Origin of the sequence: Croceibacterium sp. TMG7-5b_MA50 (assembly GCF_039830145.1) — a bacterium.
In the GTDB taxonomy this organism is placed as follows: Bacteria; Pseudomonadota; Alphaproteobacteria; order Sphingomonadales; family Sphingomonadaceae; genus Croceibacterium.
In genome coordinates this window covers 115,344-173,014 of record NZ_CP156083.1, presented here as the reverse complement: position 1 = coordinate 173,014, position 57,671 = coordinate 115,344, and the positions used below count along the sequence as shown (strand labels likewise).

The 57,671-nt window shown below is 69.4% G+C and carries 39 protein-coding genes (2 of these 39 cut by a window edge); 15 read left to right on the top strand and 24 right to left on the bottom strand.

Annotation, left to right across the window (positions count from 1 at the left end; all coding sequences use genetic code 11):
- Positions 1–1,036, top strand: partial view of a hypothetical protein gene (locus V5740_RS14425; RefSeq protein WP_347304588.1) — the 3' portion only. It extends 44 nt beyond the left edge of the window; the window shows 1,036 of its 1,080 coding nt (coding positions 45–1,080); its start codon lies off the left edge, out of view; its stop codon occupies positions 1,034–1,036.
- Between the two features lies 1 nt (position 1,037).
- Here the strand turns inward: V5740_RS14425 and V5740_RS14420 are convergent, their stop codons facing one another.
- The 11 genes from V5740_RS14420 to V5740_RS14370 are packed head-to-tail and all read right to left on the bottom strand — an operon-like array spanning position 1,038 to position 15,518.
- A complete protein-coding gene (locus V5740_RS14420; RefSeq protein WP_347304587.1) occupies positions 1,038–2,264 on the bottom strand; it encodes an SGNH/GDSL hydrolase family protein in 1,227 nt (408 codons plus the stop codon).
- On the bottom strand, positions 2,261–4,348 hold the full coding sequence (locus V5740_RS14415) for a beta-galactosidase (RefSeq protein ID WP_347304586.1): 2,088 nt from the start codon (positions 4,346–4,348) through the stop codon (positions 2,261–2,263). Before V5740_RS14415 ends, V5740_RS14420 begins: the two co-directional genes overlap by 4 nt.
- A gap of 3 nt (positions 4,349–4,351) precedes the next feature.
- Positions 4,352–5,947: an alpha-L-fucosidase gene (locus V5740_RS14410; protein WP_347304585.1), complete on the bottom strand. Its 1,596-nt coding sequence runs from the start codon at positions 5,945–5,947 to the stop codon at positions 4,352–4,354.
- Positions 5,947–7,992, bottom strand: a complete 2,046-nt coding sequence (locus tag V5740_RS14405) for a beta-galactosidase (protein WP_347304584.1) — start codon at positions 7,990–7,992, stop codon at positions 5,947–5,949. Before V5740_RS14405 ends, V5740_RS14410 begins: the two co-directional genes overlap by 1 nt.
- Entirely contained in the window at positions 7,989–9,023 is a 1,035-nt protein-coding gene (locus V5740_RS14400) for a Gfo/Idh/MocA family oxidoreductase (protein WP_347304583.1), read from the bottom strand. Before V5740_RS14400 ends, V5740_RS14405 begins: the two co-directional genes overlap by 4 nt.
- A gap of 26 nt (positions 9,024–9,049) precedes the next feature.
- A complete protein-coding gene (locus V5740_RS14395) occupies positions 9,050–10,237 on the bottom strand; it encodes an extracellular solute-binding protein (RefSeq protein WP_347304582.1) in 1,188 nt (395 codons plus the stop codon).
- On the bottom strand, positions 10,234–11,367 hold the full coding sequence (locus V5740_RS14390; RefSeq protein WP_347304581.1) for an ABC transporter permease: 1,134 nt from the start codon (positions 11,365–11,367) through the stop codon (positions 10,234–10,236). The genes V5740_RS14395 and V5740_RS14390 overlap by 4 nt, the downstream gene beginning before the upstream one ends.
- Positions 11,364–12,878 (bottom strand): sugar ABC transporter ATP-binding protein, encoded by a 1,515-nt coding sequence (locus tag V5740_RS14385; protein WP_347304580.1) that lies wholly within the window; start codon positions 12,876–12,878, stop codon positions 11,364–11,366. Before V5740_RS14385 ends, V5740_RS14390 begins: the two co-directional genes overlap by 4 nt.
- Complete coding sequence (locus V5740_RS14380; protein ID WP_347304676.1) at positions 12,872–13,888, bottom strand: sugar ABC transporter substrate-binding protein; 1,017 nt, start codon at positions 13,886–13,888, stop codon at positions 12,872–12,874. Before V5740_RS14380 ends, V5740_RS14385 begins: the two co-directional genes overlap by 7 nt.
- 2 nt (positions 13,889–13,890) lie before the next feature.
- Positions 13,891–14,340 carry a MaoC/PaaZ C-terminal domain-containing protein gene (locus tag V5740_RS14375; protein WP_347304579.1) on the bottom strand — a complete coding sequence of 150 codons (450 nt, stop codon included), beginning with the start codon at positions 14,338–14,340 and terminating at the stop codon, positions 13,891–13,893.
- Positions 14,337–15,518 carry a CaiB/BaiF CoA-transferase family protein gene (locus tag V5740_RS14370; protein ID WP_347304578.1) on the bottom strand — a complete coding sequence of 394 codons (1,182 nt, stop codon included), beginning with the start codon at positions 15,516–15,518 and terminating at the stop codon, positions 14,337–14,339. Before V5740_RS14370 ends, V5740_RS14375 begins: the two co-directional genes overlap by 4 nt.
- 118 nt (positions 15,519–15,636) lie before the next feature.
- Here V5740_RS14370 and V5740_RS14365 point away from each other — a divergent pair, with 118 nt between their 5' ends.
- Genes V5740_RS14365 through V5740_RS14355 form a run of 3 tightly spaced genes read left to right on the top strand, consistent with a single transcriptional unit; the run spans position 15,637 to position 21,877 of the window.
- Entirely contained in the window at positions 15,637–16,737 is a 1,101-nt protein-coding gene (locus tag V5740_RS14365) for an extracellular solute-binding protein (RefSeq protein WP_347304577.1), read from the top strand.
- Entirely contained in the window at positions 16,734–17,864 is a 1,131-nt protein-coding gene (locus V5740_RS14360) for a CaiB/BaiF CoA-transferase family protein (RefSeq protein WP_347304576.1), read from the top strand. The genes V5740_RS14365 and V5740_RS14360 overlap by 4 nt, the downstream gene beginning before the upstream one ends.
- Complete coding sequence (locus tag V5740_RS14355) at positions 17,861–21,877, top strand: glycosyl hydrolase (protein WP_347304575.1); 4,017 nt, start codon at positions 17,861–17,863, stop codon at positions 21,875–21,877. The genes V5740_RS14360 and V5740_RS14355 overlap by 4 nt, the downstream gene beginning before the upstream one ends.
- A 120-nt stretch (positions 21,878–21,997) precedes the next feature.
- Here the strand turns inward: V5740_RS14355 and V5740_RS14350 are convergent, their stop codons facing one another.
- The 7 genes from V5740_RS14350 to V5740_RS14320 all read right to left on the bottom strand — a co-directional run bounded on the left by V5740_RS14350 (position 21,998) and on the right by V5740_RS14320 (position 32,973).
- Complete coding sequence (locus V5740_RS14350; protein WP_347304574.1) at positions 21,998–24,631, bottom strand: TonB-dependent receptor; 2,634 nt, start codon at positions 24,629–24,631, stop codon at positions 21,998–22,000.
- A gap of 100 nt (positions 24,632–24,731) precedes the next feature.
- On the bottom strand, positions 24,732–26,423 hold the full coding sequence (gene dld, locus V5740_RS14345; RefSeq protein WP_347304573.1) for a D-lactate dehydrogenase: 1,692 nt from the start codon (positions 26,421–26,423) through the stop codon (positions 24,732–24,734).
- Positions 26,420–27,151, bottom strand: a complete 732-nt coding sequence (locus V5740_RS14340; RefSeq protein WP_347304675.1) for a FadR/GntR family transcriptional regulator — start codon at positions 27,149–27,151, stop codon at positions 26,420–26,422. Before V5740_RS14340 ends, dld begins: the two co-directional genes overlap by 4 nt.
- Before the next feature lie 64 nt (positions 27,152–27,215).
- Positions 27,216–28,694 carry an FGGY family carbohydrate kinase gene (locus V5740_RS14335; protein ID WP_347304572.1) on the bottom strand — a complete coding sequence of 493 codons (1,479 nt, stop codon included), beginning with the start codon at positions 28,692–28,694 and terminating at the stop codon, positions 27,216–27,218.
- Positions 28,691–29,641 carry a transketolase C-terminal domain-containing protein gene (locus V5740_RS14330; protein ID WP_347304571.1) on the bottom strand — a complete coding sequence of 317 codons (951 nt, stop codon included), beginning with the start codon at positions 29,639–29,641 and terminating at the stop codon, positions 28,691–28,693. The genes V5740_RS14335 and V5740_RS14330 overlap by 4 nt, the downstream gene beginning before the upstream one ends.
- On the bottom strand, positions 29,641–30,516 hold the full coding sequence (locus V5740_RS14325) for a transketolase (RefSeq protein ID WP_347304570.1): 876 nt from the start codon (positions 30,514–30,516) through the stop codon (positions 29,641–29,643). Before V5740_RS14325 ends, V5740_RS14330 begins: the two co-directional genes overlap by 1 nt.
- Before the next feature lie 117 nt (positions 30,517–30,633).
- Positions 30,634–32,973, bottom strand: coding sequence for a glycoside hydrolase family 95 protein (locus tag V5740_RS14320; RefSeq protein ID WP_347304569.1), 2,340 nt, complete (start codon positions 32,971–32,973; stop codon positions 30,634–30,636).
- Between the two features lie 153 nt (positions 32,974–33,126).
- Here V5740_RS14320 and V5740_RS14315 point away from each other — a divergent pair, with 153 nt between their 5' ends.
- The 3 genes from V5740_RS14315 to V5740_RS14305 are packed head-to-tail and all read left to right on the top strand — an operon-like array spanning position 33,127 to position 36,490.
- The gene (locus tag V5740_RS14315) at positions 33,127–34,092 is read left to right on the top strand and encodes a pectinesterase family protein (protein ID WP_347304568.1); all 966 of its coding nucleotides are present in this window, start codon (positions 33,127–33,129) and stop codon (positions 34,090–34,092) included.
- Positions 34,089–35,519 carry a glycoside hydrolase family 28 protein gene (locus V5740_RS14310; RefSeq protein WP_347304567.1) on the top strand — a complete coding sequence of 477 codons (1,431 nt, stop codon included), beginning with the start codon at positions 34,089–34,091 and terminating at the stop codon, positions 35,517–35,519. The genes V5740_RS14315 and V5740_RS14310 overlap by 4 nt, the downstream gene beginning before the upstream one ends.
- A complete protein-coding gene (locus tag V5740_RS14305; protein WP_347304566.1) occupies positions 35,516–36,490 on the top strand; it encodes a pectinesterase family protein in 975 nt (324 codons plus the stop codon). Before V5740_RS14310 ends, V5740_RS14305 begins: the two co-directional genes overlap by 4 nt.
- A gap of 145 nt (positions 36,491–36,635) precedes the next feature.
- Here V5740_RS14305 and V5740_RS14300 read toward each other — a convergent pair whose 3' ends face one another.
- From V5740_RS14300 to V5740_RS14285, 4 genes are read right to left on the bottom strand one after another with little or no spacing between them, the layout of a single operon-like run.
- Positions 36,636–38,258, bottom strand: a complete 1,623-nt coding sequence (locus V5740_RS14300) for a glycosyl hydrolase family 28-related protein (RefSeq protein WP_347304565.1) — start codon at positions 38,256–38,258, stop codon at positions 36,636–36,638.
- Positions 38,259–38,275: 17 nt separating this feature from the next.
- Positions 38,276–39,628 carry a pectate lyase gene (locus tag V5740_RS14295; RefSeq protein ID WP_347304564.1) on the bottom strand — a complete coding sequence of 451 codons (1,353 nt, stop codon included), beginning with the start codon at positions 39,626–39,628 and terminating at the stop codon, positions 38,276–38,278.
- Positions 39,625–40,989 (bottom strand): Nramp family divalent metal transporter, encoded by a 1,365-nt coding sequence (locus V5740_RS14290; RefSeq protein ID WP_347304563.1) that lies wholly within the window; start codon positions 40,987–40,989, stop codon positions 39,625–39,627. Before V5740_RS14290 ends, V5740_RS14295 begins: the two co-directional genes overlap by 4 nt.
- Complete coding sequence (locus V5740_RS14285) at positions 40,986–42,014, bottom strand: four-carbon acid sugar kinase family protein (protein ID WP_347304562.1); 1,029 nt, start codon at positions 42,012–42,014, stop codon at positions 40,986–40,988. Before V5740_RS14285 ends, V5740_RS14290 begins: the two co-directional genes overlap by 4 nt.
- Before the next feature lie 255 nt (positions 42,015–42,269).
- Between V5740_RS14285 and pdxA the strand changes: the two genes are divergently transcribed.
- The 4 genes from pdxA to V5740_RS14265 are packed head-to-tail and all read left to right on the top strand — an operon-like array spanning position 42,270 to position 47,711.
- The gene (pdxA, locus tag V5740_RS14280) at positions 42,270–43,265 is read left to right on the top strand and encodes a 4-hydroxythreonine-4-phosphate dehydrogenase PdxA (RefSeq protein WP_347304674.1); all 996 of its coding nucleotides are present in this window, start codon (positions 42,270–42,272) and stop codon (positions 43,263–43,265) included.
- Positions 43,262–44,194, top strand: coding sequence for a dihydrodipicolinate synthase family protein (locus V5740_RS14275; RefSeq protein ID WP_347304561.1), 933 nt, complete (start codon positions 43,262–43,264; stop codon positions 44,192–44,194). Before pdxA ends, V5740_RS14275 begins: the two co-directional genes overlap by 4 nt.
- On the top strand, positions 44,191–46,584 hold the full coding sequence (locus V5740_RS14270; RefSeq protein WP_347304560.1) for an SUMF1/EgtB/PvdO family nonheme iron enzyme: 2,394 nt from the start codon (positions 44,191–44,193) through the stop codon (positions 46,582–46,584). The genes V5740_RS14275 and V5740_RS14270 overlap by 4 nt, the downstream gene beginning before the upstream one ends.
- A complete protein-coding gene (locus tag V5740_RS14265) occupies positions 46,581–47,711 on the top strand; it encodes an iron-containing alcohol dehydrogenase (RefSeq protein WP_347304559.1) in 1,131 nt (376 codons plus the stop codon). The genes V5740_RS14270 and V5740_RS14265 overlap by 4 nt, the downstream gene beginning before the upstream one ends.
- An 18-nt stretch (positions 47,712–47,729) precedes the next feature.
- On the opposite strand, the gene V5740_RS14260 is transcribed toward V5740_RS14265, so the two are convergent.
- The gene (locus tag V5740_RS14260; protein WP_347304558.1) at positions 47,730–48,503 is read right to left on the bottom strand and encodes a FadR/GntR family transcriptional regulator; all 774 of its coding nucleotides are present in this window, start codon (positions 48,501–48,503) and stop codon (positions 47,730–47,732) included.
- 339 nt (positions 48,504–48,842) lie between these two features.
- Here V5740_RS14260 and V5740_RS14255 point away from each other — a divergent pair, with 339 nt between their 5' ends.
- The 4 genes from V5740_RS14255 to V5740_RS14240 all read left to right on the top strand — a co-directional run bounded on the left by V5740_RS14255 (position 48,843) and on the right by V5740_RS14240 (position 56,090).
- Positions 48,843–51,869: a TonB-dependent receptor gene (locus V5740_RS14255; protein ID WP_347304557.1), complete on the top strand. Its 3,027-nt coding sequence runs from the start codon at positions 48,843–48,845 to the stop codon at positions 51,867–51,869.
- 35 nt (positions 51,870–51,904) lie between these two features.
- The gene (locus V5740_RS14250; RefSeq protein WP_347304556.1) at positions 51,905–53,473 is read left to right on the top strand and encodes a glycosyl hydrolase family 65 protein; all 1,569 of its coding nucleotides are present in this window, start codon (positions 51,905–51,907) and stop codon (positions 53,471–53,473) included.
- Positions 53,474–53,622: 149 nt separating this feature from the next.
- A complete protein-coding gene (locus tag V5740_RS14245) occupies positions 53,623–54,603 on the top strand; it encodes a TIM barrel protein (RefSeq protein WP_347304555.1) in 981 nt (326 codons plus the stop codon).
- 32 nt (positions 54,604–54,635) lie between these two features.
- The gene (locus tag V5740_RS14240) at positions 54,636–56,090 is read left to right on the top strand and encodes a nucleoside hydrolase-like domain-containing protein (RefSeq protein WP_347304554.1); all 1,455 of its coding nucleotides are present in this window, start codon (positions 54,636–54,638) and stop codon (positions 56,088–56,090) included.
- A 501-nt stretch (positions 56,091–56,591) separates the two neighbouring features.
- On the opposite strand, the gene V5740_RS14235 is transcribed toward V5740_RS14240, so the two are convergent.
- On the bottom strand, positions 56,592–57,671 hold the 3' portion of the coding sequence (locus tag V5740_RS14235) for a M14 family metallopeptidase (protein ID WP_347304553.1). The gene runs 741 nt beyond the window's last position; only the last 1,080 of its 1,821 coding nucleotides appear in the window; the start codon falls outside the window, past its right edge; its stop codon occupies positions 56,592–56,594.

Here is a 57,671-nt window from a genome sequence, read left to right as displayed (position 1 = left end):
CGCGATGGTGGGGGCGCTGCTGCTGCCCGGCTGCACCACGATGGGTGCGGCGGTCACGGCGGCGAACGATCCGCTGGCGCCGTATCGCACGCCGCACAAGATCGGCCGGCTGGTGCTGGCTGGCACCGGCAGAGCGGGCGATTTCGACGAGAAGGCGGTCGATTGCCCGTTCGTCTTCACCCATGATGGCCGCTTCTACCTGACCTATGTCGGTTTCGACGGCACCGGGTACCAGACCGGCATCGCGGTGTCGGATGATCTGGTGGAATGGCAGCGGCTGGGCGTCATCCTGGCGCGGGACCCGGCGGACCCGGTCACCCGCTACAACATCGCCACCGCCTCCATCCTGCGCGACAACGACCTGCAATCGCCCGGCCGTCTGATCCGGGTCGATGGCCGTTATGTCTGCGCGTGGCACGCCTATCCCAGCCCGGGTTACGAGGAAGGACCGGCGGTGATCGGCCTCGCCTTCAGCGACGACCTGATGAGCTGGGAGCGCGGGCCGCCGATCCTGCGCGCGGAGGATGGCGCGGAGTGGGAGCGGGGCGGGCTGTACAAGCCGTACCTTTCGAAGATCGGTGATACGTATCACCTCTACTACAATGCCAAGACGGCGGATCGGCGGTGGGTGGAGCAGACGGGCCTCGCCACCTCGCCTGACCTCGTGACCTGGACCCGGCACCCGGCCAGCCCGCTGCTGCGCAATGGCGTGGCCGGCCGGTCGTATGACGACCGCTTCGCCAGCGACCCCGTGGTGCTGCGCCATGGCGATGAATGGGCGATGTTCTATTTCGGCCTCAGCAGCGATGGCAAGGCGCGCGACCTCCTCGCCATCGGCACCAGCCCGACGGACTTCGCGAAGGTGGGGGAGGTGCTGGTCGATGCCGGCCCGCCGGGCACGGTGGACGAGAAATACGCCCACAAGCCCGCCATCGTCTATCACGACGGCGCGCTGTACCATTTCTATTGCGCGGTGTCGGGCGACTGGCCCAACGATGTGCGCGGGATCAGCGTGGCGCGCTCAACCCCCTGGTGATTTAGCCGGGTGGTGTCGCGCCGCAGCCCTGCGCCAGCACGACGGGCAGCGCGGTCTGCGCCATAACGGTGTAGCCGGCATCGTTGGGGTGCAGGTCGTCGCCCGTCTGGTACTCGGCGCGCATGGCGGCGGGGTTCGCCGGGTCGCCCAGCGCCGGTTCGAACTCGATCAGCCCGTCGAACGATGCCGCATTGGCGCGCAGCCAGCCATTGACCGCCTGCCGCCGCTGCTCCCCCGCCGCATCGGCATAGGCGGCGCCTTCGTAGGGCAGCAGCGTGCCGAAGATCACCTTCAGCCCCGCCGCCTTCGCCCGCGCCAGCAATTGGGCGTAAGCGCCGGTGATCTGGGCGGCCGTGACCTGTTCCGCGGCCCGCGCCGGATCGCGCACCTTGCCGATGTCGTTGATCCCTTCCAGGATCACGACGTGGGTGGCGCCGGCGACGCCCAGCACATCCCGGTCGAAGCGGGACAGCGCGTTCGGCCCGCGCCCGGTATGGAGCAGGCGGTTGCCGCTGATCCCGGCATTGGCGACGGCCCAGCATTGCCCCGCGGGCCCGGCGCCCGCCAGCAGGCGTGCCATTTGCGCGGGCCAGTCCATCGCCCGGCCGGGCGTCGCGCCCGCGCCCTCGGTGATGGAATCGCCGAACGCCACCAGCACCTGCGTCGGTGCCGCGCCACTGATCTCCACCGCCGACACGATGCCGGGCGCGCGGACCCGGTCGCCCTGCCGGGGCGCGGTGCTGCCGGTGTGGTCGCCTTCGCCGACGATCTCCAGCATCTGGGCATGGGCGGGCGGCTCCGCGCTGTCGGGATACCACACCGACACGGCGAAGCGTTCCCCGGCGGCGAGCGGGAAGGGCAGGGGATCGGACACGAAGGGCGCGCCGGCGGGGATCGTCACGCCCGCCGCCCCGCCGAAGCGCAGCGCCACCGCGCTGCCGGGCACGGGCGCGCCGGCGGCGTCGAGCTGCATCAGCGATGCCGCCCCGATGGCGAGGGCCTCGTCGGCCAATTCGTTGGTGAAGCGGATGCGCACCTCGCTGCCGGCGACGCTCGCGCGCACCTCCTGCCGCACGGTCTCGTCAGCGAACGGGCGGCCCAGCGCATCGGCGATGCGCGGTTCGTAGGCGATCGGCGGCGACAGCCAGCCGGTGATCCAGCCATCCTGCGCCTGAGCGGGCGCCGCGGCCAGCAGCGCCAGCGCGGCGCAGGCGATCCGTACCCTCATTCCCCATCCCCCAGCCGGAACCATGCCACACCATGCGCAGCCAGGCTGCCGTTCGTCCAGTCGCCACCTTCGGCCCGCGCGCCGGGGGGAAGGGCGAGGGGGCGCGCCTCGGCCCCATGGTTGATGGCGATCAGCACGCGCTTGCCCGCGCCCTGGCGGACGGCGATCTCCAGGTCCGGATGCGCGTCCGGCACCACCGGGGCGATGCCTTCCTGTCGCAGCAGGTCGGTGGCGATGCGGGCCATCGCCGCCTGCCCCAGCCACGCGCCGACATAGGTGATGCGCCCTGCGCCCAGCGGGCGGCTGACCACCGCCGGCTTCCCGTCCAGCCAGCCGCCGGGATCGGTATAGGTCGCCAGCACCGCCAGATCGGCGGCTTCCGGTACCAGCTCCTCCGCCCAGATGGCCACCTGGTCCGTGCCGTAGGTGCCGGTGATGCCAACCGGTTCGTCCAGCGCGTAGAACTGCGCCACCCGTGCGCCCAGCAGCTCCGCCAGCGGGCCCGGCTGGCGCTGCGGCCACAGCGCATTGGCATCGTCCTTCATGCCCGACCGGGGGCCGAGCACCAGATGCCCGCCGCCCCGGACATAGCGTTCCAGATGCGCCGCCTGTTCGCCCGTCAGCACATTGAGGCTGGGCGCGACCACCAGCGGGAAGCGGGCGATGTCGGCATCGGGCGACACCACCTCCACCCCCTGCGCCTGCGCCCGCAACGGGCGGTAGTAGTCGGTGAACTGGCGGATCGGGGCGAAGTCGCGGTGATGCGGCTGGATGTCGATCGCCCAGCGGCTGTCATAGGAGAAGATCATCGCCACCTGTGCCGCCGGGTAGGTGTCAGCCAGCAGCGGCGCGGCCCCGGTCAGCTCGGCGGAGGCCTGCGCGATCTCGCGGTAGATCGGCGCGGGTTGGCCGTCCTGCCCCAGCAGCGAGCCGTAATATTGCTCCTGCCCCCCGGCAGCGTTGCGCCATTGCCAGTAGAGCACGCCATTGGCCCCGTGGCCGACCGCCTGCCACGCCATTTCCCGCACCTGCCCGGGATCGAGCGCGCGGTTGATCCGGCCCCAGTCGGCGCGGCCCGCCTGCGTTTCCATCAGCCAGAAATTGCGGTTCTTGTACCCGCGCACGAGGTCGTGATTGGCGGCGGTGTCCGGCCAGTCGGCCCGCCCTTCCTCCAGATACTTGTCCCACGCCGCGATATCGAGGCCGTCATGCAGGGCGAAATGGTCGAAGCCTGCATTCCAGAACATCGTGTTGGTGGTGACGAACTGGCGCGGATCGGCGGCGGCGCGGATCACCCGCGCCTGATCCTGCACGAAATCGGTCCAGGTGGCGGTGGTCCAGTGCTTGAAATCCAGCAGCAGGCCCGGATTGTGCTGCCCGCGCGAATGCAGCGGGATCTGGTCGAAGCTGTTGTAGTGCTGGCTCCAATACTGCGTCGTCCAGCGATCGTTGAGCTCGTCGATCGTGCCGTAGCGTTGTGCAAGGAACGCGTGCCAGCGCGCCACCGCCTCGGCATCGAAGGATGGCGGGCCGATCTCGTTGTCGATCTGCCAGCCGACCACCGCGGGGTGTTTGCCATAGCGGCGCGCCATCTCCCCCGCGATGCGCCCCGCCATGTCGCGGTAACGCTGGCTGGCGAAGGAGAAGTGCCGCCGCCCGCCATGGCCGGCGCGGCTGCCGTCCTCGTCCACGCGCAGCGTGTCCGGGTACTTCGCCGTCAGCCAGGCGGGCGGGGCGGCGCTGGGCGTGCCGACCACCACCATCATGCCGTGCCGGTGAGCCAGGTCGATGGCGCTGTCCAGCCAGTCGAAGGTGAAGCGGCCTTCCTCCGGCTCCAGCGAACTCCACGCGAACTCGCCCACGCGCACCGTGTTGAACCCGGCGGCGCGCATCAATTGCAGATCCGTCTCCCACCGCTCCTCCGGCCAGTGTTCCGGGTACCACGCCGCGCCCATGGCAATGGCGGGCCGGTCGGCGAAACGGGTGGCGTTCCACGCGGCATCGGCCAGCGGGGGCGTGGTCTGCGCGCAGGCGGAAAGCGGCAGCAGCGCTGCGCCGAGCAGCAGGGCAAGGGATCGCATCATCGCTCAGCCGCCCTTGAAGGTCAGCTTCAACGCATAGGGCATCCCGCCGCTGGCATCGGCCGGCAGCGTCACGGCGAGGCCTTCAGCCGTCTGCCGCCATTCCACCGCGCCGCTGCCCAGCAGCTCCACGCCGTCGATCGCGCGATCGAGATAGGGCGTGCCCTGGTACAACGTCGTCACCAGCACCGCGCCATCGGCCGGCCGTTCCAGCCCCATGGCGTAGAGCGCGCCGTCCTTCGTGGTGAAGCGGATGTCCTGCGGCGTGAAGGTCTTCTTCGCGGATTCCTCCACCTGACCGCCGACATGGACCTGCCCCGACAGGGTCGGCCCCTCGCCGTAATACTTGAAGGGCCGCGTGTCGTAGATCGCCTCCCCGTTCACCTCCAGCCAGGCGCCCATGCCGCGCAGCACGGATGCGATCTCCTCCGGAATGGTGCCGTCCGCCTTGGGTCCGACATTCAGCAGCAGGTTGCCGTTCTTGGACACGATGTCGATCAGGTCCGCCACCAGCGACTTCGCCGTGCGGTACTGGTCGTTCTGGGCATACCCCCAGCTCTTGATGGAGACGGAGGTATCGGACTGCCACGGGGTCAGCCGCAGCGCGTCGCTCTTGCCGCGCTCCATGTCGAACAGCGCGCTGCCTTCGGCGAATTGCGCGCCCTTGTAGGCGATGATGCCGGGGGCGCCCCAGCCGGCGGAGCGGTTGTAATAATACGCGCCGATGTCGCGCATCAGCGGCTCGAACTCCGGGGCGGAGGTCCACCAGTCGAAATAGATCAGCTCCGGCTGGTATTTGTCCACCAGTTCGGATGTGCGGGCCATCCAGTCGTTCAGGAATTCGCGGTTTGGCGGCATCCAGTTCTGCAATTGGCCGCTGTCGGGCCAGGTGTCGCTGTCCACCGCCGGCAGGCCGGTGGGCGCGGCGGGGCCGTAGAGGCCCGCATTGGCGGGATCGCGCACGTCGCTGTCGTACAGCATCCCCTCGTGATACCACCACCAATGTTCCGCCCGGTGGCTGGAGAGGCCGAAATGCAGCCCTTCGGCCCGCGCGGCTTCGGCGATCTGCCCCACCACGTCGCGGCGCGGCCCCATCTCCGACGCATCCCATTTGGAGAAGGCGGTGTCGTACATGGCGAAGCCGTCGCAATGTTCGGCCACCGGCACGACGTAACGCGCGCCCGCCTGCCGGAACAGGGCGATCCAGGCGGCGGGGTCGAATTGCTCCGCCTTGAACTGGGGGATGAAGTCCTTGTAGCCGAACTGCGATTGCGGGCCGTAGGTCGCGACGTGGTGCTCGAACGCCTTGTTGCCCGGCACGTACATGTTCCGGGAATACCATTCGTTGGCGAAGGCCGGCACCGAATAGGGACCCCAGTGGATGAAGATGCCGAACTTGGCATCGCGGAACCATTCGGGCGTGCGGTAGCCTTGCAGCGAGTCCCACTCGGGCTGGAACGGCCCGGCGGCAACGCCCTGCTGCACCTTGCCCAATTGCGCCTCCACCGCGGCGGGCTGGTAGTCCATCGGCCATGGCTGTTCCTGCGCCATGGCGGCAGGGGCGGCGGTGAGCAGCAAAGCGGCAGCGAGGGTGCGGAGCATCAGGGGTTCCTCTGCAAAACGGCGACGCCTTCGGGCGGCAGGGTCAGGGTGCGGGTGATGCCGCCGTTCAGGATGTCGGTCATCGCGGCGGGCAGGGGGACGCGGCGTTCCTCCCGCCCGTGATTGATCAGGATCACGACGCGGCGGCCCTGGCCCTCCCGCGTCATCAGTTCCACATCTGGCGGCACGGCGAAGTCGCGTTCGACGCCGGCCTGCGTCAGCGCGCCGTCCATCAGCGTCGCCATCAGCGCATCGTCGATCAGCGCGCCGACATAGGTGATGCGGCCCCTGCCCACGCCCCGCGTGATCGCGGCGGGGTGGCCGTCCAGCCAGCCATTCGCCTTGCCGTAGCGCAGCAGCACCTCGGCCTGCGTGGCGGACAGGTCCTCCGCCCACATCGCCGCCGTGCCGCCTTCGACGGCGACCGTCTCGTCCAGGGCATAGAACTGTTCCACCTGCCCGCCCAGCAGCTCCGCCAGCGGGCCCGGCTGGCGCGTCGTGTGCAGGCGATTGAACGCATCCTTCAGCCCGGAGCGCGGCCCCAGCACCAGGTGCCCGCCGCCGCGCACATAGTCCGTCAGGTGCTGCGCCAGCTCGTCCGTGATGAGGTTCAGGTTGGGCGCGACCACCAGCCGGTAGCCGGAGAGCGGCCCCGCCGCCTCCACGATGTCGACCGCGCCGAGCGCAGCCTTCAGCGGGCGGTAGTAATCCAGCAGCACCTCGATCTGGTCGTAATCACGGTGATGCTTCTGGAAGTCGATGGCCCAGCGGCTGTCGTAATCCTGCACGATCGCCACCGGGGACACCGGCTGCGTGCCCGCGATCGCCGCCGACGCCCTGGCGAACTCGGCGCCGATGCGCGTCACCTCTTCATAGATGGGCAGCGGCTGGCCGTCGGGGCCGATCAGCGATCCGTGCATCGTCTCCTGACCGTTCAGCGCACTGCGCCATTGCCAGTACAGGATGCCATCGCCGCCATGGCCGACCGCCTGCCACGCCATCGCCCGCGTCTCGCCCGGATACAGCATGTTGCTGACCCCCGCCCAGTTCACGAAGCCGGGCTGGATCTCCATCACCCAGAAGTTCCGCTTCTTCCACCCGCGCACCAGGTCGTGCGTGGCGCCGTTGCGGTCGGGCAGCAGGTGGCCGCTGCCGACGTAATTGTCCCATGACGCGAAATCGAGCGGACGATTGATGTCGTACCGGTCGAACTTGTTCGCCCAGCCGAGCCCGCCGAGATTGGTGGTGATGAACTGGTCGGGGCCGACGCCTGCGCGGATCACGTCGAGCTGGTTGCCCTGGAACGCCACCCATTCATCGGTGATGAAGCGTTTCAGGTCCAGCATCCAGCCGGGATTGCCCACCTCCTCGTTGAAGGGGACCTGATCCCAGGCGGTGTAGGTCTGCGACCAGTAGGCGGTGGTCCAGGCATCGTTCAGCGCATCCAGCGTGCCGTATTTCGCCTGCAGCCAGCGGTGCCAGTTGGCGCGGGCCGCATCGTCGTAGCTTTCATTGGTGTATTCGTTGCCGATCTGCCAGCCGATCACGTTCGGGTCGCGGCCCACGGCGGCGACCATCCGCCCCACGATGTCGCGCGCGAGTTCCCGATAACGCGGGCTGGAGATGGAGAATTGCCGCCGTCCGCCATGGCCGATGACCGTGCCGTCGCCCTCGATCCGCAGGATGTCCGGGTATTTCTGCGTCATCCAGGCGGGCGGCGTGTCGGTGGGGGTGCCGATCACCACCTTCATCCCATGCCGCCCGGCCATGCGGACGGCGCGCACCAGCCAGTCCATGTCGTACTCGCCTTCCGCCGGCTGCATCCGCGACCAGGCGAATTCACCGATGCGCACGACGTTGGCGCCATGCGCCTTCATGAGCGCGAGGTCCGCCTCCCACCGCTCCTCCGGCCATTGTTCGGGATACCAGGCGGAGCCGAGCCACAGCTTTTCGTGCTGCACGTCCGGCGTCGTGGCCGTTTGCGCCAGCGCCGGAGCGGTGGTGCCGGCCAGCAGCAGCGCGGCGAGGATGGCAAGGGTCTTCATCGGGGGTCCTGTTCGCTCGGCACCGGGGTCGCCGGCTGGTCGTTGGATCGGTAGGCGGCCTCCACCACGGCCATGGTGCGCCACGCATCCTCCACCCTGGTGGGCAGGCGCTCGTCCTCCCCCGCGGCGAAGCGTTGCAGGCTGGCCATCGGGCCGATGAAGGCATCGGGGAACCAGCCGCCGGGCAGCGGCACCTGTTCCCACTCGCCGCGCCGCCGCGTCAGCCACAATTCGTCAGGCTCCCCGGTGGGATAGTCGAGCAGCAGGCCCAGCTTCACGGTGGCGGCGCCGTCGGTGCCCTCCACCCGGAAGCTGGCGTCCTGGAACCGGCGGCCCCAATCGTGGTGGTGGTTGATCGACAGCGCGACGCGCAGCGGCTGCGGGTAATCCAGGATCAGCGTGGTGCGGGTGTCGGCGAGCGCACTGGCCGGATGGCCGTAGCTGCGCGCGAACACGCCCTTCGGCTCCCCTGCGAGGGCCCGGATCGTGTCGATGTAGTGGATCGAATGCGACACCATCTCCACCCGCGGATCGGCCCGCAGGTGCGGGAACAGGTGCCAGGGGGTGAGGAGATTGAGGTGCACCTCGATCTCCACCAGTTCGCCCAGCAGGCCGCGCGCGATCGCATCGGCGAGCGCCAGCATCATGGGGGAGAAGCGGAGCTGGAAATTGACCGCCGCATTCAGCCGCCGCTCGCGGCACACGGCACGGATTGCGGTGGCCTGCCGGAGGTCGAGGCCCATCGGTTTCTGCAGCAGCACGCTGGCACCGGTGGGCAGCGCCCGCAGGATGTCCGGGTGGGCGCCGGGTGGCGCGGCGATGTCGAACACCGCATCCTGCGCCGCCGCGTCCTGGACGGAAGCGTACACGGCCGGGATTGCCCATTCGTCCGCCAGCGCGGTTGCGCGCCCGTGGTCGAGATCGCACAGGCCCGCGACCGTGAAGCCGGCCTTGCGGTAGGCGGGCAGATGCGCGTCGCGCACGATGCCGCCGGTGCCGATGATGACGATCGGGCGCGGGGCTGTCGGCATGGGCCAGTGCTGTCGCAGCGGCGGGTTCATGCCAGTCCCTCGACCCGCACCTGCGCCTGGGCCAGCAGGTCGGCCGTCGGCGTGTCGGTCGTGGTGGCGGCGGTCAGCAGGTCGTCCACCACATGGCTGATCGCGGCGAGGTGCGGGGTCAGCGGCATCTGCCGCGCATGGTCGTGCAGCCAGCCGAGCCGATGGTAATAGGGCACCTGGCGGTTGACCTCCGGATCGTCCCAGGTGGAGCGCCTGACGCCGATCGCGCCTTCCGTGGTGGTCAGCCTGTCCATGTCGGCGCGGGCGAGGTGGCGCAGGAAATCCCATGCCAGCGGCTTGTTGGCGCTGCCGCTGCCGATTCCCAGCACCCAGTAGACGTTCAGCGACACACTACGCCCGCCCGGCCCGGCGGGCAGCGGCGCCACGTCCACCAGCCCGCGCACCCGGCTGTCCGGCGCCGTCTCGCCATAGGCGGCGAAGCCGAACCAATTGGCCATCAGCGCGACCTTGCCGTCCGCGAACAGCATGCCCGACTGCACGCTGTCCAATTGGCGCGCATCGGGCGCGATGGCGGCATCGTCCGCGGCGAGGGTGCGCAGGAAGTCCAGCGCCTGATGCGCGGCGGGGGTGGTGAAGGCGGGGCGGCCGGCATCGTCGAACACCTCGCCCCCGCGCGACCAGACATGGATGCAGAAATCGTAGAAGCCGTTATGCCCGTCCGGGTACAGCGCCAGCACGGTGCCGTACCGCCCCTGCTCCGGCGCGTGCAGCGCGCGAGCGGCGGCGTGGAACTCGTCCCAGGTGCGCGGCACCGCGATGCCGGCGGCATCCAGCAGGTCGCGGCGATAGATCAGGCATTCGGGGCCGTCGTGATACGGCATGCCCCAGATGCCCCCGGCGAAGGCTTGCAGCCCGGTCAGCGACGGGCTCCACGCCTGCGGCCAGTCCGGGATGGGCTTGTGGGCGAGGTGCGGCGTCAGGTCCTCCAGCAGGCCAGCCCCCTGCGCCTCCGCCAGCCAGTCGGTCGCCATGAAGGCGATGTCCCACGCGCCGGTCGCCAGGCCGCGCTGGCCGATGATCGCATCGTGCAGCGGGTTCAGGTCCAGCGGCACCGCTTCCAGCGTGGCATCCACGCCGGTCTCCGCCACGAAGGCGGCGAACTGCTTGGAAATCGCGCTTTCGAACGGGCCGAAGCGGCGCAGCGCGATGCGCAGGGCGGTCATGCCGCCACCGAACCGCGCATGGGGCGGCGCGCCGGCCGGCGACTGCCGACAGTGTAGATCGCGGCGGCGGCGATCACCACCACGCCCTCTATCAGGCCCTGGTAATTGGCGCCGAGGTCCAGGATGTTGAACCCGTTCGCCAGCGTGAACAGCAGCAGCGCGCCGGCCAGCGTCTTCACCACGCTGCCCGCCCCGCCGAACAGCGACGTGCCGCCCAGGATGGCCGCGGCGATCACCGTCAGCTCCGCCCCCTGCAGCGCGGTGGGGTTGATCGCGCCCAACCGGCACCCGAACAGCACGCCCGCAAACCCCGCCGCCACGCTGGACAGGATAAAGGCGGCAAGCTTGTAGGCATGGACGTTGACCCCCGCCAGCCGTGCCGCCTCCGCATTGCCGCCCACCGCGTACAGCCGCCGGCCAAGCACAGTGAAGCGCAGCACCGCCCACAGGATCGCGGTCAGCACCGCGCAGTAGACCACCGGCGCCGCCACCGCGAAGCCCGGGCCGCCGGCGAGTGCCAGCGCCGCCAGCGCCGCGCCGCCCGCGACCGGCACCGGCCGCCGCCGCACGACCCCGCCCGCGATCACCAGCGCGGCGAGGATCAGCAGCGGCCAGAACAGCGGCACGGGCGTGCTCTCAAAGGCGAGCATCTGCGCCAGCACCGCCGGATCGTCCACCATCAGCGATCGCCCGTCCGTCAGGATCAGCACCAGCCCGCGCACCGCGGTCAGCGTGCCGAGTGTCACGATGAAGGCGTTGATGCCCGCGAACTGCACCACCACGCCGTTGAACAGGCCGATCGCGGCGGCGGTGCACAGCGCCGCGCCCGCTGCCGCCGGGAAGCCGATGCCGGGCGCCAGGCCCACCAGCACCGCCGCCGACAGCGCCGCGACGCTGCCGACGCTGAGGTCGAACGATCCCGTTATCAGCAGCACCGTCATGGCGACGCCCATGATCCCCACCAGCGATGCCTGATAGGCGATGTTGCCGAGGTTCACCGCGCCCAGATATGGCGGCAGCCCACGCGCCGCGGCCAGCGCCGCCAGGATGCCGAGCAGCAGCAGCAGCGCGTAATAGACGCCCGCCTCCCTCAGGGCCAAACCCCGTCGCCAGTCCCCCCGGTCGTTCATGCCGCCTCCGCTCCGTTCAGTCTGGTGTCGCCCGCCAGCAGCGTCAGGTCCGCGACGGAAGTTTGCGCCGGGTCCGCCTCCGCCACGACGCCGCCGTCGCGCAGCACCAGGATGTGGTCGCAGATCGCCAGCAACTCCGCGAAGTCGGAGGAGGCGAGGATCACCGGCAGGCCTTCATCGGCAAGGCGCCGGACCAGCCGCAGGATCTCCGTCCGGGCGCCGATGTCGATCCCGGCGGTCGGCTCGTCCAGCAGCAGCAGGCGGGTGGCGGGGGTCAGCCAGCGGGCGATCACCAGCTTCTGCGCATTGCCGCCCGACAGTTCGCCCGGCAGCGCGGCGGGACCGGGCGCCTTGATGGCGAGGTCGGCGATCGCCTGCGCCGCTGCGCGATCCTCCGCCGCGCGGTCCAGCAGGTGCAGCGTGGCGCCGCGCTGCGCCTGCCGGGCCAGCGCCAGATTCTCCGCCAGGGTGAAGCCGGGGACGGTCCCCTGCGCGGCGCGATCTTCCGGCACCAGCGCCACGCCCGCGCGCACCGCCTCGTCCGCGAAGCGGGGCACGGGGGCACCGTCCAGCAGCACGGTGCCGCGCGCATGGGGATCCGCGCCGCAGATCGCGTGCAGCAATTCGCTGCGCCCCGCGCCCAGCATCCCGGCCAGGCCGACGATCTCGCCGCCGCGCACCTGGAAGGATGTGCTGGCAAGTTTCCCTGGGGAAACCAGCCCCGCCACTTCCAGCCGCACGGCGCCCGGCGCGCGCGGCTGCGGCGGGCGGGCGAGCGCGGTCACCGCCCGGCCGACGATCGCCGCCGCCAGCGCCGCCTCGTCCAGCGTGGCGGTGGGTGCGTGCAGCACGGCGCGCCCGTCGCGCAGCACCGTCACCTCGTCCGTCAGGCTGGCGATCTCGTCCAGGAAGTGCGACACGAACAGCACCGCCGTGCCCTCCGCCGCCAGCCGGCGGACCACCGCATGCACCCGCAGCCGTTCTTCTCCCGACAGCGAGGCGGTCGGCTCGTCCATCACCACCAGCTCCGCCCCGCCGGCCAGCGCCTGCGCGATGGCCACCATCTGCCGCGCGCCGATCGGCAGCGCGGATACCGGCGTGTCGAGCGCGAAGGGGTCGCCCAGCATGGCGACGATCCCGGCCACCCGCGCCCGGTCCCTGCGCGGGCGCCGACGCCAGCCGGGCCGGTCCAGCAGGATGTTGTCCAGCGCCGACAAGGTGGGGACCAGCGGGATGTGCTGGTAGATGGTGGCGACCCCCGCCGCGCGCGGATCGGTCGGCCGGGTCCAGCGCACCGGCTGGCCGCGCCACCGGATGGTGCCCGCGCTGGCGGCATGCGCGCCCGACAGAATCTTGATCAGGGTCGACTTGCCCGCACCATTGGCACCGAGCAGCCCATGCACCCGGCCCGCCTGCACGCTGAGGTCAACGCCCGCCAGCGCCACCGTGCCGTTGGGGAAGGTCTTGGCGACGCCTTCCAGCGCCAGCAAAGGCGGCGGCGTCGTCACCATTGGCCGACGCATTGCGCCACATTGGCGCGGGTGACGGCGGGGATGGGATAGGTGCGGAACCGCTGCCCGCCGGTGGGCCTCTTCCCCGCAGCTTCGTGCAGCGCGGCGAAGGCGAGTGCGCCCAGCGCCTCCGGCTTGAAGCACACCGTGCCGTCGACCGCGCCCGCCTTGATGGATGCGACCGCCAGCTTCGACCCGCCGACGCCCACCAGCCGCGCGGGCGAGCCGGCGGCGCGCACCGCGCGGGCGCAGCCGATCACCATGTCGTCCGCCTGGTTGAAGATCAGGTCGATGCCGGGCCGCGCGGCCAGCATGTTCTGGCACGCCGCCTCGCCCCCTTCCGCCGTCCAGTTGCCCGGCTGCGCCGCCACGATGCGATAGCGCGCGCCGCCGGCGTCCAGCCCCTGCCGGAAACCGCGTGCGCGCTGCGCCACCTCCGGGAAGCCGGCGGCCCCTTCGACCATCGCGATCTCGGCCACCTTGCCCGCGGGCAGCAGCCGTGCGGCCAGCGTGCCGGCGGCGGCGCCGGCCGCGACCTCGTCCTGGCTGGCGAGCGCGACGAGGCCGGGATGGACGTCGGCGGCGGCGCGGGTCGCGGGGTCGCCGACCATCGCGGCGACCGCCGCCACGGGGATGCCGGCACGGTTCACCCGCGCGACCCAGCCCTGCGCCACCACCGAATCCAGCGGCATGATCGCGATGCCCGCCACGCGCTGCGCCACCAGATCGTCGATGTCGTTCGCCTGATCCTCGACCGAGCCTTGCGCATCCAGCACCACCGCCCGCGCCCCGGCGGCTCCAGCGGCCTCGCGGAACCCCTTGGCGATGGCGGCGGCGAAGGGATAGCTGAGGCCGACAGTCGACAGGCCATAACGCGGCCCGTCCGCCGGACCTGCCACCGCCGCGCCGCCCGCCGCCGCGCGCGCCGACTGGCGCAGCGCCACCAGCGAACCGGCGGCGACCAGCACCACCAGCGCCGCCAGCACGGCGGGGACCGGGCGCACGCGCATCATCATCCGGCGGGGCGGCGGGTCACGAGGTAGAGATGCTCGCACACCAGCACCGCCTCGGCCCGCTGGTTCACCATCTCCACCGCCTCCACGACGATGCCGTGCCCGGCACGCTTGGGGTGGTCGCGCTTCTCCGCGATGCGGGTGATGGTGGTCAGCGTGTCGCCGATATGCACCGGCTTCAGGAAGCGCAGCCGGTCATAGCCGTAGGACATGGCATGCGGGTTGATGGTCGTTGCGGTCAGGCCGATGCCGATGGCGAACACCATGGTGCCATGGGCGATGCGCTGGCCGAAATCCTGCGTGGCGCACCACTCTGCATCCATGTGGTGGGGGAAGAAGTCGCCGGTATGCCCGGCATGGACCACGAAGTCGGTTTCTGTGATCGTCCGGCCGAAGCTGCGCCGTTCCGATCCGACGGCGTAATCCTCGAAATAGTGCTCGACAATCATGCAGGTGCTCCCGCTGGCGGCAACAAGGCATCGCGGTCTGCGCCGAGGCGCGGGGCGGCGCGGCCGTTCGTCAGCACCTGCCCGTCGATGCGGATCGGGCAGCGGGTCAGCGTCAGTGTCGCGCCGTCGGGCGCGCGGACGGCCTGCGTCGGGTGGAGCGCGGCAAAGGCCGGCTCCGCCGCCAAAGCCGGCCAGTCGAGCACGGGCGCGGCCCAGATCCCCGCCGGTTCCAGCAGCGACAGCCAGTGCGCGGCGGTGCCGGTCGCCAGATGATCGCGCAGCACCTGCTTGATCGTGTCGCGGCGGGCGAACCATTCGCCGATGGGGAAGCCGGCCAGCGCCTCGCACCCCAGCAGCACGCCCAGCCGGTCGACCGGCGCCATGGCCAGCGCGATGTGCCCGTCCGCCGTGGGGTAGATGCCGTAGGGTGCGCCCAGGTACAGGTTCGCGTTGGCGACATCGCTGCGCGCCGGCATCGGCCCACCCTGGTTCAGCCAGACGGACAGGTGTTCGAACTGGAGGTCGATTGCCGCCTCCAGCAGGCTGACATCGACCCGGCCGCCGGCGCCGGTCGTGCCCCGCCGCACCAGCAGCGCCAGCACCCCTTGCGCCAGTTGCGCGCCCGCCATCATGTCGGTGATCGCGAGGCCCGCGGGCACCGGCGGCCCGCCGCCATCGCCGCTGAGCCGGGCGATGCCCGACAGCGCCTGCACCAGCAGGTCCTGCCCCGGCCGCCCCTGCCACGGGCCGTCGGCGCCATAGCCGCTGACCCCGGCATAGATCAGCCGGGGGTTGATCGCCTGCACCCGGTCCCAGCCGAGGCCGATGCGGTCCATGATGCCGGGGCGGAAATTGTGGATCAGCACGTCGGCCCGGCCGATCAGCGCCTCCACCCGCGCCAGATCCCCGGCATCCTTCAGGTCGGCGGTGACGCTGGCCTTGCCCCGGTTGATGGCGTGAAACAGCGCGCTGTTTCCGTCGAAATGCAGGTCGGCGAGGGCCAGGCGGCGGCAGGCGTCGCCGCCATCGGGCCGCTCCACCTTGATGACCGCGGCGCCGAGATCGCCCAGCCGCAGTGCGGCGGACGGGCCGGCGAGATACTGGCTGAAGTCGAGCACGGTGATGCCATGCAGCGGCAGGCGCACCCCTCCTTCGCCCCGCTCCTCCTGATCCCGCATCCGCCTCTCTTATAATATGGTCATATGATGTATGCTTTCAAACGGCTATTGATGGCGCTAGGGCAAGTCAACCGCTTTCACCGGCGGTCTTGGCAATGGGAGAGCAAGAGTGCGCGGCATGACCTGGGACCATCCACGCGGATACGACCCGCTGGCCGCCGCCGCGCGCGAATGGGCGGCCCGGACGGGGGTGGAGATCGCGTGGGATCGCCGGTCCCTGCAGGATTTCGAAAGCTACCCGGTGGAGGAGCTGGCGCGGGCATACGACCTGATCGTGATCGACCATCCCCATGTCGGGCAGGTCGCGGCGGAAGGGGCGCTGCTGCCGCTGGACGGGCTGGCCGACGATGCCGCGCTGGCCGCGATCGCCGCCGGATCGGTCGGCGGGTCGTATGACAGCTATCACTGGCAGGGCCGGCAATGGGCGTTGCCGATCGACGCCGCGGCGCAGGTGCAGGCCTGGGTGCCGGACCGGATCGACGGGCCGGTAAGCGACTGGGCGGAGGTGCTGCGGCTGGCGGAGGAGGGGCGGCTGACCATCCCGCTGCGCGCGCCGCATGCGCTGATGTCGCTGTTCACGCTTTGTGGGCTGGACGGCATCGTGCCGGACCCGGCGGCGGAGCATCTGTTTCCGGCAGAAGCGGCGTCCGCCTGCCGGCACCTGCAGGACCTGGCCGACCGGGTGGGCGCCGATGCGTGGGGCCACGATCCGATCGCGGTGCTGGATGCGATGGCCGACCCCACATCGCCGGTCGCGGTGGCGCCGCTGACCTATGGCTATGTCAGCTATTCCCGGCCGGTCGCGGGCGCGACCGCAATCCGCTTCGCCGACCTGCCGCTGCTCGGCACCGGGCGGCCGACCGGATCGGCGCTGGGCGGCACCGGCATCGCAATATCGGCCTGGTGCAAGTCGCCAGGGGAGGCCGCCGCCTTCGCCGCGTGGGTCGCGGGGGCCGGGGTGCAGCGCGGACTGTACGCGGCGGCTGGCGGGCAGCCGGGCCATGCGGATGCCTGGGCGGACGACGAGGTGAATGCGGCGACGCAGGACTTCTACCGCGCCACGCGCGCGACGCTCGACGCCGCATGGCTGCGCCCGCGCCACCACGGCTACATGGCGTACCAGCAGGCCGCGTCAGAGCGGCTGGAGCGCGGCCTCCGCCGCAACGAGGCGGCCGACAGCATCGTGGCGGCGCTGAACGCGATGTACCGCACGACATGACCACGCCGCCCCTGCTCGACGGGTTGCTGGTGATCGACATGGCGCAGTTCCTGTCCGGCCCGTCCGCCGCGTTGCGGCTGGCCGATCTGGGCGCGCGGGTCATCAAGGTGGAGCGGCCCGGCACCGGCGACATCTGCCGCACGCTGTACCTGTCGGATACGGAGGTCGGCGGGGATTCCACGCTGTTCCACGCGATCAACCGCAACAAGGAATACCTCGCGCTCGACTACCGCGACGAAGCCGACCGGCGCGCGCTGCTGCGGCTGGCGGCGCAGGCGGACGTGGTGATCCAGAACTTCCGCCCCGGCGTCGCCGATCGGCTGGGCGTGGGGCCAGCGGCATTGCGCGCGGTGAACCCGCGCCTCGTGGTCGGCACCATCAGCGGCTATGGCGAGGATGGGCCGTGGGTCGGCCTGCCGGGGCAGGACCTGCTGGCGCAATCGCTGTCGGGCGTCACCTGGCTGGGCGGCAGCGCGGATGACGGCCCGGTGCCGGTCGGCCTGTCGGTCGGCGACATGCTGGCCGGGCATGTGCTGGTGGAAGGGATCCTGGCCGCTCTGGTCCGGCGCGGGATCACCGGGCAGGGTGCGCTGGTGGAGACCAGCCTGCTGGAGGCGCTGGTCGATTTCCAGTTCGAGGTGCTGACCACCCACATGAACGATGGCGGCCGCCTGCCGAGCCGCGCGGCGGAGCGGGGGGCGCATGCCTATCTGGCGGCGCCTTACGGCATCTACCGCACCGCCGATGGCTGGCTGGCGCTGGCGATGATCCCGCTGGACCGGCTGGGGCCGCTGCTCGGCCTCGATTTGTCGGGCGATCCCTTCGTGGAGCGGGATCGGCTGAAGGCGCTGATCGCCGGGCGGCTGGTGACCGGCACCACCGAGGGCTGGCTGGCGCTGCTGCGCGCGCAGGACCTGTGGTGCGCCCCGGTGCTCGGCTGGCCGCAATTGCTGGCGAGCGAGGGCTTCATCCGGCTCGACATGGTGCAGCGGGTGGGGGCGGATGCGCTGGCGACCACCGCCGCGCCCGTCCGCATCGATGGCGCGCGGCCGCTGAGCGCGCGCGGCGCGGCAGCGGTGGACGCGCATGGCGCCGCGCTGCGGCAGGAATTCGGACTGGACACATGATGATGCGGCAACGGACGATGCGGCACTGGCTGGCCGGGACGGCGCTGGGCGCGCTGCTGTGGACGCCTTCGGGAAGTGGCGTGGCGGCGCAGGACGCGGCGGAGTTCCGCGACCCGCCGGCAGATGTGCGGCCCAACACGCTGTATTTCTGGATGAACGGCAACGTCACGCAGGAGGGCATCGACGCCGACCTGGAGGCCATCGCCAAGGCTGGCCTGGGCGGAGTGCTGGTGTTCGACGGCAGCAGCGACATCCCCAAGGGGCCGGTCGATTATCTCAGCCCGAAATGGCTGGACCTGATGACGCACATGATGGCCAAGGCGGATGCGCTGGGCCTGAAGGTGGGGATGCAGAACGCCCCCGGCTGGTCCAGCAGCGGTGGCCCGTGGATCGCCCCGGCGCAGGCGATGCAGCAGATCGTCTGGACGGAAACGACGATCGATGGCGGCAGGCCGGTCAGCGTGGCGCTGCCGCAGCCGTATACCAAGCTGGACTTCTATCGCGATGCCGCGGTGCTGGCCTACCCCGCCTCCATCGCCGATGACGACCATTACCGCCGCGGGATCGCCGGGATGCGGGCGGGCGCGGCGGTCGATGCCGCCACGCTGACCGACCGCAACCTGTTCACATCGGTGGAGGCCGGCCCCGGCAACCCGCTGACCATCACGATGGCCCAGCCCTTCGCCGCGCAATCGGTCACCCTGTATGCCGAGAAGGAGGAGCCGGGCTTCGCCGCCACGATCGAGGCGTCGGACGATGGCCGGGAATGGCGGCAGGTGGCGAAGGTCAATGTCGCGGTAGAGCGCGGGATCGAGGCGCCGGGCACCGCCAATTTCGCCGCCGCCACCGCGCGCCATTTCCGCATCACGCCGTCGCGCACGGTCAAGCTGGCGGAGGCGCTGCTGCATGCGACGCCGCGCCTGCCCGACTGGGACGTGAAGGGCGAACACACGTTCCGCATGGGCGACATGGGAAGCGCGGGCGGCGATGCCATGGCCACCAATGCGATCGACCCGGCGCGGGTGGTGGACCTGACCGGCATGGTCGATGCGGCGGGCACGCTGACCTGGGATGCGCCGGCGGGCCGCTGGACCGTGCTGCGGCTGGGCCACACGCCAACCGGCAAGCTGAACGTCGCCGCATCCGACAGTGGGCGCGGGCTGGAGGTGGACAAGCTGGACCGCGCCGCCGTCGACCACCAGTACGACAGCAGCGTCGCGCGCGTGCTGGACGCGGCGGGGCCGCTGGCGGGCAGGGCGTTCTCCATGCTGGAGATCGACAGTTACGAGGCGGGCCTGCAGAACTGGACCGCCGGGCTGCCGGCGGGCTTCGCCGGGCGCAACGGCTATTCCATGCTGCCGTACATTCCCGCGCTGACCGGCCGCGTGGTGGGCGACCGCGACACGTCCGACCGGTTCCTGTTCGATTTCCGCCGCACGCTGGCCGACCTGATGCTGGCCAATTATTACGAGCGGTACGAGGAGCGGGCCAATGCCGCGGGCCTGCGCTTCCTGGTGGAAGGGTACGGCCCCGGCCCGTTCGACGAATTGCAGGTGAGCGGGCGGGCCGACGTGCCGATGACCGAGTTCTGGAGCCGCACGCCCTGGACCGACAACCGCACGGTGAAGATGGTCAGCAGCGCGGCCCATGTCTACGGCCGGCCGGTCATCGCGGCGGAGGCCTTCACCGGGGAGGCGCAGACCAGCCGCTGGCTCGACTATCCCTACGCCATGAAGGCGCTGGGCGACCAGATGTTCGCTCACGGGTTCAACGAGGTGTTCTTCCACCGCTACGCCCACCAGCCCAACGTGAACGTCACGGGCGGGATGGTGATGGGGCCGTGGGGCATCAACCTGGACCGCACGAACACCTGGTTCGCGCAGAGCCGCCCGTGGATGGAATACCTGGCGCGCAGCCAGTACCTGCTGCGGCAGGGCACCTACGCCGCCGACGTGCTGTATTTCGTGGGGGAGGACAGCCCCAACCAGGCCGAATATGTCCGCCCGGACGTGTCGCCCGACACCAACCCGCTGATCGGCCGGGTGTTCGATCCCGCAATGCCGCCCGGCTACAGCTACGATATGGTCAATGCGGAGGTGCTGCTGACCCGCGCCAGCGTCGAGGACGGCGCGATCGTGCTGCCCAACGGGGCGCGTTACCGGCTGCTGGTGCTGCCGGACGACCTTTCCGGCATGACCCCGGTGCTGGCCGCACGGCTGCACGACATGGTGCGGCAGGGCATGGTGCTGCTGGGGCCGAAGCCCGCGCGCGCGCTGGGCATGGTCGATCCGGCGGAGCAGCGCGCCTTCGCCGAAGCCGTCGATAAGCTGTGGGGTGGCAAGACCGGATCGGGGCGGGTGTTCACCGGCACCGGCATCGCGGACACGCTGGCCGCCATCGGCGTCGCGCCCGACGCGCAATGCGCCACCGCCACGCCGGACGGGCAGGTGACGTGGCTGCATCGCACCACGCCTGCGGGGGAGATGTACTTCGTCGCCAACCGGCAGCGGCGGGCGGAGCAGGTGACCTGCACCTTCCGCACCGCCGGCCGCGCGCCGTCGCTGTGGAATGCGGAGGACGGCTCCGTCACGCCGCTGGCCTTGTTCGCGCAACAAGACGGGATGACGAAGGTCGCGTTCGACCTGTCGCCCGCCGGGGCCGGCTTCGTCCTGTTCGACCGGCCGGTGGCGGAGGGCGTGCGCTGGGTCGAGCGGGATGGGGATCGCATCGCCGATCTCGACCGCGCCCCCGCCGCCACCGTGCCCGCGCCGTCGGGCAGCTTCACCCTGTCGGGCTGGGCCAAGCCCGACACGGACCTGCGCGTCATGCCCCGGCAGGCCACCACTGGCCGGATCAACGAGACGGGCAAGAACTGGCTGGTCCCCGCACGCTCCGGCCAGGACATCCATGGGGAGGGGACAGCCATCGCCGGCCTTGCCCTGGGCCGCAACGGCGCGATCGTGATCGAGCGCGCCGGGCCCGACGAGGTGCCTGCCGTGCTGGTCGCGCATACGCCCGTCGCCGGGTGGACGCATTGGGCGCTGGTCTATGACGAGGGCGTGCCCCGCCTGTATCTCGACGGCAGGCTGGCCGGCACGGGGGAGCGGAGCGGGCGCGTGGTCCATGCGGGTGGCGGCGATCCGCCTTCGCCGACGGGCGTCACCTACTTCTTCGAAGGCAATGCCACCGCCATCGACACGGTCGCGCGCGCGCTGACCCCGGCGGAGATCGCGGCGGCGGCCGCCGCCGGCCCACCCGCGCCCGACCCGTTCGCGCAGCCCGTGGAGCTGAGGCAGGACGGCGAGCGGCTGACCGCGACGGTCTGGCAGTCGGGCCGCTACACGCTCAGCACCGGCGCGGGCTTCACCGCCGACGTGCCCGCGCCGCTGACGATCGACGGGCCCTGGCAGGTGGCGTTCCAGGAAGGGCGCGGCGCACCTGCCGCGATCACCCTGCCGGCGCTCCAATCGTTGAGCGACCACTCCGATGCGGGCGTGCGCCACTTCTCCGGCACGGCGACCTATTCGCGCGCGTTCGACGTGCCCGCCGCGCTGCTGAAGGCCGGGCGGCGCGTGCATCTCGACCTTGGCCGGGTGGAGGTCCTGTCGGGCGTGACCGTCAACGGGCAGGATCTGGGCGTGGTGTGGAAGGAGCCATACCGCGTCGACATCACCGACGTCGTGCGGCCCGGCGCTAACCGCATCGAACTGGCGGTCACCAACCTGTGGGCCAACCGCATGATCGCCGACGCCGCCCTGCCGCGCGAGGGCGAGTGGGTCGATGGCGAGTGGTCGGTGGGCGAACGGGTCAAGGCCGACGGATCGGTGGAGCCGGTCATGGCCGAGAAGATCACCGAATTGCCCGAATGGTACCGCGTGGGGCAGGCCAACCCGCCGGGCGGGCGCGTCACCTTCACGCCGTGGACCTTCTTCGGGGCGGACGAGCCGCTGCTCGATTCCGGCCTGCTCGGCCCGGTCCGGCTGGTGTTCGGCGATGTGGTGGCGGTGGAGTAACAACTTCCTTTTCACGTCGCCCCCGACTTGATCCGGGGCCCCGCTTGTTCTTCGCAGCGCGGCGTCAAGAAGCGGGATCCCGGATCAAGTCCGGGATGACGTGAATGGAAAGTTGGCAAGCTACAGCGTGACGCGGACGCCGGCCATGAAGCTCATCGTGTCGCGTTCGTAATTGCCCGGCCGGGTCGGCACGCCGTAGAAGGTGCGCGTCTTGGACCGGAGCAAATTGTTCCCCTCCAGCGTGACGGTCAGCCGGTCGTTGATGTCGTAGCCGACCGATGCGTCCAGCCAGTCGCGTGCGCGGGTGTAGATCGGCTCGTTCGTGACGATGTCGTTCGACAGCAGGCTGGAATAGAACTGGTCGCGCCAGTTGTAGGCGATGCGCGCCGACAGGCCGCCCGCTTCGTAGAACAGGCTGGTGTTGAAGGCGTGGCGGGACAGGTTGGCGATCGGCGTCTGCAGGCCGGGGACGGACGTGTCCGTCTGGCTGTCGACGAAGGTGTAGTTCGCCTGCGCGCCGAAGCCGCTGAGCGCGCCGGGCAGGAAGTCGAAGAACGCCTGACCGCCGACCTCGAACCCCTTGATCTTGCCGCCCAGCTCGTTGGTCGGGCGGCTGATGCTGTAATCCACCCCGTCGATCGTCTGCGGGCTGGTGCGCGTGACCAGGAAATTGCCGATCTCGCGGTAGAAGCCCGCGATGTAGGCTGAGCTGGTGGGGGACGGGTACCATTCCAGGCTGGCGTCGAGCTGATCGGATTCCAGCGGTTGCAGGTCGGGATTGCCGGCCGAACCGGTGCGCTGGCCCGGCACCAGCGACAGCGTCGGCGACAGGCTGCTGAAGCCCGGCCGGGTCAGCGTCTTGGCCGCCGCCAGGCGCAATTGCAGGTCGTCGGTGAACAGGATGCGGATATTCGCGCTGGGCAGCACGCTGGTGTAGCTGCTGTCGATCTCCACCGGGGCGATGCCGGTCTGTTCAAAGACCGGGGGGTTGGCCGGCCCGGTGCCGGTGCCCGGACGCTGCGTGAACACCGCGCGGGTGCCGACCACATCCAGTTGCGTGCGGATGATGCGCACGCCGACATTGCCATCGAACCGCAGGGCGCCATCGGACGCGAACTTGCTCATGGCGTAGCCCGCCAGCGTCTTTTCCCCGATGGTGTAGCCGAACAGCGGGTTGAATTCCGCCGGCACGGTGATGCCGAGGCGGGTGCGAACGGTGTCGAACCCGTCGCCGTCCAGCTGCGCGGGATCGACCGTCACGTAATCCTGTTCAATCAGGTCGGTGCCGTTGAACTGGTCGTTCAGCGGGTTTGGAATAAACAGGTCGGCGAAGGCGGAGGCGCGCAGCGGCGTGCCGCCAGGGCCGCGCCCGGTCTGGTTGAAGCGCAATTGCTGCTGATCCACGTCGGCATCGGTGTAGCGGACGCCGAAATGCAGCGAGCGGGTCAGCGGATCGTCGATGTCGAACCAGATGTCGCCGCGCACCTGCTTGGATTCGGTTTCGGATAGGTTGATGTTGCGCCCCAGGCTGGCGATGGCGAAGCTGTCCGGGTTGGCGAGGTCCACGCCCGACACCTGCGCCTGGCCGGGAAGGGTGCGCACGTCGAAGTCGATCTGCGGCGCGGTCGTGTCGAGGTTCAGCTCGGTATAGAACAATTGCCCGTTGCCGCGGGTATAGGCGCCGTCCACCACCAGATGCGCGGGGCCGCTGTCCCACTTGACCCCGCCGGCCACCTGCCAGCTTTCCTCGTAAGCATCGCGGTCCGCCGCGAAGCTGCGGGTCGGCACATTGGTGAAGGAGATCGCGGCGACATCGCGCGTGCCTTCGAAATACTCGACCGAGCCAGGCACGAAGGTGCGGCCCCGCAGATTACGGATGTAGAGGCCGTACGCCTCCTGCAGCTGGTTGGAATCCTGGTATGTGCCCTGCACGTAGAATTCGAGATCGGGGTTCGGCTTGTACTGGATCACCCCGTCGATGCCGATGCGGCGCCGGTCGCTGACCAGCGCGACCTGGTATTGTTCGGACAGGCTGGCGACACCCGGGCCGATCGCCGGCTGGCCGACGGGTGCGCCGACGCTGATCGCCTCGCTCTGGAACGTGCGCTTCTGCAGCGCGCCCGATACCAGCACGCCGAACTCGCCGCCGTCGCCCGCGTCCCAGGTGTTGCTGGCGAGGGCAGACAGCATCGGATCGACCTTGTCCGGAATGTCCGAATAGCGCGCGCGGGCCGATCCGCTGAGCGTCAGCCCCGGCGTGTCGAGCGGCTTGCGCGTGACGACGTTGACGAGGCCGCCGATGCCGCCTTCGATCAGGTCGGCGGACGGGGTCTTGTACACGTCCACCCGGCTGATCAGTTCGGCCGGGATATTCTCCAGGTCCACGCCGCGGCCATTGCCGCCCGACCGGCCGTTGAAGGTGGAGGCGACCTGCGAAAGGCCGCGGATGGTGATGCCCGACCCTTCGCCCCGGTCACGGCCGATCTGCACGCCCGATACGCGCTGCAACGCCTCCGTCACGTTGACGTCGGGCAGCTTGCCGATGTCCTCCGCCACGATGGAATCGACCACGGAATCGGCATTCTGCTTGCGCGCCTGCGCCGATTGCAGGCTGGCGCGGATGCCGGTGACGACGATCTCGCTGTCGCTGGTGACGGCCTCATCACCCGGCGCGGTCTGCGCTGCCGGGGTGCCGGCGACCTGCGCCGCGGCGGGAAGCGCCAGAACACCGGACACGGCCAGGGCTGTCCCCATCAGGAACGTTGCTCGCAAACGCATAGATCCTCCCACATCATTCTTGTTGTGGGACGTCATATGATACTATTTTATGCAATCCAAGTGATAGTTGCAGCGCTCAGCGCCAGTGGGCCTGCCGCGATGTCTGGCCGATGCCGGGATTGAAGCTGTTGGTAGGATCAAGCTGGCGGTAGAAGGCGCTGAGCGCCGGCTTCGCCGGATACAGGTGCCCGACATTGTGTTCCGCCGGGTATTCCGCGCCGCGTTCGTCCAGCAGCCGCCACAGCGCATGTTCGAACGCTAGCGGATCGCAGCCGGGTTTCAGGATGTAGTCCTGGTGGAAGACGTGGCAGAAGAAATGCCCGTAATAGAGCGCGTGCAGCACCTGATCGGCGAGGTGCGGGGGCAGCACCTCCACCCATTCGCGGTCGTTGCGCCTCAGCGCCACGTCCAGCGCGACCAGCCCGCCGACCTGCCGCCCGTGCACCGCGTGGTAGCGGACGGCGGCGCCGGCGGCGGCGAAGCGGTGGAGGAACGCCTTGTCCCCCTCCTTCGCCGTGCAGGCGAAGTAATCCCCGGCAGCGGAGGGGAACATGGTGCCCAGATACGCCTCCGCCTCCTCGATCCCGTCCCCTGCCATGCGCAGGATCAGGTGGTGTTCGTATTTGTCGCGGTAGGCGGACATGCGCGCGGGCAGGTGGCGCGGGAACAGGCGGCTGGCACCTTGCAGCAGCCGGTCGCTCAGCCCCGCGCCCCACGCATCGACCCGTGCCTTCGCCGCGTAGAGCTGCGGCAGCCGATCCGTGCCGAGGTGCCGGATGGCGAGGAAGGTGTCCTTGCCGTAACGTTCCGCCACGTCGTAGCAGTCGCGGTGCAAGTACTCGCCCGCGACCGGCAGGTTGGCGAACCGGCCCAGCACATGCCGGCGCAGGTCGGTCAGTTCGGCGGGATCGTTGGTGCCGATGTAGAACACACGGGTGCGTGCATCCTGCGCGAAGGTATCGAGCCGGACGGCGAACAGCGCCAGCTTGCCCGCGCTGCCCGACGCGGCGTGCAGGCATTGCGGATCGGCGTTGTAGCGGGCGGGCAGGTCGGCATCGATCTGCCGCACCCGGCGGGCGTAATCGCCGTCCGAGGCGCGCCTGCCGGGATCATGAACGATGTCGCCGGGCGTCCATGAGCCGCGCTCCACCTGCGTCAGCAACGCCTCCGGATCGTCGGGCAGGCGGATGCCGAGTTCGTTCACCAGGTGCAGCCGGCGCTGTTCGTCGATCTGCGCATACAGCGCGAGTTCGGTGAAGGCCGGCCCGCGCCGGATCAGCGCGCCGCCGCTATTGTTGCAGATGCCGCCGATCACCGATGCGCCGATGCACGACGATCCGATCACCGAATGCGGTTCGCGCCCCAGCGGCCGCAGCGCCGCCTCCAGCCCGTACAGGGTCGCACCCGGCAGGCAGACGACCTGGCGCCCCCCGTCGATCAGGTGGATGCGGGTGATCGCGCGCGGATTGATGATGACCACCGGCCGGTCGTAATCCTCCCCCGCCGGGGTGGAGCCGCCGGTCAGCCCGGTATTGGCCGCCTGCATGATGATGATCACATCCGCCGCGACGCAGGCCTGCAGCACGCGCCACAACTCGACCAGCGTGCGGGGCAGCACCACCGCCAGCGCCGCCCCTTCGCCATAACGGTAGCCGGTGCGATAGGGCCGCGTCGCCGCCGCATCGGTCAGCACCTGCGCGCGCCCGGCAATGGCGCGCAAGGCATCCACCAGTGCCGCGCGCGGGGCGTCGGCGGCGGGCGGGTTCATTCGCTGTACGATCGCCAGTGCGCCAGGTCCTTGATGACGGCGCGCGTCGCCTCCGCCGCGCGGTCCTCGTCCCCCGCCGCGATGGCATCGACGATGGCGGCGTGGCTGCTGACGTTGAGATGGTGCAGATCGGGATCGTTGATGGGCGAGCTCATGGTGAAGGAGGCAACCAGCGCCGTCTCGATCACCGCGGAGAGCGAGCGCATGAGCGTATTGCCCGACGCCGCGCCCAGCGCCTGGTGGAAGGCGAGGTCGGCGGCGGCGAAGTCGCGCCGAGACCCGGTCGCCTGCCACATCGCGTCGATCGCCTGGCGCAGTTCCGCGATGTCGGCGGGGTCGCACCGCCGCGCGGCGAGGGCGGCGGCGCGCGGCTCGATCGCCAGGCGCACCTCCGTCAGGTCGCCATGGAACGCCTCGTCCAGGCCGCCCGCCGCCATCTTCCACGACAGGACCTGCGCATCGAACATGTTCCAGCTGGACGGGGGCAGCACCTTGGTGCCGACACGGGTGCGCGACACGATCAGGCCCTTGGCCGTCAGCGTCTTCAGCACTTCGCGCAGCACGGTGCGCGACACGCCGAAACGCCCTAGTATCTCCGCCTCGTTCGGGATCTTGGAACCGGGGGGATAGACCCCGCTGATGATCTCCGCCCCCAGGGTGCGCGCCACCTGGTCGTGGCTGGACAGCGCGCCTTCGCCGAACATCTGGAAACTGGCAGGGATGGTCATTGTCACGCGAGGCTCCGACCGGGGCCAGCCCGGTCGGCCAATAGTCATATTATAAGGTGGATTGTCAATGCCGCGCGGCAGCGATCACCCCGTTCACCGCATTGCGCCAATTGCGGCGGATCGTGTCCCGCTCCTCCGCAGGCATCGTCGGGATGAAGCGGTCCGCCCGGTAATCGGCGCCCGCCGCCGGGGCAAGGCCCAGCGCACTCGCCGCCAGCCGAGCGGCGCCCAGCGCGCTCGCCTCCGCCAGCGCTGGGCGCACGATGGTGCGGCCGGACAGGTCGGCCAGCAATTGCGCCAGCAGGTCGTTGCGCGCCGCGCCGCCATCGATCGACAGCGTATCGGGCGCGACCGGCAGGTCGGCGGCCATCGCGTCCAGCACGTCGGCGATCTGCAGGGCGATCGCCTCCAGCGTGGCGCGGGCGATGTGCGCGGGCCGGGTGCCCAGCGTCATGCCCCCCAGCGTGCCGCGCGCGCCCGGCTGCCAGTGCGGCGCACCAAGACCCGCCAGCGCGGGGACGAACACCACGCCCTCGCTGCTGCCGACGCTCGCCGCCAGATCGGTCAGCGCGCCCTCGTCCGGCAGGCCCAGCAGCGTGCGGGCGAAGGAGGCGGCGTGGCCGGAGACGGAGATGTTGCCCTCTATCGCGTGCTGCACCCCGGCGGCGCTGCTCCACGCAACCGTACTCGACAGGCCGTGGCTGGACCGGATGCGGCCGGGGGTCGCCACCATCAGCGAACTGCCGGTGCCGATCGTCACCTTGGCCTCTGCACCCGCATTGGCGGCATGCGCGAACAGAGCCGCGTGGCTGTCGCCCAGCATCGCCTGCACCGGCGTACCGGCGGGCAGGGCGACCGCGCCGGCCGCCACCGTGCCGAAGCGGCTGTCCGATCGGGCGATGCGCGGCAGGATGTTCAGCGGCACGTCGAAGATCGCGGCCAGCCGGTCGTCCCAGGCCAGCGTGTCGAGGTTCAGCAATTGCGTGCGGGAGGCGTTGCTGTGGTCCGTCGCGTGGACCCGCCCGCCCGTCAGGTTCCATAACAGCCAGCTATCCATCGTGCCGGAGCGCAGCTCGCCGCGCGCGGCCCCGGCGCGGGCATCGGGAATGGTGTCGAGCAGCCAGGCGATCTTCGCCGCGGGGAACAGTGGATCGATGCCGAGGCCGCTCAGCTCCGCGATCTCGCCCTCCAGCCCGGCGGCGCGCAACGCCGCGCAGCGATCGACCGATCGCTGGCACTGCCAGATCACCGCGGGGGCGAGCGGCTCCCCAGTGGCGGCATCCCACAGCACCACCGTTTCCCGCTGGTTGGAGATGGCGAGCGCGGCCACCTCCACCCCCGGCGCCGCGGCGACCACCTCCGCGATCAGGCCGGCGACCGCCTGCCAGATCTCCGCCGCGGACTGCTCCGCCCAGCCGGAACGTGGGTAACTGACCTGCGTCGAGCGGGACCGGGTGTGCAGCACGGTCCCATCGGGGGAGACCAGCAATGCCTTGGTATTGGTAGTCCCCTGGTCGATCGCCAGGATCGCGCCTGTTGTCATCGTGCCAGCAATTCGCGCGCGGCGCCGGCGATCCCTTCCGCACTGAGCTTGAATTCGCGCATCAGCCACGCGGCGGAGCCGGTGGGCAGGAAGCCGGGGAAGCCGATCATCCGCATCCGCGTCGGGCACTCGCGCGCGCAGAATTCGGCGACCGCGCCGCCCAGTCCGCCATGCGCCAGCCCTTCTTCGGCGGTGACGATCGCGCCGGTTCCGGCGGCGGCGGCGACCAGTTCGGTATCCAGCGGGGACACGGTCGCCATGTTGACGACGCGCGCAGTCACGCCCTCTGCCGCCAGCGCATCCGCCGCGGCGATCGCGTGGTGGACCAGCGTGCCATTGGCGATGATGGCGATGTCGCCGCCCTCCCGCAGCACTTCCCCCCGGCCGATGCGGAAGGCGGCGCCGTCCGGCCGGTCGAGCTGCGGCACGGGCATGCGGCTGATGCGGATGAACACCGGCCCGTCATGCGCGGCGGCGGCGCGAATTGCGGCCTCTGTCTCCCACGGGTCGGCCGGAACGATCACCGACAGCCCGCCGATCGCGCGCAGCCAGGCGATATCCTCGATCGAATGGTGCGTCGCGCCCAGCTCGCCATAGGCGACCCCGCTGGAGATGCCGCACAGCTTCACATTGGCGTTGCTGTAGCCGCAATCGACCTTGATCTGTTCCATGGCCCGCGCCGTCAGGAAGCAGGATGCCCCGCTGACGAACGGGATCTTGCCCGCATGGGCAAGGCCCGCGCCCACGCTGACCATGTTCTGTTCGGCGATGCCGACATTGATGAGCCGCGCGGGGAAGCGGTCGCGGAACTTGCCCAGTTTGGACGAGCCGACGGAATCGTTGACCACGGCGACGATCCGCTCGTCCGTGACGGCGAGCTCCTCCACCGTGCGGACATAGGCGTCGCGGCAGTCGAAGGTGCCGGCGGCAGTTGCGGTGTCGGCCATCAGCGTGCCTCCGCCTCGAGCTCGGCCAGGGCCAGGGCGAACTGGTCCGCATTGGGCACGCCATGGTGCCATCCCGCCTGATCGCGCATGTAGCTGACGCCCTGTCCCTTGTGCGTGCGGGCGATGATCGCCAGCGGTTTCTCCCGCGGTTGCGCCGCATCGTCCAGCGTGGTCAGCAGCACCTCGTAATCATGACCGTCGATCTCCGCCACGTCCCAGCCGAAGGCGCGCCACTTGTCCGCCAGCGGTTCCAGGCTGTTGGTATCTTCGGTGCGCGCGCCCTGCTGCAATCCGTTGCGGTCGATGATCGCGGTCAGTTTGCCCAGCTTGCGGTGGCCGGCGAACATCGCCGCCTCCCACATGCTGCCTTCCTGCAATTCGCCGTCACCCGTCAGCGCGAAGGTGCGGTAACCGCTATCGTCGAGCTGTTCGGCGACCGCCATGCCGACGGCGACCGGGAAACCGTGGCCCAGCGGCCCGGTATTGGCCTCCACCCCCGGCAGATACAGCCGGTTGGGGTGGCCGTTCAGCCGCGATCCGGGGCGCAGATAGGTGTCGAGCTCCTCCTCCGCGAAGAAGCCGGCGCCCGCCAGCGCGGTGTACAGCGCGCCCGTGCAATGCCCCTTGGACAGGACGAAGCGGTCACGGTCCGGCGCGTCGGGACGGGCGGGGTCGATGCGCAGCGTGTCGAAATACAGCGACGCGATGATGTCGGTCGCCGACAGGTCGCCGCCGGGGTGCCCCTGGCCCGCATCTACGATCATGTGCAGCAACCGCCGCCGCATCCACAGCGCGCGGTCGCGCACATGGGCGGCACGGGCGGCCAGGTTGTTGTCGGCCGGGCTTGCAGGCGAACGCGCCGCGTCGATGGTCATGTTTTCGGCTCCTCCCCGATCCACATAGGCCTGCCGGAAAGCGAGAGCAAGCAAGCACGTTGCGTTTGCTTTCGTTTTCTGATCGTTCCGGCGGATACGATGATAAACGAAGGAGGGTCAGGCGAACGTCGTCATCACTCGCGTCTCCCCGGCGTTGAGCCGCACATCCGCGCTGCCGTGCGGAGTCACCACCCGGCGTTGCAGCGGAACGCGCGCGGTCAGCCGGACCTGCGTCACCCGGCCGTCGCGCCATTCCAGGTCGATCGCGCACCCGCCACGCTGCAACACGCCGGTGATGTGGCCGGTGGGCCATTGCGCGGGCAAAGCCGGCAACAGGCGCAGCGTGTCGCCGCGCGTCTGCACCAGCATCTCGATGATGCCGGCGGTGCCGCCGAAATTGCCGTCGATCTGGAACGGGGGATGCGCGTCGAACAGGTTGGGGTAGGTCCGCTCCGGCCCCAGCAGGCTGGCGAGGATGGTGTGCGCATGCGCCCCGTCGCGCAGCCGGGCCCACAGGTTCAGCCGCCACCCGAGGCCCCAGCCGGTCGCATCGTCGCCCCTGATCTCCAGCGAGCGGCGCGCCGCCTGCGCCAGTGCGGGCGTCGCATCGGGGTCGATCTGCTGACCGGGATAGAGCGCGTAGAGATGCGACACATGGCGATGGTGCAGGTCGGGCGCCTCCATGTCCCAATCCTCCTGCCATTCCTGCAACTGCCCGGCCTTGCCGATGCGATCGGGGGCGAGTTGGTCACGGGTGCGCGCCCAGTCCCGCCGCAGCCCCGCATCCTGCCGCAGCCGGCGCGCCGCATCGCCCGCCCGGTCGAACAGGTCGCGCAGCAATTGCGTGTCCATCGCCGGCCCGGCGCAGAGCGTGGAGCCGTGCGGATGCGCGTTCTCCGGCGAGTTGGACGGGTTGGTCACCAGGAAGCCGCTGCGTGGATCGCGTTGCAGCGTGTCAAGGTGGAACAGCGCCGCATCGCGCAGCACCGGGTAGATGCGGGCGAGGTATTCGTCGTCTCGATGCCAGTCCCAATGGTCCCACAACTGGCAGGCGAGCCACGCCGCGCCGCAGGGCCAGATGCCGGTGCGCGCATGGTCCACCGGGGTGGAGGTGCGCCACAGATCGGTGTTGTGGTGCGCCACCCAGCCGCGCGCGCCATACAGGTCGCGCGCGGTCTTGCGGCCGGACGCGGCCAGCTCCTCCACCATGCGGACGAAGGGTTCGATGCATTCGGACAGGTTGGCGCTGTCCACCGGCCAGTAATTCATCTCCGCATTGATGTTCAGCGTGTATTTGGAGCCCCAGGGCGGCTGGTTGCGATCGTTCCAGATGCCCTGCAGGTTCGCCGCCTGCGTGCCGGGCCGGCTGCTGGCGATCATCAGGTAGCGGCCGAACTGGAAATACAGCGCCGCCAGCGCCGGGTCCTCCACCCCGCCGCCCCGGCGGATGCGCTGGTCGGTCGGGCGGCGGCTTGAACCATCGCTGCCCAGCGCGATGCTGACGCGGCGGAACAGCGCCTGATGCGCCTCCACATGGCGTTGCCGCAGGCGGGCGAACGGCACGGCGCGGGCGGCGGCGCCCGTCTGCGCGGTGATCGCCACGGGATCGCCCGTCAGGTCCGTGGGGCTGCGCACATTGGTCGCCGCCGCCAGCAGCAGGGTGACGGCACCGGCGCCCGATGCGTGCAGCTCGTCATCCGTGGCGCTGGTGGTGCCGCCATCCGCCAGCAGCACGGCGCGCGCGGCGAAGCGGATCACGCCGGGCACGCCGCGATCGGCATTGTTGTGCCCGGACAGGAGCAGCCCGTCGCCATCGGTGCGCGCGTCGCCCGGCAACCCGCTGCCGAGCCCGACCGACAGGTCGAACGGCGCGTCGCCGGTGATCCGCACCACCAGCACCTGATCGGGATGGCTGGAGAACACCTCCCGCACGAAGCGCCGCCCGCCCGCCACGAAGCGGGTGGTGGCGACCGCGCTGTCGAGGTCGAGCGTGCGGCGGTACTCCGTCACGTCCGTTTCGTTGATGTCGGCGATGTCCAGCCACAGGTCGCCGAGCGACTGGTAGGACATCTGCCGCATCGGTTCCGATTGCAGGTCGCGTGCGGCCAGTGCCTCCGCCTCCTCGTACCGGCCGGCGAAGATGAGTGCGCGCACCTCCTCCAGGCTGCCGCGGGCGCGGGGGTTCAGCGCATTGTACGGGCCGCCGGACCACAGCGTGTCCTCGTTCAGTTGCAGCCGTTCGCGCTTGACCCCGCCGAACACCATCGCGCCCAGCCGGCCATTGCCGATGGCCAGCGCCTCCTCCCACACGCGGGCGGGTTCGGCGTACCACATGGTCGATTGTTCGGCCGGCTCCGCCGCCGGCGTTGCGGCATCCTGTGCGCGGACCGGCCGGAGGCCGAGCGCAGCCAGGGCCGGCCCGCCCGCCTTCAGCAGGTCCCGTCGATCGATCCGCATCCGCTCTCTCCCTTGTGTCTGCCCGGATGATAGACCTTCCCGCAAAGATATTACAAGGTGACAGGTTGACACCCAACTTGGCGCCGGTCATGTTTTTGGCAGGCGGGCAAGTCGCCGGTGGGAGGATGTGTGAGCTATCCGGGCACAGCAAGGATGTACCGCGCCGCGCTCGCGGTCCTGCTGCTGCCGCTGGCCGCCGCCGGCTGCATGGCGGGGCATGGACCCGCAGCGACCGCCGCCAGCCGGCCTGTCACCCGCAACCTCCAGGCCGCGATCGATGCGCTGCCCGCCGCCGGCGGCACGGTGCGGATCGCGCCCGGCATCTATCGCGAACGGCTGCGCATCGGCCGTGACGGCGTGCGGCTGGTCGGCACGGGGGCGCGGCCGCAGGATGTGGTGATCGTCGGTGGGGAAAGCGCCGCCACCACCGGCTCCATCTATGCCTCCACTACCGTCCATGTCGCGGGTGACGATTTTCGCGCCAGCAACCTGACCTTCGCCAATGATTGGGAGGCGAACCCGGCGCACGGATCATCGCAGGCCGCGGCGCTCGCGATCAGCGGCGACCGCGCGGTGCTGACCGGGGTGCGCGTGCTGGGTGGGCAGGACACCCTGTACCTGACCGGCCCGCCCGGCCGGCTGACGCGGCAAATGTTCCGCGACTGCTATATCGAAGGGCATGTCGATTTCGTGTTCGGCAATGCGGCGACCTGGTTCGACAATTGCCAGATCCACGGGATCGACCACCACACGGTGATGTACACCGCGCACAGCCGCAACGCGCCGGGGGAGAAGGGCGGCTTCGTGTTCCATCGCAGCCGCTTCACCGCCGGCACCGCTCCGGGCGGCATCTATCTCGGCCGGCCATGGCGGCCCTATGCCCGCGTCGTGCTGATCGACAGCCAGGTGGACGCGCCCTTCGCACCGGGCGGCTGGCGCGAATGGAAGCCGGGCATGACCGACAACAGCGCCAGCGCGACCTACGCCGAATACCGCACGACCTACACACGCGGCGCGCCCGAACGATCGCGCATCCGCCAGCTCACGGCGGAGGAGGCGGCGCAATGGACGCTGCCGGCCCTTTTCAACGGAGACATTCAATGGATCGACGCGCCATGACGCCCACCAGGCGCGACCTGATGCGCGGCGTCGCCGCCGGGGCGGTGCTGCTGTCCGTGCCGGCCTGCGTCCATGCGGACCTGCCCGGCGGCAGTCGGGCGGCGGATGACTGGACCCCGGCGGAACGTGTGCTCGCCCGCATCAGCCCGCCGACCTTTCCAGCGCGGCAGTTCGACATTCGCCAGCATGGCGCGCTGCCGGGCGATCTGGCCCGCACCAGCGACGCCATCGCCGCCGCGATCGACGCCTGTGCCGCCGCGGGCGGCGGACGGGTGCTGGTCCCGGCGGGGGAGTGGCCGACGCGCGGCATCCGGCTGAAAAGCGGGGTGGAGCTGCATGTGGCAGCGGGCGCGACGCTGAAATTCTCGACCGATCCCGACGACTTTCTGCCGCTGGTGCTCAGCCGGTTCGAAGGGATCGAGTGCATGAACTACGCCCCGCCGATCTACGCGTTCGAGGCGGAGAATGTCGCGCTGACCGGCACCGGCACGATCGACGGGCAGGCGAGCTGGAAGAATTGGTGGAACTGGATCAACCGGGAAGACCAGGCGATCAATGCCGGCCGCAACGAGGCGCAGCGGCGGCTCGCCACCCTGGCGGAACAGGGCGTCCCGGCACAACAGCGGATCATGGGCGAAGGCGCCTATCTGCGCCCCAGCTTCGTGCAGTTCTACCGCTGCCGCAACGTGCTGATCGACGGGCTGACGGTGAAGGGTTCGCCGATGTGGATCGTGCATCCGGTGCTGTGCACCAATGTCACGGTACGCGGGTTGGTCATCAACTCGCTCGGCCCCAACAATGACGGGTGCAACCCGGAATCGTGCAAAGACGTACTGATCGAACGGTGCGATTTCACAGCGGGCGACGATTGCATCGCCATCAAGAGCGGGCGCAATCACGACGGCCGCAATATCGGCGTGCCGAGCGAGGACATTGTGATCCGCAATTGCCGGATGCGTGACGGGCATGGCGGCGTGTCGCTGGGCAGCGAGGCGTCGGGCGGCATCCGCAACATCTATATCCGCGATTGCCGCATGGGCGGCAGCGACCTGCTGCGCGCGCTGCGGCTGAAGAGCAATTCGTGGCGCGGCGGCTATATCGAGAACATCCTGTTCCGCGATGTCGAGGTCGACAGCGTGGGTGAGGGCGTGCTGGAGATCAGCCTGCTGTATGGCGAGCCGGGCAAGCCACGCGGCGCGAAGGGCGAACTGCTGCCGCGCCGCGTGGGCGGGGTGACGATGCGCAACGTGCGCAGCCGGGGCAGCCTCTACGCACTCGACATCCAGAGCTATCCGGAACTGCCGGTCGATGCGATCCGGGTGGAGGATTGCCGGTTCGACAATGTGAAGGAAGGCAACCGGCTGGTCCATGCACAGGTGACGGCGAGCAACGTCACCATCAATGGCGAGGCATGGGTGCCGGCATGATGCGGCACCTGTTGCTGGCGGTGCTGCTGGCCCTCAGTGCCGCCCCCGCGAGTGCCGAGACGGTGCGCGTGGCGCCGCAGGAGCAGGGCGCCCACCGCACCATCGCCGCCGCGATCGACGCGCTGCCCCCCTTCGGCGGGGAGGTGCGGATTGCGCCGGGCACCTATCGGGAGAAGCTGTGGATCAGCAAACCCAACGTGCACCTGGTGGGGGAGGGCGCCGGGCCGGAGGGGGTGGTGCTGGTATATGGCGACAGTTCCGTCAATGTCGGCAACACCTACGCCACCCCGTCCGTCTATGCCGCCGCCGACGGGTTCCGCGCGGACAACCTGACCATCGCCAACGACTGGGGCACCCGTCCCGGGGAGGAGAACAGCCAGGCGGTGGCGCTGGCGATCAGCGGCGACAAGGCGGTGCTGACCCGCGTGCGCATCCTGGGCCGGCAGGACACGCTGTATCTGTCGCAGCCGCCCAACCAGGTCAGCCGCCACGTCTTCCGCGACTGCTATATCGAAGGGCATGTCGATTTCGTGTTCGGCAATGCCAAGGCCTATTTCCAGCGGTGCGAGCTGCACGGGGTGGCACGGTCGAACATCTTCTACACCGCGCAGAGCCGGAACGGGCCGGAGGAGGACAGCGCCTTCGTGTTCAGCGATTGCCGGCTGACCGCCGAGTCCGCGCCCGATGGCGTATGGCTGGGGCGGGCATGGCGGCCCTATGCCCGCGTCGTGTGGCTGAACACCCGGATGGACGCGCCGATCGCGCCCGCCGGGTGGCGCGAATGGTATCCGGACCGCTCCCGCACGCTCGACACCGCCTGGTATGCGGAGCATCGTTCGACCGGGCCGGGCGCATCGCCCGAGACGCGGGACCCCAGGTCGCACCAATTGACCGACCAGGAGGCGCAGCAATGGACGCTGGCGAGCTTCTTCGCCGGCGATATCGGCTGGATCGACCCATCACACGAATAAACAGCTTTACAGCTATCTGACAGGTTGTAAGATCGGCCCCGGTGGTTTCGATCGGCAGTTTCTCTCCCTGCTCGCCGACTCCGTTTCCCCACCCCGACTTCATAAGGCGCCCGGTCACTCGACCGGGCGTCCTTTTTATGGAGCGTCAGGCCACCACGTCGCGGGCGATCACCGGCAGGTCCCCGATCGCGACATCGGTGCTGTCCCGCGTGCTTACGGCGCCCTCGGCGGGCGACGATGAAGCGACGCCATCGACGATCCCGCCCGCCACGCGGGACAGCCACACGGTGGGCCGCGCATCGGGCGCCTGCGTGCGAAACACGGAATCGCGCAGGGTCAGCCGCCGGGCGTTGCGGGCGTAGAAGCCGGCGGCGGGCATCGTCCTCAGGTAATTGACCTCCAGGCTGGTCTCGTGCCGGTATTCAGGCACCAGCGATGCATCCTGTTCCGTGCCGCCGCCGGTGCTGGTCACGTCGATATTGCTGAAGCTCGCATCCTCTATCGGACTTTCGTTCAGCCCCTCCACCCCGCACGGGTACCGGCCATCCGCGCCGGAGACGAGGATGTCGGAAAAGCGCACCCGCCGGATGGTGCCCACCGGGGTGCCGCGCGGCGCGCGCTGGCGGGCGCCCAGATGGATGAACAGCGGATGGTTGACCGGATCGTGCATCACGATGCCGCTGATCGACACATCCTCCATCGTGCCGCCATCGACGATGCCGACCAGGATGCCGCGCGTCGTGTTCATCACGCAATCGGCGATGCGGATATTGCGGTATCCGCCGATCGTCTCGGTCCCCATCTTGATCCGGCCGAAGGGGCCGCGCCCGTAATCGGTCGGGCGGTAGGTGCCGTCCAGCACGCTGCCCATCAGGAACCCGCTGGTGCGGCAATTGGCGACCAGCACATCCTCCGTGATGACAGGCCGGCCCAGCGCGCCGCTGCTTTTCAGCACGATGGCATCGTCCTTGGGCGAATTGACCGTGCAATTGACCACCCGCACGCCGCGGCAGCAATCGATGTCGATGCCGTCGCGGTCGGTGTCGATGGTCAGGCCGTCGGCCGTCAGGTTGGAACAGCCATGCGCGATCAGCGCGAAATGACCCGCCTGCAGGATGGTCAGGCCGGCCACCCGCACATTGCGGCAATCGCGCAGGCCGATGGTCTTGTTGGCGCGGCCGACCTGCTTCTGCTCCTCCGGATCGCGCAGCACCAGATCGCGCACCGGGATACCCAGCGCGGTGGCGGACTGCCAATGGTCGCGCTGGTGCCAGCGGTCGTTCGGGCCGGCGCGGTCCAGCCCCAGCCCGTGCAGCATGCCTTCGCCCAGCAGTGCGATGTTGCTGGCGCCATCGGCGTAGATCAGGCTGTTGTGGACGTGGGTGATCCCGAAATCCTGGAACTGCTCCTCCAGGTAGTTTTCCGGCGGGTCGTAATTGGCGCCGTGCGTATCGGGGGAGGCGGCGATGATCGTCGCGCCCGCCGCCACATACAGCGTGATGTTGTCGACCAGCCGGATCGAGAAGCTGAGATACCGGCCCGGCGGGACCAGCACGGTGCCGCCGCCGCGTGCGGCGACGGCGGCGATGGCGCGGTTGATCGCCGGGCTGTCCACCGTCGTCCCGTCGCCGCGCGCGCCATGGGCGCGCACATCCTCGAACGCGCCGGTTGCAGGCAGCGCGGCCAGCGCATCGCCGCCGGCGAACAGCGCGCCCGATGCGCCCAGCAGGCCCAGCGCGGTGCGCCGGTCGGGATGGGTGGGGTTCACGGGTAATCTCCTTGTGCTCATCCGGCAGGCGCACCGACATCGCAGGGCGTGGCCACCAGGCCGTTCAGGTAGTCTTCCAGATGGGTCCAGCCGTCGCCATCAGGGTCGAGCGCGCCATCATCGCGCGCCGGATCGAGGCCGTGCGCGCGTTCCCACGCATCGGGCATGCCGTCGCCGTCCCGGTCACGAAGGGGGCGGCCGGGGCGGAGGCGGGGCCAGCCGCCATCCTCCGCCTCGTTGTCGATGATCCGGCCGCTGCGGTCCCGCACGCCCGCGACGACGGCACGGTCCACCGCATCGCGCGCCTCCGCCGCGCCCGCGCAGGCGAGCACGCGCGGCTCCGCCATGTCGGCGGGATCGGCGGCCACCGGGCCGACATCGGGCGGGGAAGCGAGCCAATAGCCCGCAGGGATCGTGCCGGTGACCAGCGCCGCCTGATCGGCGGGTTCGACGCCGTTCATGCGGTTGCCCGCGAAGAAGGCGCGAGCCAGCGGGTTCTGCTCCTCGAACGCGAGATTGCCGGTGCTGTCCGGCCCGGCGATGTAGCTGTTGTCGATGAAGGCGTAGGCGATGTGCGTGCCCTTATCGACGTTGTAGCCGGACCGGTCCCGCCCCCAATTGTAGAACACGTTGGACCGGAACTCGACCCGGCCGCCCTGTGGATCGTCCGCCGGGGGCGAGTAATTGCCCGGGCGTGGCATGCGGTCGAAATGGTTGGCCCAAAGATTGTGGTGGTAACTGACCCGCGCGCCGCGTGCGATGCGGACCAGGCTGCCGAAGCCGTGCACCCCCTTCTGGTGAACCGACCGGCGCAGCGAGTTGGCGATGACCGACCATTGCACCGTCAGGTCCCAGATCCCCGCATCCGGCGCGTCATACAAAGCGGAGCTCGACAGCGTCTCGTCCACCGACCAGCTGGCGGAGACATGGTCGACGATGATCCGCCGCCCGCGCGAGATGGTGAAGGCATCCTCCTGCGTGCGGGACGCGGCGCCGAGGCGGGAGCGGATGTAGCGCACGATCACGTCGTCCGCCGCGATGTCGATGCCATGATCGCGTAGGGTGATGCCGTCGCCCGGCGCGCTCTGCCCGGCGATGGTGACGCGGCCGTGGCGGATCACCAGCGGGCTGGCGAGTCGGATTGTGCCGGCGGTGCGGAACACGATCGTGCGCGGCCCTTCCGCCTCCACCGCCGCGCGCAGGCTGCCCGGCCCGCTATCGGCCAGCGTCGTGACCGCGATCACCCGCCCGCCCCGTCCACCCGCGGCGAAGCGGCCGGCGCCCTCCGCCCCCGGAAAGGCGAGCTGCTGCGCGGCGGCAGGGGTGGAGAGGGCGAGCAGCGCACCGGCGAGCAACAGGCGCGGCGTCACAGCACCTTCTCCAGCGCGGTGCCCAGATTGGCGAGGATCGCGTAGAGCGACCAAAGGCCGATCGCGGCGATGACCAGCAGGATCGCGGTCTGCCACCAGCGATTGACGTGTTCGTCCAGCATGTAGCGCCGCGTGGCGGTCAGGCGGATGATGCCGAGCAGGATCGGCGGCAGGGTGATCGCCGTCACCACGCTGGTGCCGAACACGCTGATATGGACCAGGTCCGGCGCGCCCGGCACGGTGATCGCCAGCGGGACGACGATGAAGAACGCCATCATCGCGCGGTTGAACCACGGGTCCTGCTCCACCGCCGCGAACCGCGCGCCCCGGCGCGTGCCGGTGTGCAGCCCGTCGAACATCAGCCGGGCGAAGCCATGCGCCTGCGCCGGGAAGCTGGTGAAGGCCTTCAGCGCGAAGGCGATCCACAGCAGCGCCGGCCCGGCGGGCCCGACGGCGAGCGTCATCATCTGCGCCAGCCCCGCCTCGTTCGACACGGTGATGCCGGTGCCGCGCAACGTCTCCGCCGCGACGATCCAGATCAGCAGGTTGATGAGCAGCAGCGGGATCATCCCCGATGCCAGGTCGAATTGCTGCAGCGCGCGGTGCCGGGGGCCGTTCCATCCCCGCTCCGCCATGAAGTACGGGTACAGCAGGTTGGCGGCCGATCCGCCGATCGTGCCGATCGTCGCCACCGCGATGAACAGCGCGTCGAACGGGCCGTTGTCGGCCGGCACGTCGAAGGTCAGGCCGCGCAGCAGTGCCGCCCAGTCGACCCGGCCGATCCGCACCAGCGCATAGACGAACGACCCGATGATGACGACGGAGGCGATCCGCGCGCTCCATTCCAGCAGGCGGAACGCGCTGCCCCGCGTCAGCAGGATGGCGGTGCCGATCACCACCGGCACGCCCCAGAAGAAGTGCCCCCATTCGCCCCCGCGCCGGCCGAACAGCTCGTACAACCCCACCGTGCCCGCGCGCAGGAAGGCCGATTGCACGATCATGCCGTAGATCAGCATGGTGACCGCGAAGAAGGCGGGGAAACCGCGCCATACCCGGCGGAAGCCCGCCATCAGCGACTGGTCGCCGAACCGGTTCTGCAGCTTGTACTTGGCGATGGCGGAGATCATGAAATAGCGCGCGCCCAGCGCCACGATCAGCGTCCACATCAGCGCGTAGCCGTAATTGGCCCCCGACACGCTGGAACTGATGAGGTCGCCGGTCCCCAGGAACGTCATGGCCAGCACGAGCCCGGGGCCGAAGCCCCTCAGGTGGGAGCGGATGCCGGTGGCGGGCAGGCCCTGCGGCAACTCGGCCGCGCCCAGCGGACCGGCAGTGCGGCCGCTGTCCGTCGCCACGCTCATGCCGCGTCCTGCCGCTGGCCGGTGCGGGCATGGCGGACGAAGCGGGCGAGCACGCCGGGATCGCCGAAGCCGCCCGATTTGGTGACAAGGCGCAGATCGGGCCGCCCGACCACGCGGGCGGAGGGGATGCCCGCGCACCACTCACCTTCCGGTACAAGCTGGCGCACGGCCAGCGCGTCCAGCACGGCGGCGGCGGTGTCGCCGCCGGAACACAGCAGCGTGCGCACGCCATCGGCGCGAACCAGGTCCGCCACCTTCCCGGCAAAGCGGGCCAGCGCGGGTGCGGGATCGGGCTGAGGGTCGGCGGGCATGCGGTGCAGGTGCACCGCCGTGTCCTTGGGATCGGGGTATTCGTGACGCAACCTTTGCACCTGCGCATCGGTGATCGCATCGCGCGATCCGATGGCGATCAGCAGCGGCAATTCCGGTTGCGGCGTCGCGGCGGTCGCGGCGGGGCCGAACAGCCGCTGCGCCAGTGCGGTGGCAAGCCCGCTTGCGCCCACCGCCAGGATGCATTCCGGATCGGCCAATACACCGGCGGCAATGGCGTCGAGATCCGCCATGTCGCCTGCGTCGTGGCACAGGCAGGCTGTGGCGGCGAAGTGGTCCGCGACCCCGATCGGCCGATCCAGCCCGCGCCCTGCCAGCAGCCCGCCGGCGACGATACGCTGCTGCGCGGGCACGGCGGGGCAGATCGCGGCCAGATCGCGGCCGGATTGTGCGAGCAGGCTATCCACCTCCGCCGCGCAGGGGCCCTGCAGCCGGCTGTCGACTTTCTTGAACACCAGCCGGGGGGCAAGCGGTGCAAGGGCGCGCCATGCCGTCGCGGCCCGCTCCGCCGCTGCGGCGGGTGGCAGGTGGCGGCTGCGCGTGTCGACGGCCAGCACGGCGGGATCGCCGGCCGCGGCCTCCGCAATGGCATCGACATGCAGCGCGATGCGGACGGAGGCGCCGCGCATGGCGAAGGGCGCCGCGCTGTCACTCGCGCCGGTCAGATCGTCGGCGACGATCACGATGGGGTTCACGCTCCCTCCCTTCCTCTCTCCGCCGCGATCCACACCGCGATCCGGCGATTTGTAAAGCCGTAGCATCACCCGGAAAACCGGCTGCAAGCTGCGGGATCATCGCCAATCCGGGCAGCATAGAGCCGTACTCTGAATTTACAAGGAAGCACAAAGCCATTACAGGTCGATATACAGGATGACAGGTTGTGGATCACGCGGTAAGCACGGGATCAGGCCACACGGATGGTCCGGAATCGGGAGGGATCGATGGGCGAGATGGAAGCTGAGGCGGGCGGGATCGTCATCACCGTCGGCGACCCGGCCGGCGTCGGGCCGGAGATCACCTGCCGCGCGCTGCTGGCGCTGGGGGAACCGGGGCGCCACTCCGTCCGCGTGGTGGGTCCGCGCGACAGCATGGAACGCGCCGCGGCGCTGGTCGGCGCTGACCTGTCCTTCGGCGAGGAGAGCCGGGGCACCATCGTCCGGCTGGACGACATCGCGCTGCCTGCGCCGATCACGCCCGGCCGGATCGACCCGGTCGCGGGCGATGCCGCCTATCGCGCGATCGTGCGGGCGGTGGAGATCGTGACGCGCGATGGCGGCTGCATCTGCACCGCGCCCATCAACAAGGAGGCGATGAACGCCGCTGGCCACGCCTTCGACGGGCATACCGGGCTGCTGGCGCACCTGACCGGCGCACCCGCATCCTTCATGCTGCTGGCGTCCGAACGGCTGTCCACCATCCACGTCTCCACCCACATCTCCCTGTCAGGCGCGATCGGGCGGGTGCAGCCGGCCCGCGTGCTGGCGACCATCCAGGCGGGCGCGGCGCACCTTCGCCGGATCGGCATCGCCAGCCCCCGCATCGCGGTCGCCGGGCTGAACCCCCATTGCGGGGAACACGGGCTGTTCGGGGACGAGGACGAGCGTTGCATCGCCCCCGCCGTGGCGGAGGCGCGGGGGCAAGGTATCGACGCGACCGGCCCGATCAGCCCCGACACCGTGTTCTACCGCGCTGCCCAGGGCGAGTTCGACCTGGTGGTCGCGCAATATCACGACCAGGGGCACATCCCGACCAAGCTGATCGCCTTCGACACGACGGTAAACGTCTCGCTCGGCCTGCCGATCGACCGCTGCTCCGTCGACCATGGCACCGCGTTCGATATCGCCGGCACCGGCCGCGCCTCGCACGTCAACATGATGGCCGCGCTCGATTACGCCCGCCGCCTGGCCGCAGCGCCGCGCCGCGCCCCGGCGGAGCTGGCGGCGTGAGCGCCGCCGGCATCAGGGGCGTGCTGAGCGCCAGCTTCACCGCCTTCGACTCCGATGGCGCGCTGGACCTGCCGCGCACCGCCGCCCATGCCGCGCACCTGCTGACCCATGGCTGCGACGCGATCGCCCCGCTCGGCACCACGGGGGAGGCGAACAGCCTTTCGGGCACGGAGCGCAGGCGCGTGCTGGAGGCGCTGGTCGCCGGCGGCGCCGATCCGCTGCGCATGGTGCCCGGCACCGGCGTCTGTTCGTTGCCCGAGACGATCGAGCTGACCCGCCACGCCTACGATTGCGGGGTCCGGACCGTGCTGCTGCTGCCGCCGTTCTACTACCCCGATCCCAGCGAGGACGGGCTGTTTGCGCATTATTCCCGCGTGCTGGATGGCTGCGCGCTGCCCGGCCTCACCGTCTGGCTGTACCACATCCCGCAGATGAGCGGGGTGCCGATCACCCACGGGCTGATCGCGGGGCTGGCCGCCAGCCACCCCGGTACCGTGACGGGCGTGAAGGATTCCAGCGGCGACCTGGACCATATGCGCGGCCTGATAGCGGCCTTCCCGGACCTTGCCGTGTTCGCGGGCGCCGATCACTTGCTGGGCCCGCTGCTGCGCGCCGGCGGGGCGGGATGCATCACCGCCACGTCCAACCTGATCGCGCCGGAGCTTGCCGCGCTGGCCGCCGATATCGCGGCTGGCGCCGGGGAGGAGCGGACCCGTGTGGCGGAGCAGCGGATCGGGGCGACCCGCGCGCTGTTCCAGCGCTGGCCGCAGATCCCGGCGCTGAAGGCCGCGCACGCCATCCGCACCGGCCATGCCGGCTGGGCAGCGCTGCGCCCGCCATGGCTGCCGCTGACGAACGCCGAACAGGCGGAGCTGTCCCGCGCGCTCGCCGACCTGACCGAACCATCCCTGCCGGAGCTTTCCGCATGATCCGTCTCCTTCTCGCCGGCGTGGCCGGCTGCGCGCTCGCCGTGCCCTTCGCAGCCGTGGCCGAGCCGGCGATGAACCCGGAGATGATGGAGATACCCGCGGGCACCTTCACGATGGGCGCGGCCGACGATCTGGGCCGCGACTGGTTCAATGAGCGGCCCGCGCACGAGGTGACCATCACGCGGCCCTTCCGCATCGCCCTGCACGAGGTGACAGTCGGCGAATGGCGGCGGTTCAACGGCGACACGCCGCTGACCACCGACCACATGCCCTATGCCGCCGGGATCAGCTGGGACGACGCGGTCGCCTACGCCGCCTGGCTGTCGGAGAAGACCGGCCGCCAGTACCGCCTGCCGACCGAAGCGGAGTGGGAGCATGTCGCCCGGCTGGCGGCGGCGGACCCCGCCCGCTATGCCGCGCTGGAAGGATTGAAGAGCGGGCCGACCGAATGGACCGCCGACATCTTCGGCCCCTATTCCATGGTCGCCCAGATCGACCCGACGGGCGCGGCATCCGGCCCCTTACGCGTGGTGCGCGGCGGGCGCATGGCGTTGAACCCGACCCGCGCGACGCACGACCCCGACGTGGAGATCGACTACAGCCGGCCGGAGGCGCGGCTTGCCTTCCCGCCCGGCTTCGCGCCCGCCAAGGGCGCCGAGGAAGCGGGCGGGTTCCACGCCATCGGCCTGCGCCTGGTCGAAGGACCGGCCCCCGCCACCGCGCCCGCGCCGGTCACGCCGCCGATGCATGCGGCGGGCGTGCGGCAGGACCTCGCCACCGCAGCGCAGGGGCCGGACCCCAGCGTCCCCTATTTCCGCCGCCGCCCCTATCTGCCATCCCCGCCCGATCACACCGGCGGCGCGACGATCGACAAGAGCGGGTGGGATGCCTGGCTGCGCAATCACCATCACAGCCCGTCGATCAGCGTGCTGCCCAATGGCGACGTGCTGATCGGCATCTACACCAGCTACCGCGAATACGAGGCGGGCACCCAGTTGATCGGCACCCGCCTGCGCCACGGGGCGGACCAGTGGGACGCGCCCGCGCCGCTGATCGACATCGTCGGCGTCAACGATCACGCGCCGCTGCTGATGCGCGATGGCGGCACGGTGCGGCTGTTCTGGGGCAATCCCTATTCCGGCGGCGCCGAGTGGGGGCGGGGCGGGCTGCCGTTCCAGTCCATGACCACGGACGACAATGGCGGGACCTGGTCGCCGATCCGCTACGCCCACGTCACCGGCCCGGTCGGGGCGCACAACCGGCAGCCGATCAACACCGCCTTCCGCGACAGCCAGGGCCGCCTGCTGATCGCCAGCGACGGCGCCAGCGAGCTGTACGAGGCTGAGCGGACCGACAACACGTCGCTGCTGTGGGCCAGCACCGACGATGGCGAGACCTGGACCGATACCGGCGGGCGCACCTTCGGCCGGCACACCACCTTCGTGGAAACGACCGACGGCCGCATCCTGGGCTTTGGCGGCAAGAACACCAATATCGACGGCTTCATGCCGCTGTCGACCTCCACCGACGGGGGCGCGAGCTACACCAGGTCGAAGCTGCCCTTCGTGGCGCTGAGTTCCGGCCAGCGGCCCAGCGTGCTGCGCCTGCAGAGCGGGCGGCTGATGCTGATCGGCGACTATGTCACGACGAAGCCGATCAACCGCCCGGTGGAGGAGCGCGGGTCGTACATCGCCATCTCCGAAGACGAGGGCGCGACCTGGCGGTTCAAGGCGATCCCCGGCACCGGCCGTTCGGCGAAGCCGGGCCGGGCGGACGACATGGAAGGCGGCACGCTGGGCTATTCCGCCGCGGCGCAGGGACCGGACGGGGTGATCCACGTCGTCACCTCCGTCACCAACCCGTCCGTCGCGCTCGCCTTCAACGAGGCGTGGATCGACGCGCCCGACGATGCCCCGCTGCCCGACAATGCCGCGCTGGAGGCGAACGATGTCACCGCCGTCACCGGCGTCACGGTGCACGAGGAGCGCTATCCTGACGGCGCGTTGCGCGGCAGGTGGTCCGGCGGGCGGGCGAATACCGGCGCGCTGGTGTTCGACGGTCCGCAAAGCTGGCTTTACCCCGACGGGCGCCCGCAATGGGACGTCACCTACCGGCTGGGGCGCAAGGTCGGAACGGAGAAGTTCTACGACATTGATGGCCGGGTTGCCTGGCAACGGGAGCATCAGGGCGACGGCAGCAATGTCTGGACGCGCTGGTGGCCCAACGGGCAGGTGCGCAGCATCTCCGCCTGGCAGGACACGCGCGCGCATGGCCGAGCGCGCACCTGGGCGGCGGACGGCACGCTGCTGAACGATGTGGAATTCGTGAACGGCTTCCTGCCCGGGCACGAGTTCAAGCAGGGCCATGTCCCGTTGGAAAACGTGCAGTGATGCTGCTCGATCGCGGGATCGTGCTCGAACAGCCGCGTACCATCCATTTCGGCGCGCATATCCTGCCGGAAGTCGGCCGCATCGCCGCCGCCCATGCGATCCGCCGCACGCTGGTGATCGCGTCGGCCGCCAATCGCGGCCGGGTGGACGCGCTGGACCTGCCGGGAGAGGTCGCGATCTTCGACCGGGTGGACCGCGAACCGGACCTGGCGATGCTGGCCGCCGCGCGGGCGCTGGCCGCCGCGTTCGATCCGCAGCTGGTTATCGGCTTCGGCGGGGGCAGCGCGATGGACCTGGCGAAGCTTGTCGCGGTGCTGGCCGGGCATGCCATCCCGGTGCAGGCCATCGTGGGCGCGGGGAAGGCGCCGCGCCGCCGGGCCATGCTGGTGCAGGTGCCCACCACCGCCGGCACCGGTAGCGAGGCGGGATCGCGCGCGCTGGTCACGGACGAGGCGAACGGCGCCAAGCTGGCCGTCGAAAGCCCGCACATGATCGCCGATGCCGCCGTGATCGACCCGGCGCTGGCCGTGACGGTACCGGCGGCGATCACCGCGGAGACGGGTATCGACGCGCTGGCCCATTGCGTGGAGGCGTTCACCAATGTCCGCGCCCATCCGGTGATCGACCTGTATGCCCGCGAAGGCATCCGGCTGGTCGGACGATACCTGCCGCGCGCGGTGGAGCAGGGCGACGATCTGGAGGCGCGCGCCGGCATGGCGCTGGCGGCGCTGTATGGCGGGTTCTGCCTGGGGCCGGTCAACACCGCCGGCGGGCATGCGGTCGCCTACCCGCTCAGCACCCAGCACGGGATCGGCCATGGGCGGGCCAATGCCATCATCTTCCCGCACATGCTGGCCTTCAACGCGCCCGCCGCCGGTGACCGCACGGCGGAGATCGCCCGCCTCCTGGGCCTGGCACAGCCGGCGGCGGAGCAGGCGATCGGCCCGGCGGCGAGGGGCTTCTGCGCGCGCCTCGGCATCCCGATGCGCCTCACCGCGCATGGTATCGGGCCGGAACACGTCGCCGCCATGGCGGCGGAGGCGGCGGGCATCCGCCGGCTGCTGGACAACAATCCGCGTCCGATCACCGGCGCGGACATCGCCGGCATCTACACCGCCGCGCTGTAGCCGCGCGGTTGCCGCCGGTCAGAGGCGGAGGTCGATCAGGCCGCCGCCGAACAGGCGGTCGCGCGAATGGCGGATATGCGATCGCATCGCCTCCCGCGCGCGGGGCGGGTCCTGGTCGCGGATGCCCGACAGGATCTCCGCATGTTCGATCGTCGACTGCTCCAGCCGGCCGCTGGGCTTCAGCAGTGCCATGCCGTGCAGCTTCATGCCGACGGAGATCTGGTCGCGCAGCGCCAGCAATGCGCTGACGAAATACTGGTTGTTCGCCGCACGTGCGATCGTCAGGTGGAATTCCAGGTCGATGTCGTCGCGGTGGACCTTGTCCGTGGTCGCATGTTCCAGCCGGCGCAGGATGGCGGCCAGCTCCTCCAGCAAAGCGTCGCTGCGGCGCATCGCGGCGAGGGCGGCAGTCTCCCCCTCGATCGTCTCGCGGAATTCGAAGCAGCGCTGGATATCGGCAATGGTCTGCGCGGGGGTGAACAGCGGCGCGATGTCGGCGGTGCCGCCGGTCGCCTCCACCACCTCAGGTCCCCGGACGAAGCTGCCCGCACCCTGCCGCGAATAGATCACGCCATCGTCACGCAGCCGCTTCAGCGCGTCGCGGATGACCGGACGCGACACCTCGAACGAACGGGCCAGCTCGTGCTCGCTCGGCAGCTTGGTCTGGCGCGCGTACTGGCCGTTGGAGATCCAGCTGAACAGCTGCTCGTACACCTTGTCGGCCAGCGTGGCGCGCTGATCGATCTCGAACCCGCCGGTTGTAAAGCTGTGAGCGTCGCTGGAACTGTGCATCACTGCCAGATACCGCCATTTTCCCCTCCTTTGAAGAGGGTGAAACAAGCTGGTGTCGCAAATCTACAGGCGCAGCAAACCTGTACGACAACTAATGTTGAGCAGCGCCTCGGTACCATCATCTCCTGATCGGCCTCGTCAGCACGGCTTTGATTCGCCAGCACGAGACCCGCAATCGCGTCAGGCGCCAAGCGAACAGCAAGTGCCTTACATTGTAAAAGCCGTCACGCCGGTGTCACACGATGGGCACTAGGATCAGTCCGTAAATACCTGCCACCTGCTTTCATCTCACCTATTTACAACTTTGCAACCTAGCTTTATGCAGCGGTCAAAGGGCGCGTGGAGAGCGCCCGTCTGTGGGAAGAGGGGATGAAGATGGGCAAGCCCGTGAGCTTTCTCGTGACGACGGCCGTAGCCGCGCTGGTGGTAGGACAACCCGCATGGGCGCAGGCGGGTCAGCCGACGCCCGGCCAGCCCCCGGCCAGCGCGCCGCCGGCGGAACGCCAGCCCGGCGCCAGCCCGACCACGGACGGGCAGAATGAGAATATCGTCGTCACCGGCAGCCGTCTGCGCACCGGCAACGTGGTATCTCCCGCCCCCGTGCAGATCATCGACCAGGAGGCGATCCAGCGCGAGGGGTTCATCAACATCCAGGATGCGATCCAGCAGAATCCGGCCTTCGGCAATCCGGGCAATGCGCGCACCACCTCCAACGGCAGCCGCGAAGGCACGGGCAAGTCCGTCGTCGGCCTGCGCAATGCGGGTGAGGGGGCGACGCTGCTGCTCGTCGATGGCCGGCGGATCGTGTCGAACGACCTCGGCTTCATCCCCAGCGGCTTCGTCGACCGGGTGGAGATCCTGACCGGCGGTGCATCGTCGGTCTACGGATCGGACGCGCTGGCCGGCGTCGTCAACTTCATCTTCAAGAAGAACTATGACGGGCTGCAGGCCAATGTGCAGGCGGGCGTCAGCGAGGAGGGCGACGGCGAGGAATACCAGGCCGACCTGACCTTCGGCCGCAACTTCGCTGACGGGCGCGGCAATGCGCTGTTCTATGTCGGCTGGTCCGAACAGGGGGAGGTGCTGAACGGCGACCGCCCCGTCTTCGGCGAGGGGCTGACCAGCAAGGGCCTGCTGGACCGCACCGCCGATCGCAGCGACACGAACCTCGTCAACGCGCAGAACCTGTTCGTCGGCGTCCCGCAATTCTCCGCCGCCACGCCCGCCGGTCGGTTCGTCACCAACGGTACCGGCGGCAACGCCTTCACCGTCATCGACGGCGTGACCCGGCGGCAGGTGACGGACGATTATTTCAACGGCGCCCCGTTCGGCGCGATCGCCGTGCCGCTGGAACGGTTCGGTACCGCCGCCCGGATCAACTTCCAGCTGACGCCCGACCTCAACCTGTATGCGCAGGGCACCTATGCCCGCACGCAGAGCCGGTCGTACAACACCTCGCTGGTGATGCAGAACAGCGGCGGCGCCAGCGGCGTGTTCAACCAGAGCCCGTACAATATCGAAAGCTTCGTCAACAGCGCGGCCGGTGTCGCGACGCGGGTCCGCAACCCCTTCGTGCCCGACGCGATCTTCAACAGCGCGCGCGATACCAATGGCGATGGCCTGCGCGACATCGCGTTCCAGCGTCGGCAGAACGAATGGGGCGACTTCGTCAACGACCAGAAGCGTTCAGCCCAACAATTCACCCTGGGCGTGGAAGGCGACCTCGGACGCTTCAATTACGAGGCATGGTACTCCTACGGCCTCGCCAAGGAGACCGGCCTCACCACCGGCCTGATCAATGCCGATCGCGTGGCGCAGGCGCTGGAGGTGATCCCCGGCCCCAACGGCCCGCAATGCGCCAGCGCGCTTGCCCGGTCGCAGGGCTGCTTGCCGCTGAACCTGTTCGCGGGCGAGGGCACTGTTTCGGCCGAGGTCGTGAACTACAGCCGGGCGACCAGCACGCGCGACGTCGAACAATCGCTGCAGGACCTGTCCGCCAATATCAGCGGCCCATTGTTCCAGATCCTGCCGGCCGGGCCGGTGCAGGCGCTGGTGGGCGCGCAGTATCGCCGCGATCGCTCCTCCACCGTCTACGACCCGCTGATGAATGCCGGGCGCAATGGCTGGCAGCAGCAGGGCAACGTGGTGGGCGCAGTGTCCGCGACGGAGGTCTATGGCGAGCTGGAGGTGCCGCTGCTGGCCGACCAGCCGTTCTTCTACAACCTGACATTGCGCGGCGCGGCGCGCGCATCGTGGTATTCGCAGATCGATGGCGCCTTCATCGGATATAATGGCAGCGCCGAATGGGCACCCATCCGTGACGTGCGGTTCCGCGGCACTTACGCCCGGTCCATCCGCGCGCCCACGATCAGCCAGCTGTTCCGGCCGGGGAACACCGCGCTCGATCAGGTGAACGACCCGTGCCTGGGCGTGACGCTGACCACCAACACGCCCACCGCGATCAATTGCCGGGCCGATCCGCTGGTGGTGGCGAACATCAACGCCAATAACGGCGTGTTCACGCTGACGCCGGTCGATCGCGGGCCGTCGGTCACCTCCATCTCCACCATCAGCCCCAATCTGGAGGAGCAGTACGCCACCACCTACACCGCGGGTGTGGTCATCAATCCGGTGTCGATCGATGCGCTGCGCAACGTCGTGCTGACCGCCGATTTCTATCATCTGTTCATCACCAACGGCATCTCGGCGGAGAATGTCAGCAACGCCGCCAATCTGTGCTATGTCCAGGGCTTCGACGAGTTCTGCACCTTCTCCCGCCGGGCGGAAACGGGCGTGTTCAGCGTCGGGTCGATCGAGACCTACCGGTCGGTGCAGCGCAACACCACGGGCGAGCGGCTGGTAGAAGGATTGGACTTCACCGGGTCGTATCGCACCGACCTCGACAACATCGGCCTCAACGACACACGGCTGAGCTTCTCGTTCACCTGGAGCCACCTGCTGCGCAGCTTCACCCGGTCAACGGAAGGCGCGGAGAAGCGTGATCTGCGCGGGGAACTGGGCACGCCGACCAACCCGGCATCGGGCACGATCAGCATCGACAACGACCGGTTCGGCTTCTCCGTCACCGGGCAGTATGTGCCGGAATACATCGTGGAGCAGCCGACCCGTAACCGGCTGTTGCTGGCCGATGGGACCGAGCCGCCCCGTGACCTGTTCACCATTCCGAGCAAGTTCTACACCAACGCGCAGGCCCGGATCAATTTCGGGGAGCGCTACCAGGTGTTCGTCGGCGTTCGCAACCTGACTGACACCAAGCCGTTCTATGTCTACAATGTCGGCGGCAATCCCTATGTCTATGATCCGATCGGCCGCCGCTTCTATGCCGGCTTCCGCTTCACGATGTGATGATGGCACGCAGCGATACCGCGTTTGAGCAAACGATGCTGACTCGGCGCAGGGTGGTTGGATTGTGCGCGGGCGGCGCCGTCGCCGGCACATTGCCGGCGGTGGCGACGGGGGCGGCGGTGGCCGCCCCGCTGACGCTCCTTGGCTATGATGCATTCCGCCATCATGTAGACAAGTTCAACGCGCAGGACCCGGAACGGCCGCTCAACCTGATTCCCAATGCGGGTGCGTGGGACTGGATGGTCGCCAATGTCCCCGCCTTCGAATGCCCCGATGCAGAGCTGGAGGAGATCTACTGGTTTCGCTGGTGGAACTACCGCAAGGCGCTGGTCCGCACGCCGCAGGGGATCAGCGCGACCGAGTTCTACAACCGCGCGCCCGTCAGCAGCGCGGTGGGGCACCACGTGATGGAGGGGCGCTGGCTGCGCGATCCCGTGTGGCTGGACTCGATCGTGCAATACTGGATGGCGCCGGGCCCGGACGGGTCGCCGCCGATGGATGTCCTGAAATATAGCGGCTGGACCATCTGGGCCGCGTGGCATCGCTGGATGGTCAGCGGCGACACCGCGTGGCTGCAACGGCATTATGACGACTTCGCCGCCTATTACGCGGGCTGGGAAGCGGCCAAGATGAACCCCGACGGCTCTTTCTGGCAGTTCGACGTGCGCGATGCGATGGAGGAGTCGATCAGCGGGTCGCGCACCGAGCCGCATCTGCGCCCGCCGCTGAACAGCTATATGTACGGCAACGCCGTCGCCATGGCCGCGATCGCCCGCCTGTTGGGGCGGGAGGATGACGCGCGCACCTATGACGCCAAGGCCGCCGGGCTGAAGCGGTTCGTGCAGGACAGGCTGTGGGACACCGACGCCCGCTTCTTCAAAGTCCGCTTCGTGAAGCCGGGCCAGCCCGATGACGGGCAACTGGCCGACGTGCGGGAGCAGATCGGTTACATCCCGTGGTACTTCGACCTGCCCGACACGAATGCCGGGTATGAGGATGCATGGGCGCAATTGCGCGACCCCGAAGGATTCGATGCGCCGTTCGGCATCACCACGGCGGAGAGGCGGCACCCGCGCTTCCGCTTCCACGTGGTCGGCCGGTGCGAATGGAACGGGCCGGTATGGCCCTATGCCACGTCGCAGACGCTGACCGCGCTCGCCAATGTGCTGAATCACCGGACGCAAGGCCAGGTCGATGCGGGCGATTATCTGCACGCGCTGCGCACCTATGCCCGCGCCACCTATCGCGACGGCAAGCCCTATATCGGCGAGTATCTGGACGAGGTGACCGGCCAGTACCTGCATGTCGATCTGGAGCGCGGGCGGTACTACAATCATTCGACCTTCTGCGACCTCGTCATCAACGGGCTGGTCGGCCTGCGCCCGCAGGCGGACGGGCGGCTGGTCGTGAACCCGCTGGTCCCGGCCGGCACCTGGGACTGGTTCGCGCTGGACGGTATTCGGCTGCGCGGCCGTACGGTCGCCATCTGCTGGGACCGGGACGGATCACGCTACAACCGGGGCGCGGGGCTCAGCGTGCTGGCGGATGGGGAGGTCGTCGCCCACTCGGCGCAGGTCGGCCAGGTGGAGGCCGCGATCGCCTGAGGCAGCCTTGGCTGCTGGATTGCGCTTTGCTTCGTTTGCCTTTCTTCTCGCAGACAAAAACAAGCGTTCGATTGACAGGAGCCCCTGCAGCCGCGTAGCCAGCGCGACGAGATAGTGGCCGAAGAGCCGTTGTCAGGGAGATTTCGCAGATGGCAGGTCAGCAGCAATACGGCGCGGGAATCTGGCACTTCGCCACCTATGTCGACCGCTACGCCACGGATGGCTACGGTCCGGCGCGCTCGCTGGTGGAGATGATCGACATGGCCGGGCAGGTGCGCGACCTGTCGGTGGTCGACATCAACTTCCCCTTCGCCGATCCGTCGCTGTCGCTCGACACGGTGGAGCAGGCGCTGGCCCGCAACAATTTGTCGGTGATCGGCATCACGCCCGAGATCTACACCCGTCAGTTCGCCAAGGGCGCGTTCACCAACCCGGACAAGGGCGTGCGCAAGCTGGCGCAGGACATGTGCGACGAGGCGGCGGACGTGGTGCGCCGGTTCGGCGCCAGTTATGTCAAGCTGTGGCCGGGGCAGGATGGCTGGGACTATCCGTTCCAGGTCGATCACCGGGCGGTGTGGCAGGCGAGCATGGACGGGGTGGGCGAGCTTGCCAGCCGGCACCCGGACCTGAAGTTCGTGATCGAGTACAAGCCGCGCGAGCCGCGCGTGCACATGAGCTATGACAGCGTGGCGCGCACACTGCTCGGCATCGAGAAGATCGGCCTTGCCAATGTCGGCATCCTGCTCGACTTCGGCCACTCGCTGTATGGCGGGGAGAGCCCGGCGGACGCGGCGCAGCTGGCGATCGATCACGGGCGGCTGTTTGGCATGGACGTGAACGACAATCTGCGCGGGTGGGACGACGACATGATCGCCGGTTCGGTCCATCCGATCGAGCTGTTCGAATTCTTCTACACGCTGCGCAAGAACAAGTGGGAAGGGGTGTGGCAGCTCGACCAGTTCCCGTTCCGGGAAGATGCGGTGGCCGCCGCCAACAGCGCGATCGACTTCCTGAAGCACATCGACCGCGCGCTCGACCGCCTGGACTTTGATGCCATGCGCGCCGCCCAGGAACAGCAGGACGCCGTCACCGCCCTCGGCCTCGCCAGGGCTGCCCTGTTCGGCGGGTGAAAGGCGGCCCTGCGCCGTTCGGGAGCGTCACCATGAAGCATCGCCATCTGGCTGTCGCCGCCGCGCTCGCGTCCGCCGCCTGCCTGACGGCGGCGCCGCTGCTGGCGCAATCGGCCGGCGACGCCGCCGCACGCTCCGCCCCGGTGGCGGACAAGGTGCGCCTGTTCGTGCTGACAGATATCGGCGGCGATCCGGACGACAAGATGTCGCTCGTCCGGCTGATGACCTACGCTAACCACTTCGACATCGAAGGGTTGGTCGCCACCAAGAACAGCGACGGCGTCTTCCCAGAACTGATCACCAAGGTCGTCGCCGCCTATGGCGAGGTGCGCGACAACCTGGAACTGCACGAACCCGGCTATCCTACGGCGGAATCGCTGATGCGGGTCATCGCCAACAGCCCGCCGGCCGATGGCCGGGACGATATCGGGGCACAGTTCAACTCCCCCGGTTCCGAACTGCTGATCAGGGCGGTCGATAGCCGGGATGATCGCCCGTTATGGGTGACGGTGTGGGGCGGGCCGTCCGTGCTGGCCCAAGCGCTCTGGCAAGTGCGCGACACGCGTTCCGCGGCGGAGGTGGACCGCTTCGTCAGCAAGTTGCGGGTCTACGCCATTTCCGACCAGGACGAGACCGGACCGTGGATCCGCCGCGAGTTTCCCGGCCTGTTCTACATCGTCAGCCCGGGGAACACGTTCCATAAATCGACCTGGACTGCGATCAGCGGCGACATGTTCCACGGTCGCTTCGCCGGGGGCGACTACTCGCTGGTGACCAATGAGTGGATCAACCGTAACATCCACGACAAGGGCCCGCTGAGCGAGGAATACCCCAATTTCAAGTTCCAGATGGAAGGCGATACGCCGTCCTTCCTGTATCTGGTGAACAACGGCCTGAACGTGCCCGAACGCCCGGACTGGGGCGGATGGGGTGGCCGCTACGAACTCTATACCCCGCGTCCGCAGAAATGGTTTTTCGCGCCGGAGACCCGCGCCATCTGGACCGACGCCACGGACGAGGTGCTGGGCCATGACGGCAAGTGGCATGATGACCAGTACGCGACCGTGTGGCGCTGGCGCTCCGCCTTCCAGAACGACTTTGCCGCGCGGATGGACTGGCAGACCAAGTCCTACGACGATGCCAATCACGCGCCGATCGTGCGCCTGGCGACACCCGACCGGATCACCGTCAAGAGTGGGGAGCGGGTCGATCTAAGCGCGGAAGGCACCACCGACCCGGACGGCGACGCGCTGTCCTACGAATGGTTCGTGTACGAGGAGCCGGGCACGCGCAGCATGTCCAACAACATAACCGGCGTGAAGCTGCCGGTGAACGATTTCGACCAGCAGCGGGCCTGGCTGCGGGTCAAGACTGACCGTACAGTACGGCCCGGGACCGGCACGATCCACGTGATCCTGGCGGTAACCGACCACGGCACCCCGCGGCTGACCCGTTACAAGCGCACCATCATCGACGTGGTGCCCTGACCGATCCGCCCGCCAGCTGGCGCCGACCGGTAAGCACGGGCGGCATCAAAGAGCAAAAGAACGATGGTTCTCCCCTCCACACAGTGGAGGGCCGCCCAGGCTCATAGCGCGATGTATCCGATTAGGGGTATGGACCCGATGCGCAAGCATCGGGCTCGCTCAACGCCGGCAGTACGGCAGCAACCCGTGGGTCCACCCGACAAGGTGCAAAACAGGTCCGCTACTTTCGCAGCGGACCCGGTAAGAAGACTTAAATGTCGCGCGGTCAGAACGCTACTGGAGGGTAGAGGCTTTCAGCTCACTGACAGCGCCAAATAAGCACGTGTCACCATTGATGCGCCTTTCGATCGTCACAGTCCTACCCACCAGAGCAGGGTCGCTTATTCCCCGATCACGTGTTGAGCGCCTCGGTAGCTGAAAGTGAGGTGCTTGGTAACTCGACGAACCTGATGACGGGCAAATGCGCTCTGCAACTTGGTGTCGTTGGTGCTGGTCCATGCCCTACATCTCTCGTCGCACGGGGTAGAGATGGTGCCATGGATCGGCATGTGGTCCGTTATCCATGATCCAGTGCAGGCGCGCGTTGCCATCGGCGGCAAAGGCCGGTTCCGTGGCTACCTTGCGGTTGAAAGCGGCACGCAGATGCGAATCACGCTCCAGCAGCAGATCGGCCAGCGGCGCCAGCATGAAATCCTCGCTGCTGCTCGGCGCGGGCAGCAACTGCGGGAAGAAGCCCCAAGCCAGGAAGCTGTCGCTGCTCTCCGGCTCCAGCAGGGCCGCCGCCAACAGGCCGTTCGGTTGGTCGGACGGAACGCGGATGGTGCCGGCCGGCACCACCTCTTCCACCTGATGGTGCTGCATGCCGGCCTGCAACGGGAAGCGCCCCTCGTAGGCGGGCTGCGGTTCAGGGTCCGCAAGCAACACGCGGTCGAGCACCATAGTGCGGGGTGCATCGATCACCTGGAAAACGATGCCGTGCAATTGCAGCCGTTCGATGATCGCCGTCTCCGCCGCCGGAACCCACCACGCTTCCGGCAGGTGAACGCTTTCGACCGGCTCCTGCCCGATGATCGGCATGTCGAAGGTGATCGGCCGGCCCAGCCAACGCTGCTCCTCCCTCCCGGATGCCGGCGAGACATAGGTGTCGAACGCCACACCGCGGAAGTTCTGGACCGTCCCGATCGGTTCTGCCGCGGGGCGCCAGCGTGTCAGCAATTGTTCCGGCCGAGACGCGCGGTCAGCCGCCTTGGCCGCGATGATGCGGTCCGTATCGCGTGCGGCGATCTTCAGCGCCGCCTCGAAGAGTACGCGGGTACCGAGCACGCGCTGGCGGTAGGGCTTCAGCGAATGGGTCTCCACCAGCACGGTCGGCACGGAAATGAAGTCGCCGTAGCCGGTGGAGTAGCGCGGCCCTTCCGGGCTGTAGCGGATACCCGCCTGCGGGTTCCTGGTGTCGATCGGACTTGGATAGCGGATCGGGAAATGCCCGGCATCGGTCAGCGCGTTCATCACTGACGGCTCGAAGCGGTTCTCCAGCCAGTCGGCCGTGTTGCGGTGGCGGGCGTAGGTGCCCCAGCCGGC

Bases quoted from the DNA above. Each gene is read 5' to 3' on its own strand.
- V5740_RS14420 (WP_347304587.1), bottom strand. From the start codon at position 2,264: ATGAGGGTACGGATCGCCTGCGCCGCGCTGGCGCTGCTGGCCGCGGCG.
- V5740_RS14415 (WP_347304586.1), bottom strand. From the start codon at position 4,348: ATGATGCGATCCCTTGCCCTGCTGCTCGGCGCAGCGCTGCTGCCGCTT.
- V5740_RS14410 (WP_347304585.1), bottom strand. From the start codon at position 5,947: ATGCTCCGCACCCTCGCTGCCGCTTTGCTGCTCACCGCCGCCCCTGCC.
- V5740_RS14405 (WP_347304584.1), bottom strand. From the start codon at position 7,992: ATGAAGACCCTTGCCATCCTCGCCGCGCTGCTGCTGGCCGGCACCACC.
- V5740_RS14400 (WP_347304583.1), bottom strand. From the start codon at position 9,023: ATGCCGACAGCCCCGCGCCCGATCGTCATCATCGGCACCGGCGGCATC.
- V5740_RS14395 (WP_347304582.1), bottom strand. From the start codon at position 10,237: ATGACCGCCCTGCGCATCGCGCTGCGCCGCTTCGGCCCGTTCGAAAGC.
- V5740_RS14390 (WP_347304581.1), bottom strand. From the start codon at position 11,367: ATGAACGACCGGGGGGACTGGCGACGGGGTTTGGCCCTGAGGGAGGCG.
- V5740_RS14385 (WP_347304580.1), bottom strand. From the start codon at position 12,878: ATGGTGACGACGCCGCCGCCTTTGCTGGCGCTGGAAGGCGTCGCCAAG.
- V5740_RS14380 (WP_347304676.1), bottom strand. From the start codon at position 13,888: ATGCGCGTGCGCCCGGTCCCCGCCGTGCTGGCGGCGCTGGTGGTGCTG.
- V5740_RS14375 (WP_347304579.1), bottom strand. From the start codon at position 14,340: ATGATTGTCGAGCACTATTTCGAGGATTACGCCGTCGGATCGGAACGG.
- V5740_RS14370 (WP_347304578.1), bottom strand. From the start codon at position 15,518: ATGCGGGATCAGGAGGAGCGGGGCGAAGGAGGGGTGCGCCTGCCGCTG.
- V5740_RS14365 (WP_347304577.1), top strand. From the start codon at position 15,637: ATGACCTGGGACCATCCACGCGGATACGACCCGCTGGCCGCCGCCGCG.
- V5740_RS14360 (WP_347304576.1), top strand. From the start codon at position 16,734: ATGACCACGCCGCCCCTGCTCGACGGGTTGCTGGTGATCGACATGGCG.
- V5740_RS14355 (WP_347304575.1), top strand. From the start codon at position 17,861: ATGATGATGCGGCAACGGACGATGCGGCACTGGCTGGCCGGGACGGCG.
- V5740_RS14350 (WP_347304574.1), bottom strand. From the start codon at position 24,631: ATGGGGACAGCCCTGGCCGTGTCCGGTGTTCTGGCGCTTCCCGCCGCG.
- dld (WP_347304573.1), bottom strand. From the start codon at position 26,423: ATGAACCCGCCCGCCGCCGACGCCCCGCGCGCGGCACTGGTGGATGCC.
- V5740_RS14340 (WP_347304675.1), bottom strand. From the start codon at position 27,151: ATGACCATCCCTGCCAGTTTCCAGATGTTCGGCGAAGGCGCGCTGTCC.
- V5740_RS14335 (WP_347304572.1), bottom strand. From the start codon at position 28,694: ATGACAACAGGCGCGATCCTGGCGATCGACCAGGGGACTACCAATACC.
- V5740_RS14330 (WP_347304571.1), bottom strand. From the start codon at position 29,641: ATGGCCGACACCGCAACTGCCGCCGGCACCTTCGACTGCCGCGACGCC.
- V5740_RS14325 (WP_347304570.1), bottom strand. From the start codon at position 30,516: ATGACCATCGACGCGGCGCGTTCGCCTGCAAGCCCGGCCGACAACAAC.
- V5740_RS14320 (WP_347304569.1), bottom strand. From the start codon at position 32,973: ATGCGGATCGATCGACGGGACCTGCTGAAGGCGGGCGGGCCGGCCCTG.
- V5740_RS14315 (WP_347304568.1), top strand. From the start codon at position 33,127: ATGTACCGCGCCGCGCTCGCGGTCCTGCTGCTGCCGCTGGCCGCCGCC.
- V5740_RS14310 (WP_347304567.1), top strand. From the start codon at position 34,089: ATGACGCCCACCAGGCGCGACCTGATGCGCGGCGTCGCCGCCGGGGCG.
- V5740_RS14305 (WP_347304566.1), top strand. From the start codon at position 35,516: ATGATGCGGCACCTGTTGCTGGCGGTGCTGCTGGCCCTCAGTGCCGCC.
- V5740_RS14290 (WP_347304563.1), bottom strand. From the start codon at position 40,989: ATGAGCGTGGCGACGGACAGCGGCCGCACTGCCGGTCCGCTGGGCGCG.
- pdxA (WP_347304674.1), top strand. From the start codon at position 42,270: ATGGAAGCTGAGGCGGGCGGGATCGTCATCACCGTCGGCGACCCGGCC.
- V5740_RS14270 (WP_347304560.1), top strand. From the start codon at position 44,191: ATGATCCGTCTCCTTCTCGCCGGCGTGGCCGGCTGCGCGCTCGCCGTG.
- V5740_RS14260 (WP_347304558.1), bottom strand. From the start codon at position 48,503: ATGCACAGTTCCAGCGACGCTCACAGCTTTACAACCGGCGGGTTCGAG.
- V5740_RS14250 (WP_347304556.1), top strand. From the start codon at position 51,905: ATGCTGACTCGGCGCAGGGTGGTTGGATTGTGCGCGGGCGGCGCCGTC.
- V5740_RS14245 (WP_347304555.1), top strand. From the start codon at position 53,623: ATGGCAGGTCAGCAGCAATACGGCGCGGGAATCTGGCACTTCGCCACC.
- V5740_RS14240 (WP_347304554.1), top strand. From the start codon at position 54,636: ATGAAGCATCGCCATCTGGCTGTCGCCGCCGCGCTCGCGTCCGCCGCC.